Origin of the sequence: Mesorhizobium sp. LNHC232B00 (assembly GCF_000502435.1) — a bacterium.
GTDB classification, from domain to species: domain Bacteria; phylum Pseudomonadota; class Alphaproteobacteria; order Rhizobiales; family Rhizobiaceae; genus Mesorhizobium; species Mesorhizobium opportunistum.
Map to the genome: position 1 here is coordinate 218,844 of NZ_AYWP01000003.1, position 55,529 is coordinate 274,372.

58 protein-coding genes and 1 pseudogene (1 of these 59 only partly in view) are annotated in these 55,529 nt (G+C 62.4%); 32 read left to right on the forward strand and 27 right to left on the reverse strand.

The annotated features are described in order from the left end of the window. Together ilvA and X743_RS163190 are read left to right on the forward strand one after the other, a co-directional pair. Nucleotides 1-420, forward strand: the end of a protein-coding gene (ilvA, locus tag X743_RS163195; protein ID WP_023764272.1) for a threonine ammonia-lyase IlvA. It extends 837 nt beyond the left edge of the window; 420 of the gene's 1,257 nt are visible here — the last part of the coding sequence; the start codon falls outside the window, past its left edge; it ends in the stop codon at nt 418-420. Further along, complete coding sequence (locus X743_RS163190) at nt 417-971, forward strand: DUF1697 domain-containing protein (RefSeq protein WP_023764273.1); 555 nt, start codon at nt 417-419, stop codon at nt 969-971. Before ilvA ends, X743_RS163190 begins: the two co-directional genes overlap by 4 nt. 2 nt (nt 972-973) lie before the next feature. Here the strand turns inward: X743_RS163190 and X743_RS163185 are convergent, their stop codons facing one another. Beyond that, nucleotides 974-1,267 carry a DUF2218 domain-containing protein gene (locus tag X743_RS163185; protein WP_013895789.1) on the reverse strand — a complete coding sequence of 98 codons (294 nt, stop codon included), beginning with the start codon at nt 1,265-1,267 and terminating at the stop codon, nt 974-976. Nucleotides 1,268-1,408: 141 nt separating this feature from the next. Continuing rightward, nucleotides 1,409-1,849, reverse strand: a complete 441-nt coding sequence (gloA, locus tag X743_RS163180; RefSeq protein ID WP_023764274.1) for a lactoylglutathione lyase — start codon at nt 1,847-1,849, stop codon at nt 1,409-1,411. Nucleotides 1,850-2,065: 216 nt separating this feature from the next. On the opposite strand from gloA, the gene X743_RS0135515 reads away from it, so the two are divergent. From X743_RS0135515 to X743_RS163170, 3 genes are read left to right on the forward strand one after another with little or no spacing between them, the layout of a single operon-like run. Further along, entirely contained in the window at nt 2,066-2,662 is a 597-nt protein-coding gene (locus X743_RS0135515; protein ID WP_013895787.1) for a cold-shock protein, read from the forward strand. Nucleotides 2,663-2,685: 23 nt separating this feature from the next. Next, nucleotides 2,686-3,246 (forward strand): DUF192 domain-containing protein, encoded by a 561-nt coding sequence (locus tag X743_RS163175; protein ID WP_023764275.1) that lies wholly within the window; start codon nt 2,686-2,688, stop codon nt 3,244-3,246. 20 nt (nt 3,247-3,266) lie between these two features. Continuing rightward, the gene (locus X743_RS163170; protein WP_023764276.1) at nt 3,267-4,034 is read left to right on the forward strand and encodes an alpha/beta hydrolase; all 768 of its coding nucleotides are present in this window, start codon (nt 3,267-3,269) and stop codon (nt 4,032-4,034) included. A gap of 231 nt (nt 4,035-4,265) precedes the next feature. Here the strand turns inward: X743_RS163170 and X743_RS163160 are convergent, their stop codons facing one another. Beyond that, nucleotides 4,266-4,871: a hypothetical protein gene (locus tag X743_RS163160; protein WP_023764278.1), complete on the reverse strand. Its 606-nt coding sequence runs from the start codon at nt 4,869-4,871 to the stop codon at nt 4,266-4,268. A 145-nt stretch (nt 4,872-5,016) separates the two neighbouring features. Between X743_RS163160 and cysE the strand changes: the two genes are divergently transcribed. Further along, nucleotides 5,017-5,865: a serine O-acetyltransferase gene (cysE, locus tag X743_RS163155; protein ID WP_013895783.1), complete on the forward strand. Its 849-nt coding sequence runs from the start codon at nt 5,017-5,019 to the stop codon at nt 5,863-5,865. A gap of 152 nt (nt 5,866-6,017) precedes the next feature. Further along, the gene (locus X743_RS163150) at nt 6,018-6,221 is read left to right on the forward strand and encodes a DUF3126 family protein (protein WP_023764279.1); all 204 of its coding nucleotides are present in this window, start codon (nt 6,018-6,020) and stop codon (nt 6,219-6,221) included. 57 nt (nt 6,222-6,278) lie between these two features. Here X743_RS163150 and X743_RS163145 read toward each other — a convergent pair whose 3' ends face one another. Then, nucleotides 6,279-7,010 (reverse strand): hypothetical protein, encoded by a 732-nt coding sequence (locus X743_RS163145; RefSeq protein ID WP_023764280.1) that lies wholly within the window; start codon nt 7,008-7,010, stop codon nt 6,279-6,281. A gap of 123 nt (nt 7,011-7,133) precedes the next feature. On the opposite strand from X743_RS163145, the gene X743_RS163140 reads away from it, so the two are divergent. Together X743_RS163140 and X743_RS163135 are read left to right on the forward strand one after the other, a co-directional pair. Then, nucleotides 7,134-7,475 (forward strand): hypothetical protein, encoded by a 342-nt coding sequence (locus tag X743_RS163140; RefSeq protein ID WP_023764281.1) that lies wholly within the window; start codon nt 7,134-7,136, stop codon nt 7,473-7,475. A gap of 20 nt (nt 7,476-7,495) precedes the next feature. After that, complete coding sequence (locus X743_RS163135; RefSeq protein ID WP_013895779.1) at nt 7,496-8,023, forward strand: gamma carbonic anhydrase family protein; 528 nt, start codon at nt 7,496-7,498, stop codon at nt 8,021-8,023. A 43-nt stretch (nt 8,024-8,066) separates the two neighbouring features. Here the strand turns inward: X743_RS163135 and X743_RS163130 are convergent, their stop codons facing one another. From X743_RS163130 to X743_RS163115, 4 genes are all read right to left on the reverse strand, one after another. After that, nucleotides 8,067-8,627 (reverse strand): ankyrin repeat domain-containing protein, encoded by a 561-nt coding sequence (locus tag X743_RS163130; RefSeq protein ID WP_023764282.1) that lies wholly within the window; start codon nt 8,625-8,627, stop codon nt 8,067-8,069. Nucleotides 8,628-8,906: 279 nt separating this feature from the next. Next, nucleotides 8,907-9,515 (reverse strand): transglutaminase-like cysteine peptidase, encoded by a 609-nt coding sequence (locus X743_RS163125; RefSeq protein WP_023764283.1) that lies wholly within the window; start codon nt 9,513-9,515, stop codon nt 8,907-8,909. A 277-nt stretch (nt 9,516-9,792) separates the two neighbouring features. Then, the gene (locus tag X743_RS163120; RefSeq protein ID WP_013895776.1) at nt 9,793-10,410 is read right to left on the reverse strand and encodes a PilZ domain-containing protein; all 618 of its coding nucleotides are present in this window, start codon (nt 10,408-10,410) and stop codon (nt 9,793-9,795) included. 118 nt (nt 10,411-10,528) lie between these two features. Beyond that, on the reverse strand, nt 10,529-11,161 hold the full coding sequence (locus X743_RS163115; protein ID WP_023764285.1) for a PAS domain-containing protein: 633 nt from the start codon (nt 11,159-11,161) through the stop codon (nt 10,529-10,531). A 393-nt stretch (nt 11,162-11,554) separates the two neighbouring features. Here X743_RS163115 and X743_RS163110 point away from each other — a divergent pair, with 393 nt between their 5' ends. Then, entirely contained in the window at nt 11,555-12,310 is a 756-nt protein-coding gene (locus tag X743_RS163110; RefSeq protein WP_023764286.1) for a rhomboid family intramembrane serine protease, read from the forward strand. 87 nt (nt 12,311-12,397) lie between these two features. Continuing rightward, the gene (locus X743_RS163105) at nt 12,398-12,829 is read left to right on the forward strand and encodes a CBS domain-containing protein (RefSeq protein WP_023764287.1); all 432 of its coding nucleotides are present in this window, start codon (nt 12,398-12,400) and stop codon (nt 12,827-12,829) included. A gap of 46 nt (nt 12,830-12,875) precedes the next feature. Here X743_RS163105 and X743_RS1000000170375 read toward each other — a convergent pair. Continuing rightward, nucleotides 12,876-13,004 (reverse strand): annotated as a pseudogene (locus X743_RS1000000170375) (YjhX family toxin); the annotation flags it as partial. 183 nt (nt 13,005-13,187) lie between these two features. On the opposite strand from X743_RS1000000170375, the gene gatB reads away from it, so the two are divergent. From gatB to X743_RS163090, 3 genes are all read left to right on the forward strand, one after another. Further along, complete coding sequence (gene gatB, locus X743_RS163100) at nt 13,188-14,687, forward strand: Asp-tRNA(Asn)/Glu-tRNA(Gln) amidotransferase subunit GatB (RefSeq protein ID WP_023764288.1); 1,500 nt, start codon at nt 13,188-13,190, stop codon at nt 14,685-14,687. Between the two features lie 4 nt (nt 14,688-14,691). Next, nucleotides 14,692-15,183 carry a GNAT family N-acetyltransferase gene (locus X743_RS163095; RefSeq protein ID WP_023764289.1) on the forward strand — a complete coding sequence of 164 codons (492 nt, stop codon included), beginning with the start codon at nt 14,692-14,694 and terminating at the stop codon, nt 15,181-15,183. 156 nt (nt 15,184-15,339) lie between these two features. Next, nucleotides 15,340-16,038, forward strand: a complete 699-nt coding sequence (locus tag X743_RS163090) for an AIM24 family protein (RefSeq protein ID WP_023764290.1) — start codon at nt 15,340-15,342, stop codon at nt 16,036-16,038. Between the two features lie 87 nt (nt 16,039-16,125). Here the strand turns inward: X743_RS163090 and panC are convergent, their stop codons facing one another. Next, the gene (gene panC, locus X743_RS163085) at nt 16,126-16,977 is read right to left on the reverse strand and encodes a pantoate--beta-alanine ligase (protein ID WP_023764291.1); all 852 of its coding nucleotides are present in this window, start codon (nt 16,975-16,977) and stop codon (nt 16,126-16,128) included. Further along, a complete protein-coding gene (gene panB, locus X743_RS163080; RefSeq protein ID WP_023764292.1) occupies nt 16,974-17,840 on the reverse strand; it encodes a 3-methyl-2-oxobutanoate hydroxymethyltransferase in 867 nt (288 codons plus the stop codon). The genes panC and panB overlap by 4 nt, the downstream gene beginning before the upstream one ends. 232 nt (nt 17,841-18,072) lie before the next feature. On the opposite strand from panB, the gene X743_RS163075 reads away from it, so the two are divergent. The 3 genes from X743_RS163075 (at nt 18,073) to X743_RS163065 (ending at nt 19,670) form a co-directional block, all read left to right on the forward strand. Continuing rightward, nucleotides 18,073-18,471: an NADH:ubiquinone oxidoreductase subunit NDUFA12 gene (locus X743_RS163075; protein WP_023764293.1), complete on the forward strand. Its 399-nt coding sequence runs from the start codon at nt 18,073-18,075 to the stop codon at nt 18,469-18,471. A gap of 140 nt (nt 18,472-18,611) precedes the next feature. Continuing rightward, nucleotides 18,612-19,205, forward strand: a complete 594-nt coding sequence (locus X743_RS163070; RefSeq protein ID WP_023764294.1) for a DUF2155 domain-containing protein — start codon at nt 18,612-18,614, stop codon at nt 19,203-19,205. A gap of 75 nt (nt 19,206-19,280) precedes the next feature. Further along, nucleotides 19,281-19,670, forward strand: a complete 390-nt coding sequence (locus X743_RS163065) for a hypothetical protein (RefSeq protein ID WP_023764295.1) — start codon at nt 19,281-19,283, stop codon at nt 19,668-19,670. 3 nt (nt 19,671-19,673) lie between these two features. Here the strand turns inward: X743_RS163065 and aat are convergent, their stop codons facing one another. The 6 genes from aat to X743_RS163035 form a co-directional block, all read right to left on the reverse strand. Further along, nucleotides 19,674-20,291, reverse strand: coding sequence for a leucyl/phenylalanyl-tRNA--protein transferase (aat, locus tag X743_RS163060; RefSeq protein ID WP_023764296.1), 618 nt, complete (start codon nt 20,289-20,291; stop codon nt 19,674-19,676). Nucleotides 20,292-20,303: 12 nt separating this feature from the next. After that, a complete protein-coding gene (gene accC, locus X743_RS163055; protein WP_023764297.1) occupies nt 20,304-21,647 on the reverse strand; it encodes an acetyl-CoA carboxylase biotin carboxylase subunit in 1,344 nt (447 codons plus the stop codon). 10 nt (nt 21,648-21,657) lie between these two features. Further along, nucleotides 21,658-22,116 (reverse strand): acetyl-CoA carboxylase biotin carboxyl carrier protein, encoded by a 459-nt coding sequence (accB, locus tag X743_RS163050; RefSeq protein ID WP_013895761.1) that lies wholly within the window; start codon nt 22,114-22,116, stop codon nt 21,658-21,660. A gap of 26 nt (nt 22,117-22,142) precedes the next feature. Next, nucleotides 22,143-22,577 carry a type II 3-dehydroquinate dehydratase gene (gene aroQ / locus X743_RS163045; RefSeq protein WP_013895760.1) on the reverse strand — a complete coding sequence of 145 codons (435 nt, stop codon included), beginning with the start codon at nt 22,575-22,577 and terminating at the stop codon, nt 22,143-22,145. A gap of 145 nt (nt 22,578-22,722) precedes the next feature. Beyond that, nucleotides 22,723-23,544: a DsbA family protein gene (locus tag X743_RS163040; protein WP_023764298.1), complete on the reverse strand. Its 822-nt coding sequence runs from the start codon at nt 23,542-23,544 to the stop codon at nt 22,723-22,725. 64 nt (nt 23,545-23,608) lie between these two features. Beyond that, nucleotides 23,609-25,000 (reverse strand): M48 family metalloprotease, encoded by a 1,392-nt coding sequence (locus X743_RS163035; RefSeq protein WP_023764299.1) that lies wholly within the window; start codon nt 24,998-25,000, stop codon nt 23,609-23,611. Nucleotides 25,001-25,145: 145 nt separating this feature from the next. On the opposite strand from X743_RS163035, the gene X743_RS163030 reads away from it, so the two are divergent. Further along, nucleotides 25,146-26,294: an aminotransferase class I/II-fold pyridoxal phosphate-dependent enzyme gene (locus tag X743_RS163030; RefSeq protein WP_023764300.1), complete on the forward strand. Its 1,149-nt coding sequence runs from the start codon at nt 25,146-25,148 to the stop codon at nt 26,292-26,294. 4 nt (nt 26,295-26,298) lie between these two features. Further along, on the forward strand, nt 26,299-27,282 hold the full coding sequence (locus tag X743_RS163025) for a glutaminase (protein ID WP_023764301.1): 984 nt from the start codon (nt 26,299-26,301) through the stop codon (nt 27,280-27,282). A gap of 103 nt (nt 27,283-27,385) precedes the next feature. On the opposite strand, the gene X743_RS163020 is transcribed toward X743_RS163025, so the two are convergent. Further along, complete coding sequence (locus X743_RS163020) at nt 27,386-30,364, reverse strand: ribonuclease E/G (protein WP_023764302.1); 2,979 nt, start codon at nt 30,362-30,364, stop codon at nt 27,386-27,388. A 652-nt stretch (nt 30,365-31,016) separates the two neighbouring features. Here X743_RS163020 and X743_RS163015 point away from each other — a divergent pair. The 5 genes from X743_RS163015 to X743_RS162995 all read left to right on the forward strand — a co-directional run bounded on the left by X743_RS163015 (nt 31,017) and on the right by X743_RS162995 (nt 37,371). Next, entirely contained in the window at nt 31,017-32,276 is a 1,260-nt protein-coding gene (locus X743_RS163015; RefSeq protein WP_023764303.1) for an N-acetylmuramoyl-L-alanine amidase, read from the forward strand. Between the two features lie 208 nt (nt 32,277-32,484). Further along, entirely contained in the window at nt 32,485-34,929 is a 2,445-nt protein-coding gene (locus tag X743_RS163010; RefSeq protein WP_023764304.1) for a penicillin-binding protein 1A, read from the forward strand. Between the two features lie 165 nt (nt 34,930-35,094). Beyond that, a protein-coding gene (gene prfB / locus X743_RS163005; RefSeq protein WP_150111225.1) for a peptide chain release factor 2 occupies nt 35,095-36,226 on the forward strand; the annotation gives its coding sequence in 2 pieces (ribosomal slippage) (nt 35,095-35,160 and nt 35,162-36,226; 1,131 coding nt in all). Nucleotides 36,227-36,260: 34 nt separating this feature from the next. After that, nucleotides 36,261-36,683, forward strand: a complete 423-nt coding sequence (locus tag X743_RS163000; protein ID WP_023764306.1) for a GFA family protein — start codon at nt 36,261-36,263, stop codon at nt 36,681-36,683. A gap of 310 nt (nt 36,684-36,993) precedes the next feature. Further along, nucleotides 36,994-37,371 carry a hypothetical protein gene (locus X743_RS162995; protein WP_023764307.1) on the forward strand — a complete coding sequence of 126 codons (378 nt, stop codon included), beginning with the start codon at nt 36,994-36,996 and terminating at the stop codon, nt 37,369-37,371. A 74-nt stretch (nt 37,372-37,445) separates the two neighbouring features. Here the strand turns inward: X743_RS162995 and X743_RS162990 are convergent, their stop codons facing one another. Further along, a complete protein-coding gene (locus X743_RS162990) occupies nt 37,446-38,315 on the reverse strand; it encodes an NmrA/HSCARG family protein (RefSeq protein WP_023764308.1) in 870 nt (289 codons plus the stop codon). Nucleotides 38,316-38,419: 104 nt separating this feature from the next. Here X743_RS162990 and X743_RS162985 point away from each other — a divergent pair, with 104 nt between their 5' ends. The 4 genes from X743_RS162985 (at nt 38,420) to X743_RS162970 (ending at nt 41,536) form a co-directional block, all read left to right on the forward strand. Beyond that, entirely contained in the window at nt 38,420-39,310 is an 891-nt protein-coding gene (locus X743_RS162985) for a LysR family transcriptional regulator (RefSeq protein ID WP_023764309.1), read from the forward strand. Between the two features lie 203 nt (nt 39,311-39,513). Continuing rightward, nucleotides 39,514-39,882, forward strand: a complete 369-nt coding sequence (locus X743_RS162980; RefSeq protein WP_023764310.1) for a GFA family protein — start codon at nt 39,514-39,516, stop codon at nt 39,880-39,882. Nucleotides 39,883-40,034: 152 nt separating this feature from the next. Further along, a complete protein-coding gene (locus X743_RS162975) occupies nt 40,035-40,685 on the forward strand; it encodes an OmpA family protein (RefSeq protein WP_023764311.1) in 651 nt (216 codons plus the stop codon). Nucleotides 40,686-40,930: 245 nt separating this feature from the next. Then, nucleotides 40,931-41,536, forward strand: a complete 606-nt coding sequence (locus X743_RS162970) for a hypothetical protein (RefSeq protein ID WP_023764312.1) — start codon at nt 40,931-40,933, stop codon at nt 41,534-41,536. Nucleotides 41,537-41,620: 84 nt separating this feature from the next. Here X743_RS162970 and X743_RS162965 read toward each other — a convergent pair whose 3' ends face one another. The 3 genes from X743_RS162965 to glf form a co-directional block, all read right to left on the reverse strand. Further along, nucleotides 41,621-43,204, reverse strand: coding sequence for a DEAD/DEAH box helicase (locus tag X743_RS162965; protein WP_031257482.1), 1,584 nt, complete (start codon nt 43,202-43,204; stop codon nt 41,621-41,623). A 192-nt stretch (nt 43,205-43,396) separates the two neighbouring features. Further along, on the reverse strand, nt 43,397-44,170 hold the full coding sequence (locus tag X743_RS162960; RefSeq protein WP_023764314.1) for an NAD kinase: 774 nt from the start codon (nt 44,168-44,170) through the stop codon (nt 43,397-43,399). Nucleotides 44,171-44,769: 599 nt separating this feature from the next. Continuing rightward, nucleotides 44,770-45,954, reverse strand: a complete 1,185-nt coding sequence (glf, locus tag X743_RS162950; protein WP_031257485.1) for a UDP-galactopyranose mutase — start codon at nt 45,952-45,954, stop codon at nt 44,770-44,772. A 113-nt stretch (nt 45,955-46,067) separates the two neighbouring features. On the opposite strand from glf, the gene X743_RS162945 reads away from it, so the two are divergent. The 4 genes from X743_RS162945 to X743_RS162930 all read left to right on the forward strand — a co-directional run bounded on the left by X743_RS162945 (nt 46,068) and on the right by X743_RS162930 (nt 50,866). Next, nucleotides 46,068-47,126, forward strand: coding sequence for a hypothetical protein (locus X743_RS162945; RefSeq protein ID WP_245264162.1), 1,059 nt, complete (start codon nt 46,068-46,070; stop codon nt 47,124-47,126). Between the two features lie 402 nt (nt 47,127-47,528). Next, nucleotides 47,529-48,563, forward strand: coding sequence for an extracellular solute-binding protein (locus X743_RS162940; RefSeq protein ID WP_023764319.1), 1,035 nt, complete (start codon nt 47,529-47,531; stop codon nt 48,561-48,563). A 110-nt stretch (nt 48,564-48,673) separates the two neighbouring features. Continuing rightward, a complete protein-coding gene (locus X743_RS162935) occupies nt 48,674-50,101 on the forward strand; it encodes an amidase (protein ID WP_023764320.1) in 1,428 nt (475 codons plus the stop codon). A 48-nt stretch (nt 50,102-50,149) separates the two neighbouring features. After that, on the forward strand, nt 50,150-50,866 hold the full coding sequence (locus X743_RS162930) for a TetR/AcrR family transcriptional regulator (protein WP_245264163.1): 717 nt from the start codon (nt 50,150-50,152) through the stop codon (nt 50,864-50,866). A gap of 18 nt (nt 50,867-50,884) precedes the next feature. Here the strand turns inward: X743_RS162930 and X743_RS162925 are convergent, their stop codons facing one another. From X743_RS162925 to X743_RS162905, 5 genes are read right to left on the reverse strand one after another with little or no spacing between them, the layout of a single operon-like run. Beyond that, the gene (locus X743_RS162925; protein ID WP_023764322.1) at nt 50,885-51,646 is read right to left on the reverse strand and encodes an MBL fold metallo-hydrolase; all 762 of its coding nucleotides are present in this window, start codon (nt 51,644-51,646) and stop codon (nt 50,885-50,887) included. A 2-nt stretch (nt 51,647-51,648) separates the two neighbouring features. After that, the gene (locus X743_RS162920) at nt 51,649-52,713 is read right to left on the reverse strand and encodes an ABC transporter ATP-binding protein (protein ID WP_023764323.1); all 1,065 of its coding nucleotides are present in this window, start codon (nt 52,711-52,713) and stop codon (nt 51,649-51,651) included. After that, entirely contained in the window at nt 52,710-53,492 is a 783-nt protein-coding gene (locus tag X743_RS162915) for an ABC transporter permease (protein WP_023764324.1), read from the reverse strand. The genes X743_RS162920 and X743_RS162915 overlap by 4 nt, the downstream gene beginning before the upstream one ends. A gap of 2 nt (nt 53,493-53,494) precedes the next feature. Further along, complete coding sequence (locus tag X743_RS162910) at nt 53,495-54,361, reverse strand: ABC transporter permease (protein WP_023764325.1); 867 nt, start codon at nt 54,359-54,361, stop codon at nt 53,495-53,497. Between the two features lie 13 nt (nt 54,362-54,374). Next, nucleotides 54,375-55,466, reverse strand: a complete 1,092-nt coding sequence (locus X743_RS162905) for a spermidine/putrescine ABC transporter substrate-binding protein (RefSeq protein ID WP_023764326.1) — start codon at nt 55,464-55,466, stop codon at nt 54,375-54,377. Nucleotides 55,467-55,529: the final 63 nt, after the last annotated feature.

Genomic DNA, 55,529 nt, shown 5'->3' on the forward strand with positions numbered 1-55,529 from the left:
GGCGTCGTGCTGGAGCCGGCCGGCGCGCTGGCGATCGATGCGCTGAAGGACTTTTCCAGGAAGGAGATCCGGGGCAAGACCATTGTCGCGGTCGTCTCGGGCGGCAATTTCGATTTCGAGCGGCTGCCGGACGTCAAGGAGCGGGCGCTGCGCTTCGAGGGATTGAAGAAATACTTCATCATCCGCTTTCCGCAGCGGCCGGGCGCGCTGCGCGACTTCCTCGAACTGCTGGGTCCGGACGACGATATTGCACGCTTCGAATATCTGAAGAAGTCGGCGCGCAATTTCGGCTCGGTTCTGATCGGCATCGAAACCAAGGATCGCCGCAATTTCGATCTGCTGAAAGCGAATTTCGAGGCCGAGGGGGTCCAGTATCAGGACATCACCGACAACGAGACGTTGGCGGGGTTCATCATATGAGCGCAAAAACCTTCGTCGCCCTGTTTTCCGGGATCAATGTCGGCGGCAACCGCATCGTCAAGATGGCGGAGTTGCGGACGTTCTTCGAGGATCTCGGCTTTTGCGACGTCGCCACCTATGTGCAGAGCGGCAATGCCGTGTTCCGGGCAGGGAAGGGCGATGCCGCTACGTTGGCCAGGCAGATCGGGGCGGCCTTCGAGAAGAAGTGGGGTTTTCATTCGCGCATCATGGTGCGCGATCTCTCCTGGTTCGAACGGCTGGTGAACGAAAATCCCTATCCGGAAGCGGCCGCTGACCACACCAAGCTCCATGCCTATGCGCTGGAGCGCGAGCCGACCGCCGAAGAGGTGGCGCGGCTCACCGAAAAGTGCACCGGCCCCGAGCGCTTCGAAGTCAAGGGAGACGTGCTCTACCTCAGCGCGCCGGACGGGCTCGGCAAATCAGTATTTGCCAACCTCATTCCGCGCGTTCTGAAGGTGCCTTGCACCGCGCGCAACTGGCGCTCGGTGCTGGCGTTGCTGGAAATGGCCGGTAAGGCCGGCAAGAACTAGGATTACGCCGCCGGAGCCCGCTTCCAGTCGAAACTCAACTCTTCGCGGAAGGCAAAGCGCTTGATATGATCGGCAACAACGCTTTCCAGGCGCTCGAGCGAGCCTGCTTCGTCAGTCGATACCGCGATGTGCAGCGCACTTGCATCGGCATCCATTGTGGTGCGGCCGAGCGAGAGATCGATCGTGCCATGGGTGGGATCGAACTCGACCGGGAATTTGTGCGCCCAGTGCTTGCACAATTGCTGCAAATAGCGGCTGGCATGTTCGGTGGCGACGTCGGCATGGCTGGACGGCATGACTGAATTCTCCGCGGGCGGACGCCCATTGGCATGACAAGGCGCCGGCGGTTCAAAGCCGGCGCGACATCGGACAGATAGGCGCTGTGTTGCCGAACGCCAAAGGCCGCCGGGCAATATTCGCCCGGCATGGATGGAAGCTTACCAGCTTCCGGTGTTCGCCATCGAAGCCCAGGGCTCGGCCTTGGCCTTGGCCGGACCTTTCTGCAAAAGCTCGATGGAGATGCCGTCGGGTGACCTGACGAAGGCCATGTTGCCGTCACGCGGCGGCCGGTTGATGGTGACGCCGCTGTCCATCAGCCGCTGGCAGGTGGCATAGATGTCGTCGACCTCATAGGCGAGGTGGCCAAAATTGCGCCCGCCCTTGTAGTCCTCCGAATCCCAATTGTAGGTGAGTTCGACCAGCGGTGCCTTCTCGTTGATGCCGCTTTGCTCGTCTTCCGGCGCGGCGAGGAAGATCAGCGTGTAGCGGCCCTGCTCGTTTTCATAGCGGCGCACTTCCTTCAGGCCGAGCTTGTTGCAGTAGAAATCGAGCGAGGCATCGACATCGGCGACGCGGACCATGGTGTGCAGATAGCGCATGTGTTTTCCTCGATTTGTTGGGTTGCGGCGCAACATAGGGTCGGGTCGCTCAAAGGGCAATCGTCGGGCCGCGGAGATGCCGGCAAAGAACAAATACGGTATTCCCGCAATGAACCGTGAAAAAAGGCACGTCAGGTCTTGCACACACGGGAAGCGCCGGTGTTAATCTGGTAACAAGAATCAGTTGCGGTGTTCTTGAAAAGAGGGGGCATTCTTATGGGGGAAAAGGCCTCTTTGACGGGGCGGGCCGATACCCTTGGCGACGCCTTGACGCGCGACGAAGGCGGCGATGCCGCCGATCTCGTCGAAATAGCCGGCGCCATCAAGTGGTTCGATGTGGCCAAGGGGTACGGGTTCATCCTTCCGGATGACGGTATCTCGGGCGATATCCTCCTCCATGTGACATGTCTTCGACGGGACGGTTTCCAGACAGCCTTGGAAGGCGCGCGCGTGGTCTGCCTTGTCAAGCAGGGCGAGCGCGGCCTGCAGGCCTTCCGCGTGCTGTCCATGGATGTCACCACCGCCGTCCATCCTGCGGAAATGCAGGAGCAGCGCACCCATGTCTCGGTGACGCCGGAGAGCGGGCTCGAACGTGCCTTGGTCAAATGGTTCAACCGCACCAAGGGATTTGGCTTCCTGACCCGCGGCGAGGGTACCGAGGACATTTTCGTCCATATGGAGACCCTGCGCCGCTACGGCATCACCGAGCTTCGGCCCGGACAGGTCGTGCTGGTCCGTTTCGGGCGCGGTGACAAAGGCCTTATGGCCGCCGAAATTCACCCCGATATGGGTACCTTGCCGGTCTCGCATTAGGGCGACCCGGCCGAGGATTTCGAATGGCTCACAGGAACTGGCTGACGGCGGGCATGATCTGCGCCGTTGCTGCCGTCATCATCGCCGCAGGCGCTTTCTTCTATTTTCAGGTACCCAGCGCGGCCGAAGGCCGGGCGATGGTCCTTCCTGTCGATCCGACACCGCTGTTCGCGGTCACGAAAAGCGGCGAACGCTCCTTTTCGATCGAAGTCGCCGATAACGAGGCAGAGCGGGAGGCCGGCCTGATGTTCCGCGAGAACATGGCCGACGATCACGGCATGCTGTTCGTCTTCGACGAGACCCGGGAGGTCAATTTCTGGATGAAGAACACGCCGATGCCGCTCGACCTGATCTTTGTCGGCCAGGACGGCAGGATACGGGCGATCAAGCAAGGCGAGCCGCAATCCGAGGCGATCGTGTCGCCCGGCGAGCCGGTCCGCTTCGTGCTCGAACTCAAGGCCGGCACGGCCGCCCGGGACGGTATCGCGGATGGCGATCTGTTGCGCCATCCGGCGATCGGCACCGCATCGGGGCCTGGCATGCCGCCGGCCGACAAGGGCGATGCGCCCAGCGGCGGCGGTTGAATACGCAGGCGGGATCGCTGATGCAGTATTTTTCACATGACGGGTTCGATCTTGCCTTCCTCGACCGCCAGCCGGCATCGGGCGAGGGCGATCCCGTGCTGATGATCCACGGCTTCGCTTCGAGCCACTATGTCAACTGGGTGTCGCCCGGCTGGTTCAAGACGCTCAACGACGCCGGTTACCGCGCCATCGCCTTCGACAATCGCGGCCACGGCTCGTCGTCCAAAAGCTATCAGGAGGCAGACTACACGCCCGACGCCATGGCCTCCGACGCGGCCGCCCTGCTGGATCATCTCGGCATCGGACGTGCGCACGTGATGGGTTATTCGATGGGCGCGCGTATCGCGGCTTTCCTGGCGCTGTCCGATCCCGACAAGGTGGCGACGCTGGTCTTCGGCGGCCTCGGCATCGGCATGATCGACGGTGTCGGCGACTGGGATCCGATCGCCGCGGCCCTTCTTGCCGACGATCCGGCCACGACCACGCATCCGCGCGGCCGTTCCTTCCGCGCCTTCGCCGACCAGACCCGCAGCGACCGCCGGGCGCTTGCCGCCTGCATCGTCAAATCGCGGGAGCTGTTGAGCGAGGACGATATTGCCCGCATCGCCCAGCCGACGCTGATCGCGGTGGGCACCACCGACGACATTGGCGGTTCGCCGGATGAGCTAGCCGCCCTGATGCCGAACGCCAGGGCTTTTCACATCGAGGGCAGGGACCATATGCTGGCGGTCGGGGACAAGACCTTCAAGCAGCGCGTGCTGGAGTTCTACGCCGAAAATCCGCTTTGAAGCTGCGCGCCGGTGCCGGGCCCAGTCCCGGCCCCTTGCGCCTTGAACCGACTTTGCGAGCACGCACAGCAATCAGGCCGAGGGCCTACGCGTTCAGCTCCATCCACCAGGTCGCCTACCGCAAGACCGATGCCCAGCGCTCGCTTGTCCAAGCGTTTCTCGGAGCCCTGTTCGATACGATCCCGGTGGCACGAAGCACGTAAGGCCCCGCAAGGGCGTCAGGGAGATCGATCAGGCAGGCTTTTGCAGCGCCTCCAGCGACCGCGCCATGTTCAGCCTGGCCTGCGGCTCGAAACGCCTGCGAAATTCCTCCGTGTGGAAGATATGCGGACGGGCAAGGAAATTCGTCAGCACCGCGCCGCGGCCGGCACGCCACATCGGCTCCTCGACCCAGTCATATTCGCGGCGGACCGCGCGCTCATAGGCGTCGAAGGCATCCGGCCCGGCACCCAGGATCGACAAATCCATGTCGAGGAAAAGGCTGGCGTCCCGCGTGGCCGTTGCGTCGTCGAACCGGGGCAGTTCATGCGTTGCGGTGGCCAGGATCATCGCGATGATGCGGCTCAGGCGCCCGGCATCGATGCGGCCCGCGAGCCATTTCTCGGCGAGAGCCGCACTTTTGGCCTCGTTGTCCTTGGCCTTGCTGTCGTAGATGGCGTCGTGGAACCAGATTGCCGCCTCGACGGCCTGGGGATCGTTGAGCAGCCCCCGATAGTCGCCAGCCAGCGCCAGCATCGCCTCGATATGGGCAAGGTTGTGGTAGTGGCGGTCCTCGGCCCGGTAGAGCGCCGAAAGCTCGGTTTTCACAGCATTGTCGATCAAGGGTTCGTTTTCCATGGCTGCTTGAATTCCTGCGAACCAAATCCATTTGACAGAGCACTAAGGAAAATTGAGTTCAATCGTGCTATGATCTGGCTTATATGTGCGGCCGGATAGCAGGCAGCACCACAGGCAAGCTAGCAGGACGCAGGACAAGACGTCGATGAACAGCATCAGCATTTCCCGCCACAGCGCGTTGCAGCCGGTCGATCCGATCTGGCGGTCGATCCGTGACGAAGCGATGGAAGCGGTCAACCGCGATCCGCTGCTTGCCGCCTTCCTCTATTCGACGATCCTCAATCAGGAGAGCCTGGAAGAGGCCGTGATCCACCGGATCGCCGAGCGGCTCGCCCATCAGGATATCGGCTCCGACCTCATCCGCCAGACTTTCAAATCGATGCTGGCCGACGACAAGGGCTGGCCGACCACGGTGCGCGTCGACATCCAGGCCTATTATGATCGCGACCCGGCCTGCGACCGGTTCATCATGCCGGTTCTCTATTTCAAGGGCTTTCATGCCATCCAGACCCATCGGCTGGCGCATTGGCTATGGAACCAGGGCCGCAAGGATTTCGCGCTCTACCTGCAGAGCCGTTCTTCCTCGGTCTTCCAGACCGACATCAACCCGGCCGCGCGCATCGGCATGGGCATCTTCATCGATCACGCCACCGGCCTCGTCGTCGGCGAGACCGCGGTCATCGAGGACGATGTGTCGATCCTGCACGGCGTGACGCTGGGCGGCACCGGCAAGGCCGGCGGCGACCGCCACCCCAAGATCCGCCGTGGCGTGCTGATCGGCGCCGGCGCCAAGATCCTCGGCAACATCGAGATCGGCCACTGCTCCAAGATCGCCGCCGGCTCGGTGGTGCTGTCACCGGTGCCGCACAACAAGACCGTTGCCGGCGTGCCGGCCCGTGTCGTCGGCGAGACCGGCTGCGATCAGCCTTCGCGCCAGATGGACCAGTTGCTGCCGTCGCAGACGATGGACCAGGTGGTCAGCTTCGACATCTGATTTTCCACGCCGGCGCGCTGCCTGGCGTGATCGCGATTGCCCGGCGGCGCTGCGGCTTCCGGTGCAATACAGCCGGCTTGCCTTTACATCGCCATTGTCGACGTGCCAGAAGCGCCCTTCAAACCAGCAAGCCCGATGATCGGAGAAGACTGTTGAAGCCGGACGAAATCAGAAAGCTGGACGCCTATTTCAAGCGCGTCTTCCAGAACCCCAAGCTTGTAGTCAAGGCACGGCCGCGCAAAGAGGATTCGGCCGAAGTCTATGTCGGTGAAGAGTTCCTCGGCATCGTCTTCAAGGATGAGGACGACGGCGACTACAATTTCTCGATGGCGATCCTCGACATCGATCTGGCCTGAGCCAGCATTGTTTCACGGCGGGCCGCGTCGAGCGCGGCCGGCCTCGGCACCTGTCCGTCAGCGCCCGGTTTTCAGGATTCGCGCGGCCTCGTCCGTCATTGCCGCGTCGAGCGCCTGCCAATTATCGAGAAACTCTTTCGGAAAACGATAGGTGAGGCTGAGATCCTCGCCGACGTGGATATCCCGCTCGCAGGGCGCCAGCGATTCGCCGGCGCTCGGCCCGCTCAGGCATCGCGCCACGAAGGGGTCCTTGCCCTCCCGCTTGCCGACGACCAGTACCTCGTTCAGATAGCCTGACTTCTCATTGAAGCCGTAGACCGTCGTGCTGCCTGGCCCGGGAATGCCGGGCTGGACGATCAGCGCACTGTAGATCGGTGCGAACCGGCCGCTCATGTCGCGCGACATCATCTGCTGTTCGAAGGACAGGAAAATGATGTTCTTGGCTGTCCCGGTGTGATTGAAGTCGTCGCTCGCCGCCGCACTGAAGCCGTCCATCTGCGGATAGCGAAGATAAAGGTCGAGACGCGAGGCGATGCCGTCGCGCCGGGCCTGGGCGAACCGGATGGTGTTGGCCGGAACGGCAATGACATTGTTGCCGATGACCACCTGACGGATGGTCGGATCGTCCGTATAGCCGGCCATGGCGATGGAGTGCCCGAACCATTTGCCGCCAAGGCTGATGGCAATCGACAGCAAGGCCAGCGCCGCGAAGGCGTAGAACACCCGCTTCATTAGCACGGAATCGACCACGGTGAGCTCGGGGCCGTCGGCGATCGTTGCCTGTTTCATCTCGGTCCTCGGATCCAGCTTGCCATGCGCCTTGGGTGTCCCTCGGCGGCACACATCGCTCGGCACGGCTCTTGCAGCCTTGCTGAAACGACTGTGCGATTTCATGGTAAATGGAAGGTTAAGATGACTGAGATGGAACCCTTCCTGTTCGCTTTTGTCGTCGGGCTGACGGTGTGCGGGCTGATCGGCTCGACGATGGAACTGGTGTCAGGCCGCAAGGTCGCCTTCGCGGAACCCTATGTATCGCCCTCGCATGTGCTGCGCTCGCTGGCGGCGGCCGCCGGCGCCGGGCCATTCATGTTGGTCAACGATGCCCTGGATGCCCGACGCCAGAACCGCATTTCGACAGTGGCGCTCTTGTCGTGCGGTTGCACCGCGATTGCCTGGTCCCTGGCGCTGGGCATCGTCGTGCTTGCCATTGCCTCATGGACGATCCGTCTCCTAGGGTCCGGCATTCCAGCCTGAATGCGATTCGGAGGCCGACAATGCCGCTTTATGCGATCGATGGAACGGAGCCCAGTTTCGTGGACGCCGGCTCGAACTGGATCGCACCCGATGCGACACTGATCGGCAATGTCAGGGTCGGCCGCAACGCAGGGTTCTGGTTCGGCGTCGTCATCCGCGGCGACAATGAGCCTGTTGTCATCGGCGCCGACACCAATGTGCAGGAACATACGGTCATGCACACCGATCCCGGCTTTCCGCTGACCATCGGCGAAGGCTGCACGATCGGCCACCGGGCGATGCTGCATGGTTGCACGATCGGCGACAACAGCCTGATCGGCATGGGCGCCATCGTGCTGAACGGAGCGAAGATCGGCAGGAATTGCCTGGTCGGCGCCGGCGCGCTGGTCACCGAAGGCAAGGAATTCCCGGACAATTCGCTGATCGTCGGCTCACCGGCCAAGGCGATCAGGGTGCTTGACGACGCGGCGGTCGCCAGGTTGCGCGGCTCGGCTGCGCATTACGTCGCCAACGGCAAACGCTTCAAGGCGGGGCTGAAGAAGGTTTGAGGGCATTCCTACCTGTCCGTGTTGCCGACGATCGCAGCCCAATTCACCGTCCGCTAGAGCCGCGCCCGGCTATCGCATCACGCAACAATGAAGCACCGGCTTCGAAGCCTGCATTGTCGGCCTCCTCGACGGCTGTCGTATAGTTGTCGATGCGGGTTTCGAGCATCGGGTCGGCGCCCGCCGCCAAAAGCAGGCGGATTGCTTCGGCGCTACGAATGACCACTGAATAGTGAAGCGGTGTCCAGTCGTTCACGCCCCGCATGTTGGGATCGGCGCCACCGTCGATCAACAGTCTGACGATTTCCAGTCGGTCGGTGCGGTCGGTGGACAGCGCGGCAATGATTGCCGGAAAGCCACCGTGATCCTGATAATTCGGATCGGAGCCCGCATCCAGCAACGTCGAGATGAAGCCGACCGAACTCCAATAAATCGCATATTCCAGCGGGTGCCCGAGGCCGAGTTCAAACGGCATGCGTTCGTCGAACCAGCGCGCCGAGCCGCCCAGGGCTTTGCCAAGGCCATCGAAGTCATCGGCCTTGAACGCGTCGTCGATCGCCTCGAACAGACGATGGCGCTCGCATCGATCTTCCGGGATTTCCAACATCACCGTGATCCAGAAGGCGAAATCAACGGCGTATAGTGCCTCGACCTGCTGCTCGTGGAAAGGTGGGTCGGGATGACACCATTGGCTCGACCGATCTTCAGTGCCGCCAAGGTGATAGGTTGCTCAAGCGACCGCCAGAAATGGCGGAGCCGGCCCGGGGACGGGGCCGGCTCCTATGACCCGGTCGTTGGGGACGGGGAGGGTGGGGACTCGACCGGGTTTCTCCTTAAAGCGCGTCCCATTCGTGCGACGCGCTTGATTTCAGTTCTCTGCGCGCCCTTAGCGTACGCTGGCGACCGCGTCCGAGCGGCCGTCGTTGATCGTCACCCAAACGCCGGAATTCTCCGTCGATTGGCGCTTGAGATAGGTGTAGTCGGTGTCCGTCCAGGACAGCACCTTGGTTTGCAGATTGTCGAGAATGAACTCGCCGAGGCTGGTGCGCACGGTCAGCACGGCATGGCCGTCGCCGTTTGGCTGGCGCGCGACCGTCATCAGCAGGTCGCCGGCCGGCACGCCGATATCCATCAGCTCGCGACGCTTTTCCAGCGCGTAGTCCTCGCAATCGCCATAGCCATTGCCGGGATAGGCCCAGTATTCCTCGACACCGTAGTTTTCCATGTCGGTGCGCGGCTTGACGCGGGTGTTGACCGAATTGTTGATGTTGATGATCGTTGCCCAGAGCTTGCGGGTCAGGTCGACCGGCGCTCCCTTGGGCGTCTTCTCGTTGCATTCGCTGGGAATGCGCTGGCAGAATTCATAATGGCCAACAGGCTGTGTGGTGCGGCCGCCGGTGTGCATATAGGCCGGTCCCGCGGCATATGCTGATCCCCAAGCGGAAAGCTGCATCGCCATTGCCAGCAGCAATAGCTTGCCCCTCGTTTTTTTCATTTCTAGTCTCCCCGTTCGAAGGAGACATTGCCACAGGTGGATTTATTTGACGCAAAGGCGCGAAGTAGATATTAAGTAAAACGCCTGTAGAATAAACATAAAATTTGAATCATTTGAGTATTGAATTGTTTGGATTGCGGGGGCCCGGTGCCTTTCGAGTATGCAGGCTGTCGATAACTGCGGGCTGCCCGGCGAGATTTCGATCGCTGTTTTACCGAACAAAAAACCGGCCGCGAAGGGCCGGTTCGATTGGGGCGTCCTGACCTGACCGATCCGGTCAGGCGCGCGGTGTGTTGAATTCGGAATCGAGCGTCTCGGGGCGTTGGATGACGGCGAATTCGATGGCGACGCCATCCTCGAAATGGCGAACGATCTGCCCGCGCATGGTGCCGAGCGTGACCTGGACGCCGATCGCCGGTTTGACGTCGATCTCGACCGCCGCACCCGACAGCGACAGGTCGATGATCCGGCACTGATATTGGCGGCCGTCGGTGAGCTGCAGCACGCTGGTCGGATTGCGCGGCGCGACGCGCTCGTGGCGACGGTCTTCCGGCAGGTCGAGCTCGTGCTTGTTGGCAAGCCAGGTCAATTGCGCGGCAAGCTTGTCCTTCTTGCGGTCGGACGCAATCACCGTCATCGCAAAGCCGTCCTGCAGGGTGCGTGTCACGACACCTTCGATGCGGCCGATATGGTCGATATAGGCAATGACTTTCTCGCCGGGCATACCGATGCGATCGGTGCGAAACGCGACGTTGCCGGGCGACATGTCGACGACCTGGCAAGGGTGCTCGGTTCGGTCTTCCAGCATGAAGCGCCCGTATATCTTGACCCGGACGCGCTGAAAGTTACGCCTTTCAGCTTGGGACGGCGCGTAGTCGACCGCCGCTGACCTCATGTCTGCCTACACCCCGTTTGACATTCCGCGCGTCGATGCGGGGAACTTCATCGCAGAACTACAACAAAGCGGGTTAACAAAGGGGAAAAGTAAGCCCGTCGGACCGGCAGATCGTCAACTATTCCTCGCGCCCGCCGTCGAACACGACGAGATGGCGGATGCGGCGCGCGCGGCCGAGTTCCGAGATCGTTTCGGGGGTGTCGATCTCGTCTGGAACGAGCGAGGGAACGCTGATCGCCGGGCGGTTGTTGAGGAGTTCCTTTTCCGGGTCGATCACGCGGATCGAATCGATCAATGCGTCGGTGATTGGATCCGCACCCAGCCAGAACGGCTTCTCCACGGCGCTGATCACGCCGAGGCAGCGCGGGTTTTCGACGCCGCCGTCAAGCGGCAGGGCAAGCAATTCGAACTTGTTGGAGCGGCCGTTGCGGCTAAAGCCCTCGAAGGCGATCAGCACGACCGATTTCTGGTCGAAGACGCCATGGATCAGCCGCGATACCAGCCGCTGGTCTTTTTCGCGCCACAATGACGGGAACGAGAACCCCTTGAGTTCGCGGCCATAACAGGCGCACAGCCTGGTGCCGGCCAGGCGGAACACGGGTTGCCCGCGCGTGTCCCGTTCCAGGATGAACGTATCGGCCAGCAGCGATTTGATGTCGGCCGGCTCGACCTCCGATCGCTTCGGAGCGGGGCGTCCGTCACGCAGGCGGTTCCAATAGTGGAACAGCGTGATCGATCCGTTCTGGTTCATGCTATGCAGCTCCGCGCATTCTGTCGTCTGATGTCCCATCGGTGAACAGAAGGGCGCCCTCCGATGACCTACATGCGTTGCCGAGCAGGAAGCGTGCCAGCGTCGTTAACACTTGTTCACGGGTCGGGGCCGTTAAGGTTAACAAGTGGTTTACGTTGCGCCCGGGCGAGCCCTGTGGCACACCAAAACCACTCCAGAAGCGGTCGTTTCGCGACGATCGGCAGCACTTCAGTCAAGAGTTTTAGGGGAGCAGGGGGCTCGACCGGCCGTTCAAGGGAAACCTTGGACGGCTTCTTTTTTGATTCGCGCTGGGGCGATTCGCCCTTTGTGAGTTGGCTGCCAGTGGTCTAGATGCTCGCCCGACTGAATTCCCTGGATCGAGTGCTGGCGCTTATGAGCGAACCCGAAAGTCCCCCCGAAATGGAACAGGCCGGCCTGGAGCCGGAACGGCGTCGCGAGCCGGTGTTCAACCTGCCGCCGGTGGTGCTCGCGATCATCAGCATCTGCGCGGCTGTCTTTCTGCTGCAGCAGTATGGGCTGAACGACACGCAGCTGATGACGCTGTTGTACGACGGGGCCTTCATTCCCGTCCTCTACACCGGACAATACGGCTTCGACTGGTTCCTGTTCACGCGGCCCTTCACCTATGCCTTCATGCATGGCGGTTTTGCCCATATCGCCATCAACATGGTCTGGCTCGCGGCTTTTGGCTCGCCGCTGGCCAATCGTCTGGGCGCACTCCGGTTCGCAGTGTTCTTTGCCGTGACCGGACTGGCTTCCGTGGCGCTCTTCTGGGCGATGCATCCGTACGGAGAGGCGCCGCTGGTCGGCGCTTCCGGCGCCATATCGGGCATGATGGGTGCCGCGGCGCGTTTTGGCTTCCACACCGACCGTTCGGCCGGCAAGGCTGCTTTCGCCGGCCCGGTGCTGCCGGTCTCGATCGTGCTGCGCTCGCGCGGGGTCGTCATCTTCCTTGCCATGTGGATGATCATCAACCTCGCCACCGGCTTTCTCGGCTTCGCGCCGGGAACAGATGGCCAGATTGCCTGGGAAGCTCATATTGGCGGCTTTATCGCGGGTTTTTTCGGCCTGCGGTGGTTCGACAGAGGATGGCAGGCGCCGGAACGGGAGAGCCTCGACCGCACTTGAAATGCAACCGATCACGGCGCACCATGTTCACTCTTACGTGAAGCCGGTCTGGGCAGGGGGCCGGCAGGCGAAGCAGAGGAGGACGCCATGACGGTTAAGGCAATTCTGGAAAGAAAAGGCCATGACGTGTTGACGCTCGGGCCGAACGAAAAGCTGAGCGAAGCCATCCGCATCCTGGCCGAACACAAGATCGGCGCGTTGGTCATCACCAACGGCGATCACAAGATCGTCGGCATCCTGTCCGAACGCGACATCGTGCGGGTGGTCGCCAGGGAAGGTGCCGCAGCGCTCGACATTCCCGTGCGCTCGGCCATGACGCCGAAGGTGAAGATCTGCAACGAGAACCACACCGTCAACGAGGTGATGGAGATCATGACCAGGGGGCGTTTCCGTCACCTGCCGGTGGAAAAGGACGGCCTGCTCGATGGCATCGTATCCATCGGCGACGTGGTCAAGCGCCGCATCGAGGATGTCGAGCGTGAGGCCGAGGAAATACGCGCCTACATCGCCACCGCCTGAGCGGCGAAGGAAAACGCCGGCCGATATTCCGGCCGGCGGCACAAGGCTACCTGTTGTCGAGTTCGGAGCGGACGAGTTCAAGTCCGCGCCTTGTGATGCGGTAGGGACGGCCACCCGACGACGAAACCGCCTTCTTGCGTTTCAGCTTTCGAAACAGGTCGAGATGGTCAGGGCCTTACCGGGACTGAGCGTAAGTGGACATCCACTCTCCATTGGAATGGGAGTCCTATAGGCGAACAGGTCAGAAAAGGCCAACCTGCGGCTTTGCGCTTGTCTCGCCGGGCGGTTTGCACTAGCGAAGGCCAACACCCAAATTCGCGAAAATCGCAATATTCGCGAGCTAGAAGCGCAGGCTACCATGACACTCATCGATACCCGCACGCCCGACGCAAAACGCCTGATTCCCGGCGCCACCGGTGACTGGGAGATCATCATCGGCCTCGAGGTCCATGCGCAGGTGACCTCGGAAGCAAAGCTGTTTTCTGGCGCCTCGACCACTTTCGGCGCGGCCCCCAACGCCAATGTCAGCCTGGTCGATGCGGCGATGCCCGGCATGCTGCCCGTCATCAACGAGGAATGCGTCAAGCAGGCGATCCGCACCGGCCTCGGCCTGAAGGCGCAGATCAACCACAAGTCGGTGTTCGACCGGAAGAATTATTTCTATCCCGATCTGCCCCAGGGCTACCAGATCTCGCAGTTCAAGCAGCCGATCGTCGGCGAGGGCACGGTGATCGTCTCCGTCGGTCCCGACCGCCAGGGCGAATTCGAGGACATCGAGGTGGGCATCGAACGCCTGCATCTGGAACAGGATGCCGGCAAGTCGATGCACGACCAGCATGCGACGATGTCCTATGTCGATCTCAACCGCTCGGGCGTAGCGCTGATGGAAATCGTCTCAAAGCCCGACATGCGCTCCGCCGACGAGGCCAAGGCCTACGTCACCAAGCTGCGCACCATCGTGCGCTATCTCGGCACCTGCGACGGCAACATGGACGAGGGCTCGATGCGCGCCGACGTCAATGTCTCCGTGCGCAGGCCCGGCGGCGAATTCGGCACGCGCTGCGAGATCAAGAACGTCAACTCGATCCGCTTCATCGGCCAGGCCATTGACTATGAGGCGAGGCGCCAGATCGCCATCATCGAGGATGGCGGCAAGATCGACCAGGAGACGCGCCTGTTCGATGCCGTCAAGGGCGAGACGCGCTCCATGCGCACCAAGGAAGAGGCGCACGACTACCGCTATTTCCCCGATCCCGATCTTCTGCCGCTCGAGTTCGACCAGGCCTATGTCGATGCGCTGGCCAAGGAGTTGCCGGAATTGCCCGACGCCAAGAAGGCACGGCTGATCGCCTCGCTCGGCCTCTCGACCTATGATGCCTCGATCCTGGTCTCGGAAAAGCCGATCGCCGACTATTTCGAAAAGGTGGCCGCCGGCCGCGACGGCAAGCTCGCCGCCAACTGGGTCATCAACGATCTGCTCGGGCAACTGAACAAGGCCGGCCAGGATATTGAAAACGCTCCGGTTTCGCCCGATCAGCTTGGTGCTGTCATCGACCTGATCAAGGATGGCACGATCTCCGGCAAGATCGCCAAGGATCTGTTCGAGATCATCTGGAACGAGGGCGGCGATCCGCGCCAGCTGGTCGAGAGCCGCGGCATGAAGCAGGTCACCGACACCGGCGCCATCGAGAAGGCCGTCGACGAGGTGATCGCAGCCAATCCCGACAAGGTCGAGCAGGCGCGCGCCAAGCCGACGATGGCTGGCTGGTTCGTCGGCCAGGTGATGAAGGCAACGGGCGGCAAGGCCAACCCGCAGGCGGTCAACGACCTGGTCAAGGCCAAGCTCGGCATCGAGTAGGGCCATGTTCGTTCGCACCGCAGGGGATCGTGACCTTGCTGCCATCCGGGCGTTGCTGGTCGAAACCTGGCACGCGACCTATGACGCCATCTACGGCCCCGAGCGGGTCACCGCGATAACCGAGGAATGGCATTCGATCGCCGCGCTGAAGGCGCGGCTGACCAAGCCGAACAGCGAATTCCTCGTCGCCGATGACGGCAAGCGCATTGGCGGCGTGGCTTTTGCCGAAAGCGTCGATGGCGGAGACCTGGTTGTCCTGAAACAGCTCTACGTGCTTCCAACCCTGCAGGGCAGGGGCATTGGCGGCATGCTCCTCGACGAGGTCATCGAATGCTTCCCCGAAGCCCGGGCCGTTCGTCTGGAGGTGGAGAAGCGGAACACGCACGCCATCGCCTTCTACGAGGCGAACGGCTTCGTGCGGTCCGGCGATGCCGGCGAGCGCGCACGCGCCACTGGTGAGGCAACGCTCGTCTATCACCGGCCGCTCGCCGACTGATTCCTTCCGGCGGACAGGTCTGGATCACCTTCGCGCGAGCGGCGTTGTGGAGGGGCTGTTTTCGTTTGACGCCCCTTGGCTCCGGCCCCAAAGCTGCCTCAGCTGACCGCGCGGAAGCCGGAATGAACCGGCACGCAAGGCGGCGTTGGGGGGATCATGCCAAGCTTGCCGGAACTGATGCCGACACAGGTGTCGGACGAAACTTTTGGTGGCGTCACCTATCATATAGCGGGCGAGCTGGTGCCCGTGCTTTCCGTCGATGTGACGCGGATGCCGGTCTATTTCGAGCACCACATCCTTTTGTGGAAGAACTCCACCATCACCATCGGGCTGAAATCGCTGAAGGGCGCGCTGAAGCGCATGATGGCCGGCATGCAGATCTTCGTCACCGAGGCGTCGGGGGCGGGCATCATCGCCTTCAGCCGCGACGGACCCGGCCACATCGTGCCGATCCATCTCAGGTACGGCGAGGAGATCCAGGTGCGCGAACACCAGTTTCTCGCCGCTACCGGCAATGTCGACTACACGTTCGAGCGAGTGCGCGGCCTGGCGACGATGCTGTTCGGACAGAGCGGTTTTTTCATCGACCGTTTTCGCGGCGATGCCGGCGACGGCATCGTCTGGCTGCACGGCTACGGCAATGTCTTCGAAAAGACGCTTGCACCAGGCGAGACCATCGACATCGAGCCGGGCGGCTGGCTGTTCAAGGACACCTCGGTCAAGATGGAAACCAAGATCGACCGCCTGTCGAGCGGCTTCTTCGGCGCCAACATGAATTTCATCGTCAACCGCTTCACCGGCCCGGGCCGGGTCGGCATCCAGTCGATGTACCTGCATATGCCGACCGAGGAATAGGCGGCGACCGGAGTTTCAGGCCCCGCAGCGTGAGCGCAAGGCGGCGACAATTCGCGGATCATGCCGCACTGGCCGTCGGTTGTTACATCAGGCGGAGGCAATTTCCACATTATCGATCAGCCTGGTTTTTCCAAGCCAGGCGGCGGCGAGAACGCGGCCTGCGCGCTCGCGCCGCCATGGCCCGAGCGTCAGGCTCTCACGAGCCTCGACATAGTCGACCGTCTGGAAGCCGGCGGCGATCAAGGTGCTGCGGGTTTCGGCGATCGTGTCTTTCTGGCCCGCGCCCGCCGCCAGCGCCGCTGCTGTCTTGCGCAGGACCACGTTGAGCTGGCGAGCGATCTGGAGTTCGGCCTCGCCGAGATAGGCGTTGCGAGACGACATGGCCAGGCCATGCGGATCGCGTATGGTCGGTGCGCCAATGATCTCGACGGGCAGGTCGAGGTCTCGGCAGAGCTGCCTGACGACGCAAAGCTGCTGATAGTCTTTTTCGCCGAAGACGGCAAAGTCGGGCGCTGCCTGCAGGAACAGCTTGGCCACCACGGTGGCGACGCCCTCGAAAAAGGTGGGGCGAAAATCCGATTCGAGCCCGGCGGACGGGCCGCCGACCGAAATCCTGGTGGCAAAGCCGGCGGGATACATCGCATCGACCGTCGGTATGAACGCAAGATCGGCCCTGGCCGTCGCCAGCATATCGAGATCGCGGGCGAGCTGGCGCGGGTACTTGTCGAGATCCTCGCTCGGCGCGAACTGCGTCGGGTTGACGAAGATCGACACCACGCAGCGCTCGGCTCTTTCGCGTGCGATCCTGATCAGGGAGAGATGCCCCTCATGCAACGCGCCCATGGTCGGCACCATGGCGACGCGAAGCCCATCGCGGCGCCAGTCCCGGATCCGCGCGCGAAGGGCGGCAACGCTGTCGACGACGTCAGGCCGGCTCATGCGTCATCTCCGCCACTTGTGTTCGTGCGGGACAAGAGTTTTGAACTCGAAAAGACATGGGCAGGACCGGGAAATGTCCGGCTTCGCACCTCTAGTGCGTAGCGCTCGGCGGCATGCGCGATCACGCTGCGCAGATCGGCATATTCCTTGACGAATTTCGGCACGCGATCGACGGTCAGCCCGACCATGTCGTCGATGACCAGGATCTGGCCGTCGCAGTCGGCGCTGGCGCCGATGCCGATGGTAGGAATGGCGATGCGGCGCGTGATGTCGGCGGCGGCCGCCTCGATGGTGCCTTCGATGACCACCGAGAACGCACCGGCCTTTTCGACGGCCAGCGCGTCCGCCACCAGCGCCGCGACATTCTCGTCAGTGCGGCCCTTGATCTTGTAGCCACCCTCCTTCTCGACCGATTGCGGCAGCAGGCCAATATGGCCCATGACCGGAATGCCGGTGGCCACGATCGCGGCGATCCGTCCGGCCATGTCGACGCCGCCTTCCAGCTTGACTGCCTGGCAGCCGGTTTCGTCGACGATGCGCCGCGCCGAGGCAACGGCCTGTGCAGCTGAATCCTCATAGGTGCCGGCCGGCATGTCGACGACCACGCAGGCCTTGGCGGAGCCGCGCATCACGGCCTGCCCATGCGCGATCATCATCTCGAGCGAGGCGCCCAGCGTCGTCTGATGGCCATGCAGGACCATGGCGACGCTGTCACCGACCAGAAGCAGGTCGACATGGGGATCAAGCAGGCGGGCGACGGGATAGGTGTAGGCCGTGAGGCAAACGAGAGGCGTACCTCCCTTGCGCTGGCGAATCAGGCTTGGACTGACGCGGCTGTCGGTGGTCGGCAATTCCGTGGCCAATCGTCACCTCCGTTGGGCTCGCGGTCAGTTTGGATATTGCCGCGCGGACCGCGCCGAGCTTTAGAAACACCGGGAAGACTTGGCAAGCGCGCATCCCGTTATGTGGAAAGATCACAAGTCGGTGTCGATCCCGGGCGCGCCATTTGTGCGCTCTGCGTGGCAAAACCCTTGCCTTCCCGAAGGCCTGACGCCATAAGCAGGAAACAGGCGCCGCCAGCGCGAGGGTTCTGAGATGAAGACTTTCCTGACGCAGTTTTTCACCTGGTGGAACAGCCAGACGCTGGGAACGCGCCTGCACACCTGGCGGTACGGCAAGAAGGTCGGCCAGGACGAGACAGGCAACGTCTATTACGAAGGCGGTGTCGATTCGGAAGGCCGCACGCGTCGCTGGGTGATCTATCGCAATTATTCGGAAGCCTCCGCTATTCCGCCAGGGTGGCACGGCTGGATTCACCACCGGGTCGATGTCGCGCCACCGAGCGACGACTACAAGCCGCGCGATTGGCAGAAGTCGCATCAGCCCAATCTGACCGGAACACCGGCAGCCTATCGCCCGAAGGGCTCGGTGCTGACCAACCAGCACCGCCCGCAGGTTACCGGCGACTACGACGCCTGGACGCCCGGGTCGTAACAGCCCGGCTTGTAACGGCGCAAAGCGCAGGCCGGTCCTTTATCGCCACAATTGGTGTTTAGCTGCTTGCTCATCAGAAAACGCCGACTAGCCTTGGCGATCAACGGAATCACCTGGGCGCGAACCACCGGTACCCTTGCATGAGCTTTTTCAACCGAATCTCGACAGGCGGTCTGACGGTAGCTGCCAGCCTCGCCGTCAGCACCGCCGCCTTTGCCGCGTCGCCCGCACCCGCGGCACCCGCGCCGGCTCCGTCCGCGGGATCGGACCGCATCACCAACGCGGTTGCCGAGTTCGCCGGCATCGACAAGATCACTGGCCGCATCATCACCTTCGATGTCTATATCGACGAGACGGTGCAATTCGGCGCTTTGCAGGTGACGCCGCGTGTCTGCTATTCCCGGCCGCAGAACGAGGAGCCGAAGACGGACTCCTTCGTCGAGGTCGACGAGATCACGCTGGACCGCAAGATTCGCCGCATCTTCACCGGCTGGATGTTTGCCGAAAGCCCGGGTCTTAACGCCGTCGAACATGCCGTCTATGACGTCTGGCTGAAGGCGTGCAAGCAGAAGTCCGATGTGCCGGCGCCGGATGCCACCAAACCGGACGCCACCAAGGCCGACGCTTCGAAGCCGGCGGTCACCAAGCCGGCTGCCGCCAAGCCGAACGCTGAGGTCAGCCCGGATGTGGAACAGCCCGATCCCACGGAGCCGGACACCACCGACACCAACTGATCCCCGGGAACCGTCGTGGTCATCATGCGTTGGGCCACGGGCGACTGCGCATCGATGCGCCCGGAGGACATTCCGATGTCGGACAGCAAGCGGATCACGGCCAGCAAGACAGAGTTGCTCGAACTCGAAAAAGGGTTCTGGACAGGCGATGCCGCTTATTATGCGGCCAATGTCGACACGGAGTGCCTGGTGGCATTTCCGCGGATGGCACGAGCGATGGACAATGCCGATCTGGCCAAGACGGCGACCAATCCCAACCGATGGCGCGACCTCGACATCGAGCTCAAGGGCATAATCGAACCGGGCAGTGATGTCATCATGCTGACCTACGAGGCGCATGCGACGCGGGAGAACGGCGAACCCTATGCCGCGCTGGTCAGCACCGGCTACGTCCACCGCGTCAACGGCTGGAAGATGATGTTCCATTCGCAGACCCCGATCGAGGCCGCGGCCGATAAGGCTTGATCCCTACGGAAAGAAGACCGCTTCGCCCTTCAGGGCCTCGGCCAGCATCTTCTCGTATTTGCCGCGCGGCACGTCGACAGCACCAAAGCGCTTGAGGTGCTCGGTGGTGAACTGCGTATCGAGTAGCGCGAACCCGCGCGCCTTCAAGCGTTCGACGAGATGGACGAGGCAGGTCTTCGACGCGTCCGTCTCCTTGGAAAACATGCTTTCGCCGAAAAACACCCGCCCCAGCGACACGCCATAGAGGCCGCCGACCAGCCGCTCCTCGCGCCAAGCCTCGACCGAATGGCAATGACCCATGCGGTGCAGTTGCACATAGGCTTCGCGGATCGGCGCGTTGATCCAGGTCGAGCGGCGCTCGTCGCGCTTTTCGGCACAGCCGTCGATCGTTGCCTCGAAGTCGAAGTCGAAGCGGATGTCGAACAGGTTTTTGCGGACTGTCTTCCTCAGGCTCTTCGGCGTGTGGAACCCGTGCAGCGGAATGATGCCGCGCGTCTCCGGCCGCACCCAGAACACCTCCGGGTCGGCAGCGCTTTCGGCCATGGGAAAGACGCCCGAGGCGTATGCCTTGAGCAGGAGGTCGGTGGGGATGCGATAGCCAGGCGCGTAAGGGCGGGTCATCGCGTCCCCGGCCTACTCTTCCTTGGCCAGGTATTTTTCCAGCCAATGGATATCATAGTCGCCATTGGCGATGTCGGCATTGCCGACGAGATCGCGAAACAGCGGCAAGGTTGTCTTGATGCCGTCGACGACGAATTCGTCGAGCGCGCGGCGCAGCCGCATCATGCACTCGACGCGATTGCGGCCGTGCACGATCAGCTTGCCGATCAGGCTGTCGTAATAGGGCGGGATCCTGTAGCCGGAATACACGCCGGAATCGACGCGGATGCCGAGGCCGCCAGGCGTGTGGAAATGCGTGATGGTGCCGGGCGAGGGCGTGAAGGTGCGCGGATCCTCGGCATTGATGCGGCACTCGATGGCGTGGCCGTTGAACTTGATGTCTTCCTGCTTGACCGAAAGTCCGCCGCCGGAGGCGACCCGGATCTGCTCGTGGACGAGATCGATGCCGGTGATCGCTTCCGTCACCGGATGCTCCACCTGCAGGCGCGTGTTCATCTCGATGAAATAGAACTCGCCGTTCTCGTACAGGAATTCGATCGTTCCGGCGCCCGAATAGCCGAGATCGGCAATGGCCGTGGCGCAGATGCTGCCGATACGGGACCGTTCCTCGGCGTTGAGAGCCGGCGAATTGGCCTCTTCCCAGACCTTCTGGTGGCGTCGTTGCAGCGAGCAGTCGCGCTCGCCGAAATGCACGCCGCGGCCAAAGCCGTCGCCGAACACCTGCACCTCGATGTGACGCGGCTTCTGCAGGTATTTCTCGATGTAGACGGCGTCGTCGCCGAAGGCGGCGCCCGCTTCCGAGCGCGCCGTCTGCAAGGCGACCTCGAGGTCGGCCTCGGTATGGGCAACTTTCATGCCGCGTCCGCCGCCGCCGGCCGATGCCTTGATGATCACCGGATAGCCGATCTCGGCGGCTATGCGCTTGGCTTCCTTTTCCTCGGTCACCGCGCCGTCGGAACCCGGCACCACCGGAATGCCGAGGCGCTTGGCGGTGCGTTTGGCCTCGATCTTGTCGCCCATGATGCGGATATGGTCGCCGGACGGGCCGATGAAGGTGATGTTGTGGGCTGCCAAAATATCGGCGAACTTGGCGTTCTCCGACAGGAAGCCGTAGCCCGGATGCACGGCGTCGGCGCCGGTGATCTCGCAGGCCGCGACAATCTGGTGGATGTTGAGATAGCTGTCGCGCGACGGCGGCGGGCCGATGCACACACTCTCGTCGGCAAGCCTGACATGCATGGCGTCGGCGTCGGCGGTCGAATGCACCACAACGGTCTGGATGCCGAGTTCCTTGCAGGCGCGCAGCACCCGAAGGGCGATTTCGCCGCGATTGGCGATGAGGATCTTTTGGAACATCCGGCCCGCTCTACTCGATCACGACAAGCGGCATGCCGTATTCGACCGGCGTCGCGTCCTCGAACAGGATCGCCGTTACCGTGCCGGCGCGCGGCGAGGGGATCTGGTTCATCGTCTTCATCGCTTCGATGATCAGCAGCGTCTGGCCTTCCTTGACCTTCTGGCCGATCTCGATGAACGGCTTGGCGTCCGGTGAGGGCGCCAGATAGGCGGTGCCGACCATCGGTGAAGCCACTGCGTTCTTCGACACATCCGCGGCCGCCGGGGCCGAGGCCACGGGCAGAGCGGCTGCCGCTGGCGCATAGGCGGGTTGGGGGGCCGCAATCGCGTGGACGGCGGGTGCCTGCCGCGACACGCGCACCTTCAGGTCGCCCAGTTCAACCTCGATCTCGGTCAGGTTGGTGTCGTTCAGTATGCCCGCCAGATCGCGGATCAGCTGCTGGTCAACACCGGTCTTCTTTATCGACATTTTCGAGCCTTCTGTTTGTGGGCCGGTCATAGGCGCGCGGCCAGCGCCTGCAGCGCCAGCGTGTAGCCGAGCGGCCCAAAGCCACAGATCATGCCGACGGCGACCGGCGCGACCATGGAGACATGGCGGAATGGTTCCCGCGCGTGGATGTTGGAAAGATGAACTTCGGCGACCGGCAGCGGCGCGACCGAGCGGATGGCGTCGTGGATCGCGATCGAGGTGTGGCTGTAGGCACCTGGATTGATGACGATGCCTGCAGCCTTGTCGCCGGCTTCCTGGATCCAGTCGACGAGGTCGCCCTCGTGGTTCGACTGGCGGAAATCGATCTCGATCCCAAGCGACGCGCCCGCCTGCTTGCAGTCGTCGGCGATCGCGGCAAGGGTCTTGCCGCCATAGATGCCCGGCTCGCGCTTGCCGAGCGCGTTGAGATTGGGACCGTTCAGGACGAAAACCGTTTTCAAAAAAGCCGACCTTTTTCGGCGCCGGCATCAAGCCGGTTCGCTGGGCCTCTATACCGGGCATAGTCGCCCGCGGAAAGAGCGCAAGTGCGTTCTTTCACTGTCCACAACAGGCCGAAATGCACCCGTGATGAAAATCGGCGGCGGATCAAAGCCCGGCTTTCGCCGCCTCGATCTTCTCCGCCAGCACATCCTGTCCGAGAGCCCCGAACACGACCTCGTTGCCGACGACATAGGACGGCGTCCCGGTGATCGACAGCTTGTTGGCGAGATCGTAGGTCTTGGAGAAGGCTTCGGGGATCGACGGATCCTTCATCTTCTCGCGCAACGTCGCCTCGTCGGCGCCGAGCGAAAGCGCGATCTTGATCGCGGCCGCCTCCGTGGCGCGTCCCTGGCCACCAAGCAGCGCATTGTGGAACTCGCCGTACTTTTCCGGCATCATCAGGTGGAACGCCATCGAGACGACGCTCGCCTTCTGCGAATCCGGGCCAAGAATCGGGAATTCCTTGAGCACGAAGCGCAGGTCCGGATCGGTCTTGGTCAGCGCCCGCATGTCTTCGATGGCGCGTTTGCAGAAGCCGCAATTGTAGTCGTAGAACTCGACGATCGTCACCTTGCCGTTCGGGTTGCCGACGACGCCGTCGAAGGCGGAGTTGAAGATTTGGTCCTTGGCGTTCTTGATGACGCCGAGATGGGCGATGCGCTGCTCTTCCTTCTGTTTGGCCTCGAGCGCATCTTGCACTTCGAGCAGCACCTCGGGGTTCTTCAAGAGGTAGTCGCGGATGATGCCTTCGACCTCGGCGCGGTCGATCTTGGTGTCGGCGCGCGCCATCTGGACAGGCTCGGCCGTCTGGACAGGCTGGGCCGTGCCGGCCTTGGCGATCTGCGGGTTGCCGGCGACGAAACCGAAAGCGAGCATCGCAAGGGCTACAGCGATTCCCGTGGTGCCCAGCAGCAGTGCCTTTTTCATTGTTCTCGTTCCTTTTGCCTGTTTCTCGGTCTGGCTATGTCGCAGCGCATGGCCGGAGGGTTCACTAGATCTTGCCTGATGATTTGTAGTTTATGATGTCCTGGGCGCGAATCCAGCGCGGCTCGCCGCGCTTCATCTGCTGCTGCGCCCGCATGGCGAATATCTTCGCATCCTTGTAGTTACCGGAATAGAAATGACCTTCGGCAGTGGCGAGCTCGGCGCCCGGTATGTCCCCCAACTCGCCATAGGCCTGCGCCAGATAGCGATATCCGATGGAATTTTCCTTGTCGCGCCCCAAACCATTGTTGATCTGCGCGACAGCTTTCTTGAGCGAATCGGGTGTGCCGATGGCCATCAGCGCCTGTCCAAGCGAGACCGGCAGCAAGCCGGAGCGTGCCGAATCGAGGCTGACCGCCTTGGCATAGGCTTCCGCCGCATCCTTGGGGTTGTTCGCCTTCATCAGTATGTCGCCACGCAACTCCTGGAAGTAGGCATTCCTGGGCTGCGCCTTGATCAGGGCGTTGGTCTTGGCGAGCGCTGCCGCGATATTGCCGTAAAGGTAAGTCGACTGGGCGTCGCCATATAGCCCGGCCAGCGTCCCTTGCATCTTTCGCATCAGCCGTGAGCCAGCCGCCTGGCCTTCCATGTAGACGGCAATCTTGACCCGCATCATGTCGTGGCGCTGCTGCAGCGCCGGCGGATCGACCTTGCCGACATTGGGACTCTGTTTGACCAACACTTCGAGATTGGCGATGCGCTCCTGCGGCATCGGGTGGCTGATACGATAGGGATCGACCTGCGTGCCGGACAAGGACAGCGCGCTCTGGAAGCGGGCGAAGGTCTTCAGCATACCCATGCCGGACTGGCCGGTGGCGTTGAGATAGGTGATCGCCGAGCGGTCGGCGGTCGTCTCTTCGGTGCGCTGATAGGCGAGGATGCTGCGCTGCGCCATCTCGCCGCCGCCAGCTGCCACGCCCATGCCGGCGCCGGCAAGGCCGCGGCTGTTGGTGGTGGCGCCGGCAACCATGGCGCCGGCGCCGAGCAAAGTGGCGATGATGGCCATCGTCTTGGCGCGTTCGAGCTGGTCGCGCAGTTTCTGCTGGTGGCCGCCAGCGATGTGGCCGGCCTCGTGGGCGATGACGCCAATGATCTCGTTCGGCGTTTCAGCCATCATCAGCGCGCCGGTGTTGATGAACAGCCGGCGTCCGGTAACGAAGGCGTTGAAGCTGGAATCGTTGACCAGGACGATGTCGATGCCGTCATTCGCCAGCCCGGCCGCCCTGAAGATCGGCCGCGCATAGTCGCGGACCAAAGCCTCGATCTCGGCGTCGCGCACCACCGGCACGGACTGGGCAAAGGCGGTGACCGAACTCGCCACCGCGACGGCGAGGCCGAGCGAAAGTGTCGCGAAAACGCGCGCTACCTCTGCAATTGTCGATCTGGGTCGGCTCAACATGACGTGTCCACTGGTAGACGAGCGGGCGAAAGATGAAAAGTCGGCACCGGAAAAACTTCCTCAACTTGTGATCCTCACACCAATCGGGCATTTGTGCGGCGCATGCGTCCAGGGCATGCCGTGCTCAACCGTCGGGATAGATAAAATGGTCGTTTCGCTCTCACGCCGTGGCAATGTCGAGCCGTTCCACGCCATGGATGTACTGGCTGAAGCCAACCGGCTGAAAGCCCAGGGCGTGCCGGTGATCTCCATGGCGGTCGGCCAGCCATCCGATCCGGCGCCTGCAAAGGTTCGCGCCGCGGCGGCCAAGGCCCTGCAGGAAGGCCACATCGGCTACACCGACGCGCTGGGTCTGGCCGGTCTGCGCAAGGCGATCGCCCGGCATTACGCCGATCACTACGGGCTCGATGTCGAGCCGGGGCGGATCGCGGTAACCACCGGATCGTCGGCGGCCTTCAATCTCGCCTTCCTGGCGATGTTCGATCCGGGCGACCGCGTCGCCATCGCAGCACCCGGTTACCCCGCCTATCGCAACATCATGGCGGCGCTCGGCATCGATGTCGTCGAGATCGAGCTCGGCGAGGCGGCCTACCTGCATGCCGGCCATCTGGAGGCCGCGCATCGCCAGAAGCCGCTGAAGGGCGTCCTGTTTGCAAGTCCGGCCAATCCGACCGGCGCTGTCATTCCGGCCGACGAACTGTCGGCGCTGGTCAGCACGGCGGAAGCGCTCGGCATCGCCGTCATTTCCGACGAGATCTACCACCGTCTGGCCTACGGCGCCCCCGACACCACGGCGCTCGCCTTCGGGGACAGCGTGACGGTGATCAACTCATTCTCGAAATATTATTGCATGACCGGCTGGCGCATCGGCTGGATGGTGCTGCCCGAGGAGCTGGTACGGCCGGTCGAGCGCATCGCCCAGAGCCTCTACATCTCGCCACCGGAGCTGTCGCAGATCGCCGCGATCGAGGCCTTTGCCGCGAGGGAGGAACTGGAGGCGGTCAAGGGCCGCTATGCCTGGAATCGCGAGCTGCTGATGAAGCGTTTGCCCGAACTCGGCTTTCCGCTGGCGGCGCCCATGGATGGTGCCTTCTATGCCTTTTGCGATGTCACCCGGCACAGCAACGACAGCATGGCATTCGCGCGCAAGATGCTGGCGGAAGCCCATGTGGCGGCGACGCCTGGCCGCGACTTCGATACCCAGGCGGGGCACCGCACGATGCGGTTTTCCTATGCCGGCAGCCATGACGACATGGTCGAGGCCATGGCGCGCATCGAACGCTGGTTGAGGTAGCGCCATGCCGGAACTCGAACAGGCCCCCAAACTTGATCAGGCCCCCAAACTTGATCAGGTCCCCAAACTTGATCAGGCATTGGCCGAGGTCGCCGCCGAAATGGCCGAGCGCACCGATCGCGGCGACGTCGCGACCTACATTCCCCAGCTGGGCAAGGTCGATCCGAGGAAATTCGGCATTGCCGCCGTCACCAATGACGGCCGCGTGCTGGTGGCGGGAGATGCCGACCAGCCGTTCTCGATCCAGAGCATCTCCAAGGTCTTCACCTTGACCCTGGCGCTCGGCAATGTCGGCGATGCGCTGTGGAAGCGGGTGGGGCGCGAGCCGTCCGGCAATCCGTTCAACTCCATCGTGCAGCTCGAGCACGAGAACGGCATTCCGCGCAATCCGTTCATCAATGCCGGCGCCATCGTCATTTCCGACATCCTGCTTGCCGGCCACCAGCCGCGCGAGGCGATTGGCGAGATCCTGCGTTTCATACAGTTCCTGGCCGACGACGAGACCATCATCATCGACCGCGAGGTGGCGGCCTCCGAGCGCGCCACCGGCTACCGCAACTTTGCGCTCGCCAACTATATGAAATCCTTCGGCAACCTCCATCATGCACCGGAGCTTGCGCTAGGCGTCTATTTCCATCACTGCGCCATCGCCATGAACTGTCGGCAACTGGCGATGGCCGGCCGCTTCCTCGCCAATGGCGGCAAGAACCCGGCGACGGGGCATTCCGTGGTTTCGGCCGAGCGGGCGCGGCGCATCGGCGCCATGATGCTGACCTGCGGCCATTATGACGGCTCCGGCGATTTTGCCTTCCGCGTCGGCATTCCCGGCAAGAGCGGCGTCGGCGGTGGCATATTGGGCATCGTGCCGGGTGTCGCCTCACTTGCCGTCTGGTCCCCCGGCCTCAATGCCAACGGCAACTCCAAGCTCGGTTCGATCGCACTGGAAAAGCTGGCCAGGATGATGAACTGGTCGATCTTCGCGCCGTAGCGTTTCCCGCCCTATCGGAACGCCGGATATGAAAAATCCCGCGCCATCTTTTCGATCGCGCGGGATTTTCTTGTCAGAACATCAGCTCAACTAGCTGAAAAGCTTAGAAAAAGCCCTTCCGCTGCCACCAGCCGGCACGCTTCGGCTTTTCTTCGGTCTTGGCCTCATCGGCGACGCTCGAAGAGACCACCGGCACGACCGGAGTATCCGCAGCGACCGCCTTGCGCCGCGACGGGCGGGCCTTCGCCGGCTCCTCTTCGGCAATGGACGGCTCGGCAACGAGGGTCGCATCGGCCACAGGAGCGGGCTCGACGGCAACTTCCGGAGCTGCCTCGGTCACCGCCTCGGCGGGGACTTCGGCCGCGGCCTTCTTTGCTCTTGAAGCGCGCTTCTTCTTCGGCTTTTCGGCTGGGGCGTCGTCGTTCGCCGGTGCAGAAGCCGCAGCTTCTTCAACTGCTACGGCTTCACTCGCTACCGTCTCAGCTTCAGCGGCATCGACCACTGAGGCGTCGGCGGCTTCGCCGGCCTCGGCCTCGGCCTCGCCTTCACCGTCCTCGCGGCGATTGCGCTTGCCGCCGCGCTTGCCGCGTCGGCGCTTCTTGCCCTGGCTGTCATCGGAAGCCTGCAACGCTTCGTCGGACGCGCTGGCAGAGATCGCTGCGGCATCGTCCGTTTCGGTGTCGTCATTGTCCGCCTCATGTGCCGATTCGGCGAAATCGCCGGCCGGTGCGGAGATGGACGAGCCGTCCGTCGGGGCGCCATGTTCGCGGTCGCGATCCTTGCCGCCGCGCCGTCTGCGGCGTTTGCGGCGCTTGCGGTCGCGGCCTTCGCCGTCCTCGCCCGATCTCGGCTCACCCGACCTTGGCTCACCCGACCTTGGCTCACCCGACCTGGGCTGCTGGTGCTGCGATGGCTGGGCGTGCCTTGGCTGCTCGGCCTGGGCCGGTGCTTCCTCGTCTTCCTCGATGACGATCTCGTCCTCGGGTTCTTCCGGCTCGACATAGGCCGGCAGGCTGCGCGCCTCGACAAAGCCTTCCGGCTTTTCGGCCAGCGCGCCGCGGAAGATCGCATAGTGCTGGGCGCCAACCGCATCGTCGGCCTCGATGGTGATGGTCAGGCCGAAGCGGCTTTCGAGTTCCACCAGCGTGCCGCGCTTGTGGTTGAGCACGTAGAGTGCGGTAGCCGACGGCGTGCGCACCGTGATGTGGCTGCGCGAATCCTTGAGCAGGAATTCCTCGATCGCCCTCACCACCATCAGCGCGACCGACGAATCGGAGCGCACATGGCCGGTGCCGCCGCAATGCGGGCAGGGCTTCATGGTCGATTCCAGCACGCTGGCGCGGATGCGCTGGCGCGACATTTCCATCAGGCCGAAATGCGAGATGCGGCCGACCTGGATGCGCGCACGGTCGTTCTTGAGGTGATCCTTCAACCGCTTTTCGACGGAGCGGTTGTTGCGGTTCTCCTCCATGTCGATGAAGTCGATGACGATCAGGCCGGCAAGGTCGCGCAGCCGGAGCTGACGCGCGACTTCCTCGGCCGCTTCCAGATTGGTGTGGAGCGCGGTGTCCTCGATCGAGTGCTCCTTGGTGGAGCGGCCCGAATTGACGTCAATGGCGACCAGCGCTTCGGTCTGGTTGATGATGATGTAGCCGCCGCTCTTCAGCGTCACTTGCGGCTGCAGCATACGGTCGAGCTGCGCCTCGATGCCGTTGCGCACGAAGATCGGCGTTGTGTCGCGGAACGGCTGAACCACCTTGGCGTGGCTCGGCATCAGCATGCGCATGAAGTCCTTGGCCTCGCGGTAGCCTTCGTCGCCGGAGACGAGAATCTCGTCGATATCCTTGTTGTAGAGGTCGCGCACCGAGCGCTTGATCAGGCTGCCTTCCTCATAGACGAGGGCAGGGGCGGTGGACTGGAGCGTGAGGTTGCGCACGTTCTCCCAAAGCCGCATCAGATATTCGTAGTCGCGCTTGATTTCGGCCTTGGTGCGGCTTTCGCCGGCGGTGCGCAGGATGACGCCCATGCCTTGCGGCACTTCGAGATCGGCAACGACCTCCTTGAGGCGCTTGCGGTCGACCGCGCTGGTGATCTTGCGGGAAATGCCGCCGCCGCGCGCCGTGTTCGGCATCAGCACGGAATAGCGACCAGCAAGCGACAGATAGGTGGTGAGTGCGGCGCCCTTGTTGCCGCGCTCTTCCTTGACGACCTGCACCAAAAGGATCTGCCGGCGCTTGATCACTTCCTGGATCTTGTACTGGCGGCGCACCGGCTTGCGGCGGTTGCGCACTTCTTCCAGCGCATCCTCGGCACCGACCGATTCGATCTCATGATCGTCCGGATGCGAGGACGACACCTCTTCGAGCATGCCGCGATCATTGTCGGCGGAGGTGGCGTCGCTGCCTTGGTCCGCCTGCGAGACGGGCTCGGAAATCACATCAGCTTCGACGGAGGCGGCGATCGAGGTGGGGCCACCTTCGCGGGTTTCGCTTTCCTCCTGCTCTGCAGAAGCCTCGTCATGCGAGGATGCATCGGCATCCGCCGACGTATCCGCCGCGTGTTCGACGGTCTCGGAAACGTTGGAGGTGTCCTCGGCGACGGCATCGGCGCCATTGTCGCCATTTTCACTTGCCTCGCCAGCGGCTTCGTTTGCGTCGCCGGATTCGGCTCCGCCTGCGTCGCGCGGGTGCTCGCCGCGGTCGCGGCTCTTGCCGCCGCGCCGGCGTCCGCGCCGGCCGCGATCGCGGCTCTGGCGATCCTCGCCTTCGCTATCCTCGTTCTCCTCGTCTTCGGCTTCCTGCGCTTCCGCGCGCAGCAGTGCCTGACGGTCGGCGACCGGGATCTGGTAGTAGTCGGGATGTATTTCACTGAAGGCGAGAAAACCGTGACGGTTGCCGCCATATTCGACAAAGGCTGCTTGAAGGGAAGGTTCGACCCGCGTTACGCGGGCGAGGTAGATGTTTCCTTTGAGCTGCTTCTTGTCCTGGGATTCAAAGTCGAATTCTTCGATGCGGTTACCGCGTACGACGACAACTCGTGTTTCCTCCGGGTGGGAGGCGTCTATCAGCATTTTGTTGGGCATTATTTCGTTTCCCCCCGGCAGCCGTCAGCCGCAGCTGGCGGGGCAAAGCCCGCTGCTGTGTGTCTGGATGAATATGGGTGCCGGATAATTGAACGTCCGCCGGACGCTGCCTGCGTGTCATGGCGGTGCCGCCCGCTGCCATATTGGCGCGGTTTGATGCGGACCTTTCCATGATTGCGCTTGAAGCCATCGTCACCAGCAGAACCTTTGAACCAAAGCCCGGAAACCGGACCAGCTTGTTTGCTCGTACAGAGCCGGCGCGGGAACAAACCCGGCCGTTTTCCTCACGCAGGCGATTCCCCCGCCACGGGCGCACACCTGCGAAATTCGTCGCGATCACCTGAAGCCTTTTCGCGTGAAGCGAAAGGAGCCGCCTTTCATCTGACCCTGTAGCAGGAAGCTGCGGAGGAGGGCGGTTCCAGGATTGCAGTGATCCACTATCGCTTTTATGATTTGGCGGGGTGGAAGGCAACCCCGATTTCCGATGCCGGCAAAAAGCAGTTCCGTAGCGTAAACCTGGGCTCCAGCCCTGCATGAAAAGGCTTGGTTAACCTTCTCTGGATACCAATCGTTAATCGACTTCGCGGCCTAACCGGCACTTCGACGAAACGAGCGGGCGCCGGGCGCCAAACCGGGAGCGACTGGAAGAGAGATGGGACTGGCAGACCTCGCAGACAAGGGATGTCGTGTCGGCGGCCGGATACTCGGCGCCTTCTGTCTCGTGCTGCTGGTGGTTTGTTCCACCTTTTCCTCCCTCGGCAATGCCGCCGATGCACCGCTGGTGGCGAAAGGCTACAAGATGGCGGGCGATGCCACCAAGATGCGCATCGTCATGGAATTCGATCGCGAGCCTGACATCAAATGGTTCCTGCTGCGTGGCCCCAATCGTCTGGTCATCGACCTAGCGAACACCAAGCTGGCCATCGACGCCAAAGATCTGAAGCCGCGCGGCCTGGTCAGGGGCGTGCGCCTGGGCGAACTCGGCGACGGCGTTTCGCGGCTGATCCTCACCGGCAAGGGGCCGTTCGCCGTCGATAGGCTCGATGTACTCAAGGACGAGGACGGAACCGGCTACCGCATAGCCATCGATATGTCGGCGGCCTCCGCGCGCGAGTTCGATGCAGCCCTTGCCAACCAGGCGCTGACCACCGGCTCCACGGTTTCGACCGACAAGGGCGGGCGGGTCGGCACCGGGCCGGTCTCCAATCCCGGGCACCGCTTCACGGTCGTCATCGATCCCGGCCACGGCGGCGTCGACGGCGGTGCCGAGGGCTTGAACGGCACCATCGAGAAGGACGTCACGCTCGCCTTCGCCACGGAATTGCGCGACAAGCTCGCCGCAGCCGGCAAATACGATGTCTTCATGACCCGCGACACCGATGAATATTTGCGCCTGGACGACCGAGTCCGCATTGCGCGGCAGCATGAGGCCGATCTGCTGATTTCGATCCACGCCGACACCATCAGCGTCAAGGGCATCCGCGGCGCCACCGTCTATACGGTTTCCGACAAGGCGTCGGATCCCGAGGCGCAGGCTCTGGCCGACCGTGAAAATCTCTCCGACCAGTTCGCCGGCATGGTGATCAAGGACGATAAGAAGGAGGTGACGGACATCCTGATCGACCTGATCCGCCGCGAGACGCACACCTTTTCGATGAGTTTCGCCCACACATTGGTCGGCCAGCTTTCGACCAGCGTCGGTCTTATCAACAATCCGCAGCGTTCCGCTGGGTTCAAGGTGCTGAAGGCGCCAGACGTGCCATCGGTGCTGGTCGAACTCGGCTATCTATCGAATGCCAAGGACGAGGCGCAGCTGCTCGACGCCGATTGGCGCGACAAAGCCGCGCAAAGCATCACCAACGCCGTCGCGCTTTTTGCTTCCGCCCGTGCCGGAGCCGGAACCGGAGGCTGACATGCCTGGCCACGCCTACAAGGCGGCGTTGCTGTATGACAACACCCGGTGCGTTTATTTCCAGCACGCGGCCACGAAACAACGCCTTGCCGTATTTTGTCCACATGGCGGCGACATGGGTTTTCGATTACGGTTTGGGCCCGGCACGAAAGCTTGCGCGGAAGGCGGCTTCGTTTAGGAAATCCCCGAACCAAGGACTGGAGCGGGTATGATTCGTCTCATTGGCTATTTCTTCGGCATCGGCACGACGCTGGCCCTCCTGGTCGCGGCGGGCGTTGCGATTTACATCGGCCATGTGGCAAAGGATCTGCCTGACTACGAAGTGCTGGCTAAATATGAACCGCCGGTGACCACCCGCATCCATGCCTCGGATGGCTCTCTGATGGCGGAATATGCGCGCGAACGGCGCCTGTATTTGCCGATTCAGGCGATCCCGGATCGCGTCAAGGCTGCCTTCCTGTCCGCCGAGGATAAGAATTTCTACAACCACCCTGGCGTGGACATAACGGGATTGGGCCGGGCGGCGCTCACTTACGTTTCGGGTGGACCGATGCAGGGCGGTTCGACGATCACCCAACAGGTTGCCAAGAACTTCCTCCTCACCAACGAGCGCTCCCTGGAACGCAAGGTCAAGGAGGCCATCCTTTCGTTTCGCATCGAACAGGCCTATTCCAAGGATCGCATCCTTGAACTCTATCTCAATGAGATTTTCTTTGGCTTCAACGCCTACGGTGTCGCCGGCGCCGCGCTGACCTATTTCGACAAGTCGGTGAACGAATTGACCGTGGCCGAGGCCGCTTATCTGGCATCGCTGCCGAAAGGCCCAGCCAACTACAATCCCTTCAAACATGCCGATCGGGCGCTTGAGCGGCGAAACTGGGTCATCGGCCAGATGGTCGAGAACGGTTACGTGACTCCTGAAGAGGGTGCGAAAGCGAAGGCCGAACCGCTTGGCGTTGCCCCGCGCCGCACCGGTTCCTATCTTTTCGCCGGCGAGTATTTCACGGAAGAGGTTCGTCGGCAGATCATCGCCCGTTACGGCGAGAACGCGCTCTATGAGGGCGGGCTGTCCATTCGCACCACCCTCGACCCGAAGGTCCAGCTCATTGCCCGCAAGGCGATGCAGAACGGTTTGATGAAATACGACACGCTGCGCGGCTATCGCGGGCCGGTGAAGACAATCGACGTGTCCGGCGACTGGGGCACCTCGCTGGGCGCCGTCAAGGGGCTGGAGGACGTTCCCGAATGGTCGCTTGCCGTTGTGCTCGACAGTTCGGCGACTGGGTTGTCGATCGGCCTGCAGCCCGCACGCCAGGCGTCGGGCGAGATCGTCAAGGAGCGCGTCGAAGGCACCGTCAGCAAGGACGACATGGGTTTCGCCATGCGCCATTTGGTCGATGGCAAGACAGTCCGGGCCAAGTCACCGGCCGACGTGCTGAAGCCAGGCGACGTCATTTTCGTGCAGAAGAACGAAGGCTCCGACAACACCTACAGCCTGCGCCAGGTTCCCGAGGTGGAGGGTGGCCTGATCGCCATGGATCCGCACACCGGCCGCGTACTGGCCATGGTCGGCGGCTTCTCTTATTCGCAGTCGGAATTCAACCGCGCCACCCAGGCGATGCGTCAGCCGGGCTCCTCATTCAAGCCGATCGTCTATTCGGCCGCGCTCGACAATGGCTACACGCCGGCCTCGGTGATCATGGACGGGCCTATCACCATCCAGAGCGGCAATACGACCTGGACGCCGAAGAACTATGACGGCACCGTCGCCGGTCCGGCGACGCTGCGCTCCGGCATCGAGAAGTCGCGCAACCTGATGACCGTGCGGCTTGCCAACGACATGGGCATGAAGCTCGTCGTCGAATATGCCGAGCGCTTCGGCGTCTACGATCATCTGGCGCCGTATCTGCCGATGGCGCTTGGCTCTGGCGAGACCACCGTCATGCGCATGGTTTCGGCCTATTCGATCATGGCCAATGGCGGCAAGTCGATCAAACCGTCGCTGATCGACCGCATCCAGGATCGCTACGGCAAGACGGTGTTCAAGCAGGATGAACGTGGCTGTGAAAGCTGCAACGCGCCTGAATGGAAGAACCAGCCGGAGCCGGAACTGGTCGACAATTCCGAGCAGGTTCTCGATCCGATGACCGCCTACCAGATCACCTCGATGATGGAAGGCGTCGTCCAGCGCGGCACTGGCGCCACCATCGGTGAGCTCGGCCGCCACATCGCCGGCAAGACCGGCACCACCAACGACGAAAAGGACGCCTGGTTCATCGGCTACACGCCGAACCTCGTGGTCGGCCTCTACATGGGCTACGACACGCCGCGCGGCCTTGGCCATGGCGCCACCGGCGGCGGTCTCGCGGCCCCGATCTTCAAGGATTTCATGCGCGTGGCGCTGGACGGCACGCCGAATGTCGACTTCAAGGTTCCCGATGGCATGAACCTGGTTGCCATCAACCGCAAGACCGGCATGAGGGCGGCATCGGGTGATCCGGGCACCATCGTCGAGGCCTTCAAGCCGGGCACCGGCCCCGCCGACAGCTATTGGGTGATCGGCATGGGCGCCGACGGCTCCAATGCCTCCGGCGGCACCTTGTCGCCACAGGCCAACCAGGCCATCCAGGACGGCGGCGGCGGACTCTACTAACGGTCCGGTCGTCGGCACGGCTGGCCTTGGGGGCTGACCTTGGGGCCGGCCATTTGGCTTTGCACATGTCCGCTTTACACATGTTCGCTTTACACATGGCGGCACCGTCCCTATGTATCGCGCCGACCGAAGTGTCACTTCAGCAACAGGACAAAATACCAGGCCATGCGCGCGGAAACGCAGAATATTGTCGACGAGATCAGGCAGGCGATAACCCTGCTGAGGAGGCATCTTTGACTGGGATCAGGCCATCAAGCGGCTTGAATACCTGAACGTTCGAGCCGAGGACGCCAGCCTCTGGAACGAACCGCTGGAGGCGCAGAAGCTGATGCGCGAGCGCCAGGGCCTCGAGGAAGGCATTGCATCGGTCAAGGGCCTGACGCAGGCGCTGGAGGACAATATCGGCCTGATCGAGCTCGGCGAGGAAGAGGGCGACGAAGGCGTCATCGCCGAGGCCGAGGCCGCGCTTCGCTCCATGCAGGGCGAGGCGAAAGCCCGCCAGGTCGAGACACTGCTGTCGGGCGAAGCCGACGCCAACGACACCTATCTCGAAGTCCACGCCGGCGCCGGCGGCACCGAAAGCCAGGACTGGGCCTCGATGCTGCTGCGTATGTACACGCGCTGGGCCGAGCGCCGCCGCTTCAAGGTCGAGGTGCTGGAAGTGCATGACGGCGAAGAAGCAGGCATCAAGTCCGCGACTTTGCTGATCAAGGGCCACAATGCCTATGGCTGGCTGAAGACGGAATCGGGCGTCCATCGCCTGGTGCGCATCTCGCCCTATGACAGCAATGCGCGCCGGCACACCTCCTTCGCCAGCGTCTGGGTCTATCCGGTCATCGACGACACGATCGAGATCGACGTGTCCGAATCCGACGTTCGCATCGACACCTATCGCTCGTCGGGTTCGGGCGGCCAGCACGTCAACACCACCGATTCGGCCGTGCGCATCACCCATATCGCCACGGGTATCGCGGTTGCCTGCCAGGCCGAGCGTTCGCAGCACAAGAACAAGGCCAAGGCTTGGGAGATGCTGCGCTCGCGCCTCTACGAGGAGGAGCTGAAGAAGCGCGAAGCCGTTGCCAACGCGACCGAAGCGTCCAAGAGCGATATCGGCTGGGGCCACCAGATCCGCTCGTATGTGCTGCAGCCCTATCAGCTGGTGAAGGACCTTCGTACCGGTGTCGAAAGCACCAGCCCTTCCAGTGTGCTCGATGGCGACCTCGACGATTTCATGGAGGCTTCGCTGTCGCAACGCATCGAGGGCGGTGCGGGTGAAGTGGTGGCGGACCTGGACTAAAAGCAGCCGCTTGAACGACGGAGCTGAACCGACGATGGCACGCAGGCTCTCGGGAAAATGCCTCTGCGGAGCAGTGCGCTACGACGTCGCCGACGAATTCGTCTACGCGGCCAACTGCCACTGCTCGAATTGCCGGCGGACCACCGGTTCGGCCTTCAAACCTTTTGCCGGGATCGAGCGAGACAAGCTTGCCTTGGTCGAGGGCAAGGACAGGCTCCTGATCTTCGGCGATCAAAGCGGCGCTCATGACGCCCATTGCCGACTGTGCGGCTCATTGCTCTATTCGCTCGTACGCGAAGGAGCCTTTTTCCATGTGCCGATGGGAACCCTTGTCGACGATCCTTCCATTCGTCCGACCGCGCACATTTTCGTCGGCTCCAAGGCGGCCTGGTTCGACATCACAGACGACCTGCCGCAATATCAAGAGCACGTGATCGCCGGCTCCGACGCTCGATAGGCTGGAACCGATTCGGGCAATCGCCGTTATTTCGATGCTCGCCCGTTATTCGAAACTCGTATGCCGGGAGGGGACCTGGCCTGAATCTCGTCAGCAATGGCAGAGGGTTGGCGCCTGCGCGGCGATATCGCCGATAGCAGCAACTTCTTGCGCCTGCCAAGGAATCAGCCCAGCATCCAAAGGCTGGGAGAGAAAAAGCATTTATGGCCGGACGCGGCATATCTGCGACCTGACGATCCGGCCACTGGGAAGACACGTTCCGGGAACGGGCAAGCGAAACGCTTGATGCTCGTTTGAAAGGAACGTTTCCATGTCTGCTGCCACATTCCGATCGGCCAGAGCCGTTCAACCGGCTGGCCGACTTATGTTTTCCCTGCTCGCCATCGGTGCGCTCGCGATACTTACGCCAGCTGCCTTTGCCCATGACGCCGAGCCCACGGCGGCAAAGCCGCAAGGCTGGAGTTATCCATTCGCTTGCTGTGCCAACTATGATTGTCGTGCCACACACACCGGGGAAGTGCTGGAGAAACCCGAAGGCTATGTGATCGCCGGCACCGGCGAGGTCGTTCCCATGACAGACAAGCGCATCAAGGACAGCCCTGACGGCGAGTTTCACTGGTGCGCTCATCAAGGCGGTCTCGATGCCGGCAGGACGATCTGCCTGTTCGTCCCGCCGCGCTCTTTTTAGGTTGTGACAAATGCATCGGAAGACCGGCCATCGTTCCACCCTGGTTGTAATGGCTGGCCTGTGACGCTGTTGCCTCAGGCGGAAGCCGCGAGTGCCGAGGCGAAGTCGCGATATGGGCGTAGTGGGCGGCCCAGAAGCGCGGTCAGGCGCTCGACGTCGCCGGCTTCCGGCAGCATCCCGTCGGTGAAGAAGCGCTCGCCCATCAAACGCATGTCGTAGGCCATCCAGGCAGGCAAGAACTGCTTGAGATTTTGCTCGAAGCCCTCTGTGTTGTCGCCGCTATAGTTGACCGGACGGGCGAGCACGTCTGACCAGATTGCGGCGATATCCGTCCCGGTCAGTGTCTGCGGACCGACGAGGTTGATCCGCTCCAGCGCAAGCGGCTCCGCGGACTGTTCACGGCGCAACAGCTCAAGGGCGGCGATTTCGGCGATATCACGGGCGTCGATCATGGCAAGACCCTTCGCGCCGATCGGCATTGGGTAGGTGCCGTAGCCGGTGATGGTGTCTTCGACCATCAGATCGTTCTGGATGAAGTAGGCCGGGCGCAAGATCGTGGCCTTGAAGTCCATCTGCTCGATCATCCGCTCGACGCCGAACTTGCCGGCGAAGTGCGGCACGTTCACATAGACGTCAGCGTGGATCACCGACAGATAGACGATCCGCTCGATGCCGGCCGATCGGGCGACGTTCAGCGCGACCAAGGCTTGGGTGAACTCGTCCGGTACCACGGCGTTCAAGAGGAACAGAGTGGAAACTCCAGACATGGCTTTGCGCAGCGAATCGACATCGAGGAAGTCGCCCTGCACGACGGATACGCCTGCCGGGAAGCTGGCTTTCGACGGATCGCGGACGAGGGCACGGACATCGGCGCCGCGCTTGACGAGGTGGTCGACGACTTGGCGGCCAATGTTGCCCGTGGCGCCGGTAACGAGAATGGTCATGGAATTTCTCCTGTTGGGGTGCTTGACGCCTCCCATATGCGTGGCTCACAAAGCGTCCAACAGGCGGAAAATTTAGACGCATCGTCTCACTGGTGGAACACTCCATGGATCTTCTTGCCCTCGCGGATTTCAATCTCGTTGCCCGTCATGCTGGCTTCGGCAAGGCGGCAAGGGCCACCGGCCGGCCCAAGGCAACGCTGTCCCGGCGCGTTGGAGAGTTGGAAAGCAGTCTTGATCTGCGCCTGTTTGAACGAGGTGCGCGTGACTTGAAGCTGACCGAGGAAGGACGAGCCCTCTTCGAGCGGACGGGGACGTTGCTTGCCGAACTGGACGAGACGGCGGCGGCGATTGCCTCGGGCGCTCAGAGACCCAAGGGCAGATTACGGATCAGCGCACCTCTCCATTTTTCTCAGACCGCAATGGGCAGGATTGCCGCGGGATTTGCCGTTAAGTATCCGGAGGTTAGGCTCGAGATCACGACCGAGGATCGGTATGTGGACATGATCGAGGAAGGCTATGACCTGGCAATTCGAGTCAATCCAGATCCCGACGAAAGCCTGGTCGGACGGGCGTTTCTGCGCGACCGTCTGGTCGTGGTGGCAAGCCCCGGCCTTCCTCGCACGACAGATGGACTCGCCGCTCCTGGCGTTGCCCGCGGCCCAGGCGATCGGCAAACATGGCACGTGAAGACACAAGCTGCCCGCTCGACGATTACAGTCGAGCCTGTCCTCGCTCTGTCAACGCTCATCATGGTCCGGGATGCGGTGCGAGCCGGCGTCGGTGCGGGACGGCTTCCCATTTCTTTGGTGGCCCACGATTTGGCTGACGGCACACTGGTGAATTGGGGGGATATCGACGGCCCCGAGATCTCGCTATGGGCGCTCTACCCATCTCGGCGGCTGCTCAGTGCGCGCGTATCGGCGTTCTTGGACTTCCTGAAACAGGCTTTCCCAAATGGGACGCCGGACGAACTGGCCGCCTATATCGGCAGGTGAAGGCCGAGGCCGCTTTCAGCCTTAGACCCGCGTCATATGCCAGCTTCTGCTCTATAGCCTATCCCCTATGCACGTTGACACGGAACCCAGACGAGCGCCGCTCGGCTCGATCGGGCACAAGCGATGCTGACGGACAGTTGTCAGCATCGCTTCTTTATGGTGCCCTGTTGCAGGGGCGGCGGACAACGGAGAGGTGATGTTTCATGATCATCAAGGGAAGCTGCCACTGCAAGGCGACGATGTTCGAGGTCTCGCAGGCCCCACAAACGGTGACGCAATGCACCTGTTCGTTCTGCTCGAAGCGCGGTTCGCTGTGGGCCTACTACATCCCGTCGCAGTTCAAGCTCATCACGCCGCCGAACAAGGTTTCCTTCTATCAGTGGGGATCGAAAACCGTAAAACATGGGTTTTGCGCCATCTGCGGCTGCGGCACTTTCACCGAAACACCGGACTGGTCCACCGGCGAGCCGGATTTCGACAATCCAAAGATCAGCGTCAATTCACGGCTGTTCGATGATTTCGATCTCGACAAGGTCGAAGTGGTGGTCATTGACGGCAAGAATCTATGGTAGCCGGCCAACACGGCTCGCTCCCTGACCGGCTCCGGGGAAAAGCCGTTGCGGTCGATTTTCCCGTTCCGCTTTTCGCCGCATTTCATGGTACAAGTCGCGGCAAGGGCTGATTTGGCGCCGTCGAAAAGGCGCGACTTGGAGAGGGACCATCTATGAAGAAGACCGTGCTCGTCGTCGTGGCGACGGCTTTGCTCGTGAGCGCCTGCACCACCACAGATCCATATACGGGCGACCAGAAGATTTCCAACACGGCCGCGGGTGCCGGTCTTGGTGCCCTGGCGGGTGCCAGCCTGGGTCTCCTTGCTGGCGGCAATGACCGTCGCAATGCGCTGATCGGCGCCGGCATCGGCGCGCTGGCCGGCGGCGCCATCGGCGCCACGATGGATCAGAACGAAGCGGAGTTGCGTCGGCAACTCGAGGGCACCGGCGTCAGCGTCACCCGCAGCGGTGACCAGATCATCCTCAACATGCCGTCCGATATCACCTTCAATTCGGATCAGGATGCGGTGAAGCCGGGCTTCTACCAGGTGCTGAACTCGGTTGCGCTGGTGCTGAAGAAGTTCAAGCAGACCACGGTCGACGTTTTCGGCCACACCGATTCGACCGGTGGCGACCAGCACAATTTCGATCTGTCCCAGCGTCGTGCGCTGGCGGTCGCCAATTATCTGTCTGGCCAGGGCGTCGATCAGCGCCGCTTTGCCGTCACCGGCTTCGGCAAGACGCGTCCGGTCGCTTCCAATGCGACGTCCGAGGGCCGCGCCCAGAACCGTCGCGTCGAGATACAGCTTTCGCCGCTCACCTGATCTGTCCGGCAAGCGCCCCGACCTGTTCGGCAAGCCACTACGAAACGGCTCCCACGGGGAGCCGTTTTGCTTGAGCGGGGGTGCGCTCTATATTTTAGCAATTTCTAATAAATTTCTTTCCCGCGACCATGGAAAGGAATATTGTTATTCCTGTTCCGGAGGGGATGAGGCGGTACAATCGGCCGCGCAATCAGCATTTTCCGCCTCGGTCTTGCACGGCCAGATCAGAAGTCTGGGAGGAATGCATGACAAGAACAGCCACCCTTGGGCGCTGCGGCGTCCTTGCTTTGACAGGCATTGCGACTTTATGGCTGGGCCTCGCTGCGGCGACGGCCGAGGACGCCAACAAGGCCGACATAGATGCCTTGAAAAAATCGCTCGCCAAATATGAGGATTACACCGCCGCCGTCCGCGACCTCTATCTGTCGACGGTCGGCTGCGTCTACTACAGCGGAGAAAAGATAGCGGGCTCGATGGACTACCCGAAGGGCGCCATGGGCATCCATTTCGTCAATGTCCCGAGTGTCGGACAGAAACTCGACCCGATGAAGCCCAACGTCCTCATCTACGAGCCGACCAAGAAAGGCCTGAAGTTGGTCGGTGTGGAATGGCTGGTGCCGCTGACGCCGGACGTCAAAGCGCCGCCGAAGCTGTTTGGCCAGACCTTCATGGGCCCGATGGAGGGGCACTATCCGCTCATCCCGAGGGAATTCGTCCACTACGACCTTCACGCCTGGCTGAACGACAATCCGAACGGCATGTTCAGTCCGACGAACCCGAAGGTGAAATGCAACAAGGCCGAGTTTCCGATGCTGGAGAAACCGACCAAGATGATGCCCGGCCCGATGTAACAGGCACGCCAAGCCGAGGCTTGTCGACATCCATCTGTGCGTCTACCGAGGGCAAGCCGGATCGCTGGCTTGCCCGCCCGGGAATCAGACCTTGGCGACGATTCGCATGAAGGCCGGCATGTCGTCGCCGAAGCCGACGGTAGCGTCATTGTCTTCCTGATGGCGTTGACGGCCAGGGCGGTTGTTGTCGCCGCGCTGCGGCCTGGTATCACCGCGCTCCGGTGCGCGCTCATTGCGATCGGAGGATTTACGCTCGGTGTTTTCCGAACGGATTGCATCTTTGCGCGCGCGCCGTTCGACAACGTCGGCGGCCGGCGTCTCTGTCGCATCGGACTGCTGGGCAGCCACGGCCGGGGCGTCTTCCTCGCTGTGTCTGGCGCGACGTTCGCCGCCCTTCTTGCGCTCGCCCCTGTCCTTGCGGTCGTCATCCTTGCGGCCGGCACGGCGCGGCGCGCCTTTGCCACGGCGCGGCGCGTCGTCCTCGCCTTCGCTGGCGACCACCGTCGACAGATCGCCGTCGTGCCACTCGATCTTGGTGCCGATCAGCCGCTCGATGGCGTCGATATACTTGGTGTCGGACTTGGTCGCGATGGTGAAGGACTTGCCCGAGCGCCCGGCGCGGCCGGTACGGCCGATGCGGTGGACATAGTCCTCGGCATGGATCGGCACGTCATAGTTGAAGACGTGGCTGACATCGGGGATGTCGAGGCCGCGCGCGGCAACATCCGAAGCGACGAGGTAGCGCAGCTTGCCATCGCGGAAATTGGCCAGCATCTGCATGCGGGCACGCTGGTCCATGTCGCCATGCAGCGCACCGGCGTCGAAATCATACTTCAGCAGCGATCGGAACAGTTCCGACACCTCGACCTTGCGGTTGCAGAAGATGATGGCGTTCTTCAGCTCGGCATCTTCAGCCTTGATCAGGTTGCGAAGCGTCTCGCGCTTGTCCCAGGGTTTCGAGCCCGACTTGACCAGCCGCTGGATGATGTTGGTCGCGGCCGACGCAGCCTTGGAGACCTCGACGCGCACCGGCGCGTGCAGGAATTTTTCGGTAAGCTTGGTGATTTCCGGCGGCATCGTCGCCGAAAAGAACAGCGTCTGCCGGGTGAACGGGATCATCTCGCAGATGCGTTCGATATCGGGGATAAAGCCCATGTCGAGCATGCGGTCGGCCTCGTCGATGACGAGGATTTCGACGCCGTTGAGCAAGAGCTTGCCGCGCTCGCGGTGGTCGAGCAGGCGGCCGGGCGTCGCGATCAGCACGTCGGCGCCACGCTCCAGCTTCTTGTCCTGTTCGTCGAACGACACGCCGCCGATCAGGAGCGCGATGTTGAGCTTGTGATTCTTGCCGTACTTGATGAAGTTTTCCTCGACCTGCGCGGCAAGCTCACGCGTCGGTTCCAGGATCAGTGTGCGCGGCATGCGGGCACGCGCGCGGCCCTTTTCCAGCCGGGTCAGCATCGGCAGCACGAAGGAGGCCGTCTTGCCGGTGCCGGTCTGGGCAATGCCCAGCACGTCCTTGCCGAGCAAGGCGTGCGGAATGGCGCCGGCCTGGATCGGAGTCGGCTGCGTGTAGCCGGCATCGGTAACTGCGGAAAGCACCTTCGGCGACAGGCCGAGGTCTGAAAAAGTCAACGCTTCTTGAGCGGTCGTGGTGTCTGAGGACAAGTGTTGCTGTCTTTGGCTGGTTCGGGGAAGCGCAACGTTGTTCGTCGCGGCAAGCGCCACGCGCCTGCAAGATTGGTATTGCGATTAGGCGCAAGCCCGCGATTTGTCAACAGAAACGGGCGGGATTGGCGCGATTGTGAAGTCGTAACCTTAATCGCGATGCTTAATCCGGCTGCTTGTGTCTGTGCCGGCTCAATACCGGAACTGTTCGGCCAGGATGCGCTCGTTCCAGGAGTGGTTGGGATCAAACAGCAAGGTCGCCGTCGCCGTCGGCGACTCCCGCACCGTCACGGAGGTCACCGCCTTGACTTCCGTATGGTCGGCGGCGGCGTTCACCGGCCGCTTTTCCGGCTCCAGAATGTCGAAGCGCACGGTCGCCTTGTTGGAGAGCAATGCACCGCGCCAGCGGCGCGGACGGAACGGGCTGACCGGGGTCAGCGCCAGAAGTGGCGCATCGAGCGGCAGGATCGGGCCGTGCGCGGAGAGATTGTAGGCCGTGGATCCGGCCGGCGTCGCAATCATGACGCCATCGCAATTCAGCTCTTCAAGCCGTATTTGATCATCGATGCTGATGCGAATCTTGGCCGTCTGATAGGATTGGCGCCACAGCGCCACTTCGTTGATCGCCAGAGCCGAGACCGTTTCGCCCTCCGAGGTGACGGCCAGCATCTCCAGCGGGCGGATCGTCTCGGCGACCGCTGCCGCGATGCGCTCGGTGAGCCCACCGGAACGGTACTCGTTCATCAGGAACCCGATGGTGCCACGGTTCATGCCGTAGACCTTCTTTCCCGTCCCCATCGTGTCGCGCAAGGTCTGCAACAGGAAGCCGTCGCCGCCCAAGGCAACGACAACCCCGGCATCCGCGACTGGACATTGGCCATAGCGCGCCGACAGGCTTTCCAGCGCCGCCTTGGCGTCTGCTGTGTCGGACGAGACGAAGGCGATGCTGTTGGCGGCTGTGCTCATGGCTTCCCGATCGCGACCGATTGGCGGCAGTTCCGACCGCGCCAGCGCCGGGGGTAGCATGGGGCGGGCAGGTCTGCAAAGAGAGCCGTTGTGTCGGCGGCAAAGCGATCACGCCGCGGCCTGCCGAAGCGGGCCGGTCGCGGTTGATGTCAAGGCACCAACGAATGTGATGGTTAAGGCCGGGCGTAACCTCTCGTAAAGCTGGATCGATCATGTTAGCCGGCATGGGTGGCGTGGGGCGCCCGCAGCATTGCCGGATCCCTCGGGACATCAAAAGGACGCTGCGGCACTTTTGATCTGTGTGCATGATCCCTCGAGAATATCCTGACGTTCGGGGATGTGCGCGCTAACAGACGAGGCCGACACATTGCCGTTAGCACGCCTGATCATCGTTTTTGTCATCCTGGGAAGCTTTGCGCTGGTCTTCGCCGAGCTGGTTCGCCAGTCGGAAGAAATGAGCAACAGACCAGTGCCCACGGCATCTCGCTGTGGCGACGCCGCCGGAATGCCTTGCCCGCAACGGGCGGAGCTGTAAGCCGTACGGCCTTCATTCCGATCGTAAAGTCATTTCCGACCGTGAAGTCGTTGCGATCGTGAAATCATGCCGATCGCGGAAGTGAATCGAGCTTGCCTGTGAAATGGGGTGCAAAGACGGTTTCGAAGGCCTTGAGGGCCGCGCCGATCGCCTGGTGCATGTCGAGATACCTGTAGGTGCCCAGCCGTCCCCCCAGATGCAGGTTTTTCTCGGCCGCCGCCCTTTCGAGGTAACGACGGTAGATCGCCTGGTCCTTGCGTGTGTCGATTGGATAGTAGGGTTCGTCGGCGCGGCCGGCAAAGCGGGAATACTCGCGGCCGATGAGTGTCTTGTCGCTTCCGTGCTGGCGTTCCGGATTGAAATGCCGGAATTCGACCACGCGGGTGTAGGGCACGGCTTCGTCGGCATAGTTCATGATCGCCGTGCCCTGATGGTCCGGTGTGTTCACCACCTCGAGATCGATATCGATGGTCCGCCAGCCGAGCTCGCCCTCGCAATAGTCGAAATAGCGGTCGATCGGGCCGGTATAGACGACCGGCAGGTCTTTCGGCAGCAGGGGCTTGATGTCGAAGAAGTCGACGCCAAGCCGTGTTTCGATGAGCTCGTGCGCAAGCATCTTTTCAAAGATCGCGGTGTAGCCATCCACGGGCTGGCCCTGGAAACGGTCATTGAAATAGCCGTCGTCGAACGTATAGCGGACCGGCAGGCGCGCGATGATCTGCGCTGGCAGTTCGCGCGGGTCCGTCTGCCATTGCTTGGCGGTGTAGCCCTTGATGAAGGCCTCGTAGAGGGGACGGCCGACAAGGGAGATCGCCTTCTCCTCGAGATTGGCCGGCGGGCGGTCGCCGAGTTCCGCTGCCTGCTCGGCGATCATGCCGCGTGCCTCGTCCGGGCTCAGCCGCTTGCCGAAGAACTGGCAGATCGTGGCGAGGTTGATCGGCAGCGGATAGACCTTGTCGCGATAGGTCGAGAATGCGCGGTGGCGATAGGACGTGAAGCCCGTGAAACCCCGCAGATAGTTCCAGACCTCCTCGTTGGATGTGTGGAACAGATGCGGCCCGTAACGATGGATTTCGACGCCGGTGACGGGATCCTGCTCGGTATAGGCATTGCCGCCGATGTGCGTGCGTCGGTCGATCACCAAGACCCGCCGGCCGAGTTGGGTGGCGATACGCTCGGCGAGCGTCGCGCCGTAGAATCCCGCGCCGACGATGAGGATATCGGCTTTGCTCAGCAAGTTCTTGTCCATTCGGCCGATCCATCCAGCGTTTGAAGTCCGTGCCTTATTCGCTGCCGCCGCTCACGACACAAGCGAAAAACGACATGGGGTTGAAGTGTTTGGAACTCGAGGTGGCAGTCCGAATGGACAGAAATATTTTTGGCAAGCTACATCAGCTTTGTTGTAGCCTGAAAGAAACTTCAGTATTCGACCACCTGATTTGTCATCGTTGGTCAATCGGCCGACTACACCACCGCCATCACAGGATTGTACGTTTCATGAAGCTGATCGTTGTGACTCCGGCAGGGCGCGAGAAATATCTTCGCTTGCTCAGCCATCACGTTTTGAAAAGCCCCGACGTGCACGAATGGCACCTGTGGGACAATTGCCGCAACGAAGCCGATCGCGCCTACCTTCAACGGCTGGCCGCCTCCGACCCGCGATGCCGGATCAAGAAACTTCCACACGCCGATGGCGGGTTTAACGTCATCGGTGACTTCTATCGCTTCTGCGATGATGCCGACGCTTTCTACCTGCGCCTCGACGACGATGTGGTTTTTGTCGAGGATGGCTTCTTTCAAAAGTTCATGACGAGGGTCATGGCCGAGAGAGGATCCGCCATCTGGTACGCGCCGCTGATCATCAACAACGCCATCTGCAATTCACTGATCAAGCAGCTTTCCAGGGTCCTGGTGGACGGGCCGCTGACTTGCCAGGCGTCATGCGAATTCTCCTGGGCTCATGCCAGCTTTCCACAGGCGCTTCATCCGGTATTCATCGACGCCGTCCGCTCCAACCGGCTTGATGACTTCCGCGTGCCGGACAGGGAGATCAGGCTTTCGCGCTTTTCGATCAACGCACTCGGCTTTTTCGGATCGGATATCGTCAGCCTGGGAGAGAGTTTTCATCCGCCGTCGGGCGATGAGGAGGAGTGGCTTTCGGCGACCTTGCCCACCAGACTGGACCGGCCGGGCAAGATATTTGGTGACCTGATCGTGGCGCATTTCAGCTTCTATCCGCAGGAACGCCAATTGCTGCGTACCAACATCCTCGATGGCTACTATGAACTCGCTGGCCTTGTTCCTCCGATCTACGAGAAGCCTCCGATCCGCCTGAGAGATCGGTTGAAGCAGTGGAGGAGAGGCCGGAAGGCGTCGACCCCACCGCACTATACGATCTCGCTTCCACCCGTCACAACCTGAAGGTTGGCATCGCCGTCGGGCGTCCAGGCAAGGTCCGTCGGGTCGCGGACTTCGTGGCAGCGCCTGCCGGCGCCTTGCATGGTCTCACAAGGCAAGCCGGCCCCCGTCCTCCAGTCGCTGACGTCCCTTTGGAAATCGCTCGGGAAGGCAGCGGCCGCGCACGCCGATGAAGCCGGCCGCGTGGCAAAGCTTGTGAAAACATATTGACTGTATGGTTAGTTATAATTATTCCTGGTGTTAAGAGTTGGCCAGCCGGCATGCGCCGGTGAATGGCCGCGAAAAGGGGAATATCGTGACGGCCATCCGGCCCGCAATTGGGGCGAAGGCGTCATCAGGCTTGTTCATCAGCAGGAAATGGACCTGAGGCGATACGCTGCCGGTCCCAACAATGGGAGCACTCGCATGAACTGGAAATTGACCGCGGCAACCGTCGGGCTGTCGCTGCTCGCCGTAACCGGCATCGCCCGCGCCGATGGCGAACTCAACATCTACAACTGGGGCAACTACACCAACCCGGACCTGATCAAGAAATTCGAGGAGACCTACAAGGTCAAGGTCACCGTCACCGACTACGATTCCAACGACACCGCATTGGCCAAGGTCCGCCAGGGCGCTTCCGGCTACGACATCGTGGTGCCCTCGGCCAGCGTCGTGCCGATCTGGATCAGCGAAGGTCTGCTGCTCGAAACCGATCCCAGCAAGATGGAGAATTTCAAGAACGTCGATCCCAGATGGGTAGACGTTCCCTTCGATCCGGGTCGCAAATACACCGTTCCGTGGCAGTGGGGCACGACAGGCATTTCGGTGAACAAGTCGGTCTATGCCGGCGACCCCAACACCTCGGCGCTCTTCCTCGACCCGCCGCCCGAGCTGGTCGGCAAGATCAATGTCGTCCCCGAAATGGGGGACATCATGTTCCTCGCCATCGCCTATGAAGGCGGCCAGTACTGCACCAGCGACATGCAGGTGCTGAAGAAGGTCCACGACAAGCTGGTCGAGGCCAAGGCGAAATGGCTTTCGCTCGACTACGCGGCCGTCGACGGCCTCGGCAGGGGCGACATCGCCGCCGGGGTCAACTGGAACGGCATTTCGCTGCGGCAGAGACTGCAGAACGACAAAATCGTCTACGGCTATCCCAAGGAAGGCTTTCCGATCTGGATGGACAATGTCGCCGTGCTCAAGGACGCCAAGAATGTCGAGAATGCCAAGCTCTTCCAGAATTTCATCATGGACCCGAAGAACGCTGCCATGATCTCGGCCTTTGCGCGCTACGCGAACGGCATAAAAGGTTCGGAAGCCTTCATGCCCGACGACATGAAAAACGCGCCGGAGGTCAACGTTCCGGCCGAATTCGCCGCAAAGGGCCAGTTCATGCCGGCCTGTCCGTCGGATGTGCAGGCGCTCTACACGAAGATCTGGACCGACCTGCAGAAGTAGCGCCGCCGACCGACACGACGAACAGCCACCGGACCGCAGCGCGCGGTCCGGCCACCCTCATATCCGACCCTTGATGCCAAGTGCGGTCTCGCGATCGCGGGAGATTTCCGATGTCCGATCTCGACCTTTGCTATATGCCGGCCCATGAAGCACTGAGGCTGTTCAAGGCGAAGAAACTGTCGCCCGTCGAATTGATGCGCGCCACCATCCGCCGGGCCGAAACCACCAAATCGGCGATCAACTGCCTCACCTTCACGCATTTCGAGGAAGCGATGGGGCTGGCGGCCAAGGCCGAGGCAAAATATGCCAAGGGCGCCCGCACCGGCGCGCTCGAGGGCCTGCCGATCGGCATCAAGGACGAGAGCTACATCAAGGGCAAGCCGACATCGCACGGCTCCCTGCTGTCGAAGGACGCCATTGGCGGCCACACCTCGACGATGAACGAGCGCGTTATCAAGGCCGGCGGTATCATCCATGCCCGCACGGCGACGCCCGAGTTCAGCTGTGCCGGCTACACCTGGTCGAAGCGCTGGGGCGTCACCCGCAATCCGTGGAACCGCGACTTCACGCCGGGCGGTTCGTCCGGCGGTTCGGCGGCCACGCTTGCCTCCGGCACGTCGTCGATCGCCACCGGCTCGGACATTGCCGGATCGATCCGCATTCCGGCCTCGGCCTGCGGTCTCGTCGGCTTCAAGCCGCCTTACGGGCGCAATCCGGACGAACCGCCGTTCAATCTCGACTTCTATTGCCACACCGGTCCGCTGGCGCGAAACGTCAGGGATGCGATCCTGCTGCAGAACGTCATGGCCGGACCGAGCCCGCTCGATATCGCCACGCTGCGCCCGAAACTGCGCCTGCCGCTCGACTACAAGCCGATCAAGGGCTGGAGAATAGCCTTTTCCATGGATCTCGGCTCCTTTGAAGTCGACCCTGACGTGCGCAAGAACACTCTTGCCGCCTGCGACGTGTTCCGCTCGCTCGGCGCCACCGTCGAGGAGGTCGATCTGGGCTGGGGGGACGATGTGCTCAAGGCCGGCATGGCCTACCTGGAGCATCTTTTCGGCGCATCGCTGTCGCAACTGCTCGGGAAGCACGGCAAGGACATGACCAGCTACGCCCGGCAGTTCGCCGAGGATGGACAAAAATCCAAGGCAACGGATTTTGTCGCGACGCTCGATGTGGCGGCCAGGATGTACCAGACGCTGGGTCCACTGCTGGAAACCCATGACGTGCTGATCTGCCCGACCAACGCGCTTCCGGCGGTGCCGGCGGAGTTCGACCAGACCAGGGACAGGGTCGAGATCAATGGCAAAGAGGTGAACCCGTCGCTCGGCTGGGTGATGACGACTCCGTTCAACATGATGAGTCGCTGCCCGGTTCTGTCCATACCCTCGGGCCATGCAACCAGCGGCGTGCCGACAGGCATCCAGATCGTCGGCCGTACCTATAGCGACGCCGATGTCTTCCGAGCCGGGCTGGCCTATGAAACGGCCCGGGGGCAATGGTATGGGAACGCCGGGACACGCCCTTCGCTCTGAGTGACCTCTGGAGCGAGCGAAGTAACTAAGGGGCGGGATATTTCCGCCGTGGGTCCGAAAGGCCTGACGAAAATGGCGCAACGCAAGGCAACCGCAAAGCCAGAGAAACGCAAGGCCGCGACGGCCAAGGGCAGGGGGGCGGCAAACGATGCTCCCCCCAAGGACCGTCGGCGCGAGCGCGGCGAAGCGAGCGTGCAGCGCATCATCGACGCCACGATCGAGCTCATCGCGGAGGAGGGCCTGGCGAGCGTCACCATGCAGCGCATCGCCGAACATGTCGGCTCGTCCAACGCGCTGGTCGTCTTTCACTTTCGCAGCAAGGAAAACCTGTTCCGGGCCGTCCTGCAGTATCTCAGCGATCGATATGACGAGCTGTGGGTCACCCTGGTGCGGGCGCCCGGCCTCTCGCCGGTCGAGAGGCTGCTCGGCGCGGTCGACTGCGCGCAACGCTTTGCCCGGCAGCATCCGAAATGGGTTTCGGTCTTTGTCGTGTTCTCCAGCGACCGCAAGAGCATGCAGATCTACAATGAAATCGGCCTGCCGAGCGATCTCGCCTACACCGCCGAAGCGCGCGAACTGCTGATCGAGATTTCGCGCAGCGGTGGTTACACCGGCGTCGACATACGAACCCTGTCGGAAAGCCTGAATTATCTGGTTCATGGCGCCTGGTACTGGGACCATCTGAACCCTTCCAGCCGTGACACCGATGTGCTGCGCAAAACCATGCTGCTGCTGTTGCATCAGGCATTTCCGCGACACTTTTGAACTGATGGGTTAAGATCGTCAGGGGCTCTTGCGCAGATGGCAGCCGACCTGCCGTTTTCGCGCCAGGTATTCATCGATCAACTGACGATAGCGGGCCTTGCCGAAGCTCGGGAAATGGCCGCCATGCACGACCGAGACGTCGAGGTCGCGCAGGGCGGCGAGTGTCTCGACATAGTCCGGGATATCCGAGTGATAGACGTCGTCGATCAGCGGGCCGTCATAGACGATGTCGCCGGACAGCAGGATGCCGGTTTTCTTCTCATGCAGCGCTATGCCGCCGGGAGAATGGCCCGGCGTGTGGATTACCTCGAAGGCGCGGTCGCCGAGATCGATAACGTCGCCATGTTCGAGCAGCCGACCGGCCGGCGCGGCTGAAATGCCGTAGCGCGCGGTGTCCCAGCCTTTCGGGATGCCATCGAACATCTCGTCGGTCGCATAGCGGTCGGCCACCGTCCATTCGTTGCGCGGATCGGCGAGGATTTCCGCCTCGGCACGGTGCACGCAGCGGTCGGGAAATTCGTGATGGCAGCCGATATGGTCGAAATGCGTGTGGCTGGCCACGCAGGTCAGCTTGCGCTCGCTCACCAGCGGCACCTGGCGCCTGAGGCTGAAATGGCCGAGCCCGGTGTCGAAGAGAAGATCGCGGTCACGGCCGCGCACATGCCACATGTTGCAGCGGAAGAACGGCTTTATCCATGGCTCATGGATCAGCGTCACGCCGTCGGCCATGCGGATGGTCTCGTACCAGTCGGGTGCGTCGATGACCGCAAGCATGCCCATGTTCAATCCGTCAGCAGGATGATCTGGTCGGTATCGCACGAAGCCGCGACCGTGTCGCCCGGCTGGACCGTGGCCGCTGCGGGCAGCTTGGCGATGAGCTGCACCGAGGGGTCTTCGACGGACATCGCGAGCACACGCTTGAAGCTGCCCTGGAAGACGACGTCGCTCACCTTGGCCGTGCCCAGCCTTGTGGCGCCTGAGGCGGCGCCCAGGCTCAGATGCTCCGGCCGTATAGCCAGCGCAATGGCCGAGCCCACCGGCAACGCACCGCGCAGCGAAACCGCCCCGACAGGCGTCGCGACCGTGCTTGTCTTGTCCTTGGCCTCGGTGACCGTGCCGGCGAGGATCGTGCTTTCGCCCATGAAGGTGGCGGAAAAGCGCGTCGCCGGCCGGGCATAGACGCGCTCGGGTGGTCCTTCGTCCTCGATGCGGCCGTCATTCATCACCACGCAGTGGTCGGCAAGCGCCATCGCTTCTTCCTGGTCATGGGTGACATGGATGAAGGCGGTGCCGACGCGCTTCTGGATCGCCTTCAATTCGTCCTGCATCTGCCGGCGCAGTTTGAGGTCGAGCGCGCCGAGCGGCTCGTCGAGCAGCAACACCGCCGGCTCGATCACCAGCGCACGCGCCAGCGCCACGCGCTGCCGCTGGCCGCCTGAAAGCTGGTGCGGCTTCTTGTCGAAGGCGGGGGCCAGCCCGACCAGCGCCAGCGCTTCCCGCGCCCGGGCGGCACGGGTCGCACCGTCGACGCCCTGCATGCGCAGCCCAAAGCCGACATTGCCGCCGACGCTCATATGCGGAAACAGCGCATAATCCTGGAAAACGGTCGTGGTCGGGCGCCTGGCCGGCGGCACCGAGGTGCAATCCTTGCCGCTGATGAACACCTTGCCTTCGCTGGGCGTGACGAAACCGCCAAGGATGGACAACAGCGTCGTCTTGCCCGAACCCGACGGTCCGAGCAGGATCGTGTAGCTGCCGGGCTCGATCTGCAGCGAGACATTTTTCAGCACGGCCAACTGCCCGAAACGGTGAGAGACGCTGCGTATGTCGACCAGGGGCGCGGTCATGTCTTTCTCCTGCGCAGCAATGTCAGTTCGAACAGCACGACCAGCACGATGGAAACGGCGAAGACCAGCGAACCGACCGCGTTGGTCTTGGGGTTGAGGCCGGAGCGCAGCAGGTTCCAGATTTCCACCGGCAGCGTGGTGTCGAAGCGCGTCAGCAGGAAGGAGATCACGAACTCGTCCCAGGAGAAGGTCATCGACAGGAAGAAGCCGGCGAAGATCGCCGGTGCCATCACCGGCACCGTGACCAGCAGCAGCACCTTCCATTCCGGCGCGCCAAGATCGCGCGCGGCGCGCTCGATGTTGATCTGGTGGTCGCCCATCTGGCTGTAGATGATGGCAAAGCAGAGCGGCAAATTGATCACCACATGGCCGATGCCGGCGGCAAGCAGCGATTTCGGCACGCCGGCCCAGTTGAACAGCACCAGCAGCCCCATGCCGATGATCAGGTAGCTGACCGTCAGCGGCAGCGTGATCAGCCCGCGCAGCAGGCCCGAGCCGGGCAGCACGAAGCGGGCAAAACCCCAGGCCGAGAGGAAACCCAGCGTGACCGCGGCGAGCGACGAGATGGATGCGACCAGCAGCGAATTGACCAGCGCCGAGGTCAGCCGCGTGTCGGACAGAACGGCCTCGTACCAGCGCAGCGACGGGCCGGTGAACGGCGGGATCGGGAATGACGTCGCCTGCAGCGAAAACAGCACCAGCACGACCACCGGCAGGAAGATGAAGCCGTACACTGCAAGCGCGTAGAGCCAGGAAATGACGCGGACAACCCGGTGCATGGTCAGGCCCGCTCGATCTTCAGCCAGCGGGCGCAGGCGAGATAGGCAACGGTGACGACCGCCATCAGGATGATCGACAGCGCCGAGGCGAGCGGGAAGTCGCCGCGCCGGCCGATCTGCATCATCACCAGCTGCGGCATCAGAAGCTCGTTGTTGCCGCTGAGGATCTGCGGCGTGATGTAGTCGCCGATGCACAGCACGAAGGTGAGGAAGGCGCCGACCATGATACCGGGCAGCGTCAGCGGCAGGACGACATGCAGGAAGGTGCGCACCGGCCCGGCGCCGAGATCTGCCGCGGCCTTGCGGTAACTCGGGCTGAGCTGCTTCAGATTGGCGAAGATGGTCAACGTCAGCAGCATGACGAAGAAGTGCGCGAAGCCGGTGACAGTGGCCAGCCGAGTGTTGGCGAGCTGCAGCGGCTCGGTGATGAGGCCGGCGCCGGTCAGCGCGCGGTTGATGACGCCGTTCTGCGCCAGCACCAGCAGCCAGGAGTAGGAGCGCAAGACATAGGAGGTCCAGAACGGCAGCACGGCCAGCATCAGCGCCAGCCGCTGCCAGCGTTCCGGTACCTGTTCGGCGAGGATCCAGGCGAAGGGGTAGGCGAGCAGCACCGAGACCACGGTGACGATCGCCGTCACCTCGAGCGAGTTCACCATGGCCTGCCAGTAGGACGGGTCGGTGAAGAACTGGCTGTAATTGGCGAGCGTGAAGCCGCCGCCCTCATGTGCCGTGAGGCTGGAAAGCCCCATGGCGATGAAGGGCAGCACGAAGAACAGCAGCGTCCAGCCAAGCGCCGGTGTGACCAGCGCCCAGGGCAGGGCATTGCCCGCCCGGGGCAGGGCGCGCCCGTCTTTTGCAGTCGAATTCACGAGCGGTATCCGCTCACTTCGCCTGCAGCATTTCAGTCCACATATCCTGCATCTTCTTGTCGAGATCGGCGTTCGGCGCCGGATAGGCTTGGGCGCGGGCAAGGAAGCCGGGCTGCTCGTCGAAGCGCAGGATCTTCTTCTGGTCGTCGGTCAGTGCCGCCTTGGAGTTGGAGGGCATGCCCCAATAGCAGGACGAGGTGGCAAGCCGCGCCTGGCCTTCCGGGCTCATGATGTACTGGATGAACTTCAGCGCCATGTCCTTGTTCTTGGAATCCTTGAACATGGCCAGCGACTGCGACCACAGCACCGCACCTTCTTTCGGGATGGAGAAGTCGAGCGCCGGGTTTTCCTTGGCTAGCCCCGCCGTCACCCATTCGCCGCCGCCGACCAGTATGTCGACCTCGCCGGTCGCAAGCGCCGTCTGGCTGGCGGTGACTTCGCCGACCAGCTTGGCATTGGCCTTCATCTTGAGAAGCTCGGCCTTGATGGCTGGGAGGTTGGCCTCGGTCAGCTCCGCCGTTTTCTTGCCGATGGCGAGTGCCGCCATGCCGATGACCGGCAGGTAATAGTCATAGATGGCAACCTTGCCCTTGTACTTGTCGCTGGTCAGCGACGCCAATGACTGCATGTCGGCCGGGTCGACCTTGGTCTTGTTGAAGCCGATCGTGTTGTAGCCGAACTTTTCGGTGACGCCGTAGCGCTTGCCGCCGACCACGGTCGAGCCGTCCATCTTCACCTGCGGGAACAGGTCGGCCAGCGGCAGCTTGTCTTCCGGCAGTGGCTCGAACAGGCCCTTTTCGACGCCGCGCGGCACATCGATACTGTCGATCACCCTCACGTCCCAGTCACCGGGCTGCGACTGTTCGACGATGGCGAGGCCGGCGCCGGTGCCCTCGAATTCCTTGACGTTGACCTTGACGTTGTTGGCTTCCTCGAAGGGCTGCAGCAGCGCCGGATCGGAATGATCGCACCAGATCAGGGCGTTGAGATCGGCGGCCTCGGCGAGACTGCCGGCGCCAAGCAGCAGCGCGGTGGCAGCGCAGGCGGCGCGTAGATGGTTCTTCAGGACGGAAAGCGGATTCATGGCTTTTGACTGTGCGGACATCGAGTGTTCTCCCTGCCTTTGTGGCTTCTTGCAAAAAATTGAACCAGTTTTAAAATTGAGTCA

Bases quoted from the DNA above. Each gene is read 5' to 3' on its own strand.
- X743_RS163105 (WP_023764287.1), top strand. From the start codon at position 12,398: ATGACGGTTAAGGCAATTCTGGAAAGAAAAGGCCATGACGTGTTGACG.
- X743_RS163115 (WP_023764285.1), bottom strand. From the start codon at position 11,161: ATGAACCAGAACGGATCGATCACGCTGTTCCACTATTGGAACCGCCTG.
- gloA (WP_023764274.1), bottom strand. From the start codon at position 1,849: ATGCGCTATCTGCACACCATGGTCCGCGTCGCCGATGTCGATGCCTCG.
- gatB (WP_023764288.1), top strand. From the start codon at position 13,188: ATGACACTCATCGATACCCGCACGCCCGACGCAAAACGCCTGATTCCC.
- X743_RS162995 (WP_023764307.1), top strand. From the start codon at position 36,994: ATGTCTGCTGCCACATTCCGATCGGCCAGAGCCGTTCAACCGGCTGGC.
- X743_RS163170 (WP_023764276.1), top strand. From the start codon at position 3,267: ATGCAGTATTTTTCACATGACGGGTTCGATCTTGCCTTCCTCGACCGC.
- X743_RS163035 (WP_023764299.1), bottom strand. From the start codon at position 25,000: ATGTTGAGCCGACCCAGATCGACAATTGCAGAGGTAGCGCGCGTTTTC.
- X743_RS162975 (WP_023764311.1), top strand. From the start codon at position 40,035: ATGAAGAAGACCGTGCTCGTCGTCGTGGCGACGGCTTTGCTCGTGAGC.
- X743_RS162915 (WP_023764324.1), bottom strand. From the start codon at position 53,492: ATGCACCGGGTTGTCCGCGTCATTTCCTGGCTCTACGCGCTTGCAGTG.
- X743_RS163025 (WP_023764301.1), top strand. From the start codon at position 26,299: ATGCCGGAACTCGAACAGGCCCCCAAACTTGATCAGGCCCCCAAACTT.
- X743_RS163125 (WP_023764283.1), bottom strand. From the start codon at position 9,515: ATGAAAAAAACGAGGGGCAAGCTATTGCTGCTGGCAATGGCGATGCAG.
- X743_RS163185 (WP_013895789.1), bottom strand. From the start codon at position 1,267: ATGCCGTCCAGCCATGCCGACGTCGCCACCGAACATGCCAGCCGCTAT.
- X743_RS163140 (WP_023764281.1), top strand. From the start codon at position 7,134: ATGACTGAGATGGAACCCTTCCTGTTCGCTTTTGTCGTCGGGCTGACG.
- X743_RS162980 (WP_023764310.1), top strand. From the start codon at position 39,514: ATGATCATCAAGGGAAGCTGCCACTGCAAGGCGACGATGTTCGAGGTC.
- accB (WP_013895761.1), bottom strand. From the start codon at position 22,116: ATGTCGATAAAGAAGACCGGTGTTGACCAGCAGCTGATCCGCGATCTG.
- X743_RS163175 (WP_023764275.1), top strand. From the start codon at position 2,686: ATGGCTCACAGGAACTGGCTGACGGCGGGCATGATCTGCGCCGTTGCT.
- X743_RS163110 (WP_023764286.1), top strand. From the start codon at position 11,555: ATGAGCGAACCCGAAAGTCCCCCCGAAATGGAACAGGCCGGCCTGGAG.
- glf (WP_031257485.1), bottom strand. From the start codon at position 45,954: ATGGACAAGAACTTGCTGAGCAAAGCCGATATCCTCATCGTCGGCGCG.
- aat (WP_023764296.1), bottom strand. From the start codon at position 20,291: ATGACCCGCCCTTACGCGCCTGGCTATCGCATCCCCACCGACCTCCTG.
- X743_RS162925 (WP_023764322.1), bottom strand. From the start codon at position 51,646: ATGGGCATGCTTGCGGTCATCGACGCACCCGACTGGTACGAGACCATC.
- X743_RS163135 (WP_013895779.1), top strand. From the start codon at position 7,496: ATGCCGCTTTATGCGATCGATGGAACGGAGCCCAGTTTCGTGGACGCC.
- X743_RS163070 (WP_023764294.1), top strand. From the start codon at position 18,612: ATGAGCTTTTTCAACCGAATCTCGACAGGCGGTCTGACGGTAGCTGCC.
- X743_RS162960 (WP_023764314.1), bottom strand. From the start codon at position 44,170: ATGAGCACAGCCGCCAACAGCATCGCCTTCGTCTCGTCCGACACAGCA.
- X743_RS163000 (WP_023764306.1), top strand. From the start codon at position 36,261: ATGGCACGCAGGCTCTCGGGAAAATGCCTCTGCGGAGCAGTGCGCTAC.
- X743_RS163130 (WP_023764282.1), bottom strand. From the start codon at position 8,627: ATGTTGGAAATCCCGGAAGATCGATGCGAGCGCCATCGTCTGTTCGAG.
- X743_RS163065 (WP_023764295.1), top strand. From the start codon at position 19,281: ATGTCGGACAGCAAGCGGATCACGGCCAGCAAGACAGAGTTGCTCGAA.
- panC (WP_023764291.1), bottom strand. From the start codon at position 16,977: ATGAGCCGGCCTGACGTCGTCGACAGCGTTGCCGCCCTTCGCGCGCGG.
- X743_RS163095 (WP_023764289.1), top strand. From the start codon at position 14,692: ATGTTCGTTCGCACCGCAGGGGATCGTGACCTTGCTGCCATCCGGGCG.
- X743_RS163145 (WP_023764280.1), bottom strand. From the start codon at position 7,010: ATGAAACAGGCAACGATCGCCGACGGCCCCGAGCTCACCGTGGTCGAT.
- X743_RS162945 (WP_245264162.1), top strand. From the start codon at position 46,068: ATGGACAGAAATATTTTTGGCAAGCTACATCAGCTTTGTTGTAGCCTG.
- X743_RS163090 (WP_023764290.1), top strand. From the start codon at position 15,340: ATGCCAAGCTTGCCGGAACTGATGCCGACACAGGTGTCGGACGAAACT.
- X743_RS163040 (WP_023764298.1), bottom strand. From the start codon at position 23,544: ATGAAAAAGGCACTGCTGCTGGGCACCACGGGAATCGCTGTAGCCCTT.
- X743_RS163160 (WP_023764278.1), bottom strand. From the start codon at position 4,871: ATGGAAAACGAACCCTTGATCGACAATGCTGTGAAAACCGAGCTTTCG.
- X743_RS162985 (WP_023764309.1), top strand. From the start codon at position 38,420: ATGGATCTTCTTGCCCTCGCGGATTTCAATCTCGTTGCCCGTCATGCT.
- X743_RS162970 (WP_023764312.1), top strand. From the start codon at position 40,931: ATGACAAGAACAGCCACCCTTGGGCGCTGCGGCGTCCTTGCTTTGACA.
- X743_RS163120 (WP_013895776.1), bottom strand. From the start codon at position 10,410: ATGAGGTCAGCGGCGGTCGACTACGCGCCGTCCCAAGCTGAAAGGCGT.
- accC (WP_023764297.1), bottom strand. From the start codon at position 21,647: ATGTTCCAAAAGATCCTCATCGCCAATCGCGGCGAAATCGCCCTTCGG.
- X743_RS163030 (WP_023764300.1), top strand. From the start codon at position 25,146: ATGGTCGTTTCGCTCTCACGCCGTGGCAATGTCGAGCCGTTCCACGCC.
- X743_RS163075 (WP_023764293.1), top strand. From the start codon at position 18,073: ATGAAGACTTTCCTGACGCAGTTTTTCACCTGGTGGAACAGCCAGACG.
- X743_RS162920 (WP_023764323.1), bottom strand. From the start codon at position 52,713: ATGACCGCGCCCCTGGTCGACATACGCAGCGTCTCTCACCGTTTCGGG.
- X743_RS163190 (WP_023764273.1), top strand. From the start codon at position 417: ATGAGCGCAAAAACCTTCGTCGCCCTGTTTTCCGGGATCAATGTCGGC.
- cysE (WP_013895783.1), top strand. From the start codon at position 5,017: ATGAACAGCATCAGCATTTCCCGCCACAGCGCGTTGCAGCCGGTCGAT.
- X743_RS163010 (WP_023764304.1), top strand. From the start codon at position 32,485: ATGATTCGTCTCATTGGCTATTTCTTCGGCATCGGCACGACGCTGGCC.
- X743_RS163020 (WP_023764302.1), bottom strand. From the start codon at position 30,364: ATGCCCAACAAAATGCTGATAGACGCCTCCCACCCGGAGGAAACACGA.
- X743_RS163015 (WP_023764303.1), top strand. From the start codon at position 31,017: ATGGGACTGGCAGACCTCGCAGACAAGGGATGTCGTGTCGGCGGCCGG.
- X743_RS162935 (WP_023764320.1), top strand. From the start codon at position 48,674: ATGTCCGATCTCGACCTTTGCTATATGCCGGCCCATGAAGCACTGAGG.
- X743_RS0135515 (WP_013895787.1), top strand. From the start codon at position 2,066: ATGGGGGAAAAGGCCTCTTTGACGGGGCGGGCCGATACCCTTGGCGAC.
- X743_RS162905 (WP_023764326.1), bottom strand. From the start codon at position 55,466: ATGTCCGCACAGTCAAAAGCCATGAATCCGCTTTCCGTCCTGAAGAAC.
- X743_RS162940 (WP_023764319.1), top strand. From the start codon at position 47,529: ATGAACTGGAAATTGACCGCGGCAACCGTCGGGCTGTCGCTGCTCGCC.
- X743_RS162990 (WP_023764308.1), bottom strand. From the start codon at position 38,315: ATGACCATTCTCGTTACCGGCGCCACGGGCAACATTGGCCGCCAAGTC.